Below are 57,671 nucleotides of genomic sequence, written 5' to 3'. Positions count from 1 at the left end.
AAATGCAGCGAACGCGCTCTATGCAAATGCGCGCAAGTTGGGCGTGTTGCAAGCGAAATCCGAAAGCGATCGCGTCCTTTTCAGGCAAGCGGAGATGTTGTATCCGCTCCATCCTCTGACCGTCGCATGTTTGGCGATTATCTCGAAACGCTATGGTCAAAGTGAGCGATCATTCCACGCCTTCCTACGCGGCAATGAGCTATTCGGGTTGCGAGATTTCGCGCACCGGCATGAACTCGGTGAATGGTTCGGCCTGTCTGAAGTATTCGATTATCTGGCGCACGGCTACAGCCTTCGGTTCCGCGATCTGGGTGCTGAGCGGAGGTGGGCCTTCGCGTTGGCAGTGCTTGAGCGGCAGACATTCGAATCGGGATGTCTTCGGATCCTGAAAACTATTGGCGTACTGGAATTGGTTTCCACGGGTGTCACATTGCCTGTCAGCGCGAAGCTGATTGCATTCGCTTTGGGCGAGCGCGATGTTGGGCCTATCGTCGTGCAATGCGACGACCTCGTCGATAAAGGCATCTTGTTGCGCCGTGGCACTGGAACGTATGCGTTTGCTGTATCGGATGCAGTGAACATTGAGGCTGTCTACGAGAAAGCAGCGCGTTCGGGTGAAGAAAACCTCGCGATCAGTGGTCTGTCGAGTGCACTGTCCCAGCGGCTGATCGTAGCCAACAAGCACTATGATGAAACGGGGACTATCCGCACGATGGCGGTAGCGGCTGGATCTCCCGGTGCGTGGCCAAAGCGACAGAAGCTTCGGGACGGTGAACTGGCACCAGATGCTTGGCTGAATCTGGTGATCACTGTCAAGGGAGCGGACACAGAGAGCCAGGCGCTTGATCGGATCAAGCAGGAAACCGACAAACTGACCATTTCTGCGGTGCTTGCTTTGGAGCCGGACGGCAGGGCGGCGCTTGCAGAATATGCGATTTGGCAGGCGGTGCAGCGTGAGGTTGACCACAAGCGCCTGGATCCATGGACAAGCCAATATGTCTCGGGACGGCTGCAAGGCGTGCGTGAGACGATCGAGCGATTGGTGTTATCGCAACTTATGCCGCTCTCGGACCGGCCCGGCCCGAAGTATTGGTATCAGGGTAAGCCCATTCCTCGTAGTGAGTTGATGAATCTGAGCCAGTTGGCCTCGTGGCTCTTCGATGAGCTCTACGACGCGTCTCCGCGCGTGGTCAACGAATTAATCAATAAGGATCGACCCCCGTCCGCTATCGTTCTTGCCAGGCAAAGGATGTTTGAGGTCATCCTTGGTGGCGACGCAACCCGTCCGATTAGCGGGGACTCCGAGTATCCGCCTGAGCGTCTGATTCACCATACCCTCTTGCGACAGACAGGGCTCTGGGTTGAGGAAAACGGTTGCTGGCGACTGACGGAGCCGACCGCGGAGGCGCCCATCGATATCACTCACGTCTGGGATCGCATTTCGGAGTTGCTTCGCTCAGGTGAAGGGCAGACATTTCAAGCCTTGCTGGACGATCTGGCCAGACCGGGACTGGGTATCCGGTCTGGTCCGGCGGGCATCTGGATCGTGATGTACCTGTTGATTCGTCGCAGCCGATGTGCAGTATTCGAGCGGGGAACGCTGGCATTGGAGGTGACTAATGAACTGCTGCAGCGGATGTTCAAGAATCCGTCCGCTTTTGAGCTGCGCGAGTTGAATGTTGACGAGCACAGTATGAGGCTGCTTCAGGCATACCGTACAGCGATCGCAGCGGTCGGTTCCACCGTTGGTGGAGAGTTGACCTTCCTCGAGTTGGCTCGTAGCCTGTACCGCTGGCGTGGACGGTTGCCCGAGTTTGCTCTTCAGACTGGACGGGTGTCGAAAGATGCTGTGCTCGTGAGATCCGTTCTGGGCAAGGCGCAGGATCCCATCGAGTTGCTCACGGCCAGCTTGCCTAGACTCCATCACGAGGCCAGAACCAAAGAATCGTTCGCTGATTGGCTGATCCGCATACTGTCGGAGCTTGGTATGGCGCACCGCCGGTTGCAGGAACAGGTCATGACAGAAATCGGAAATTCCTTCGAAATACATGGTCCTCTGGGTCGTGTTCGTAATCAACTGCAGGCTGAATGTGCGACTGCGGCGTCTGACCTCGGGGACGCACGACTGAAAAGCTTTATTCTCCGGTGTACGGATCTTTCGCTAACCGATGAGAAATGGCTGGATTCTATCGGCAGTCTCATCGTACAGCGTCCCCTGGATGCATGGGTTGATGAAACGATCGGCCGGTTTAACCAGGAGCTGAGCGAACTATGCGCCAAGTACAAGCGATGGCTTCGCGTCGTCATGCAGCGCGGCAAGGTACCTCGAGCGGTAGAGCGCTTTGTTGGGGTAACTCTGACGATGCCGGGTGGACAGGAGTCGTCGTTATTCTTCGCTGCAACAGAGCAGTCCGCACACGTTGCACGCGAGGTTGCCGCATCGATCAAGAAGCAGACGGGGGGCAATATTCAGCTTGCGGCGGCCGCTTTGGCGCAGGCACTGCTTGAAGTGCACGACGCGGATGCATCGAAAGAGGAACAGGAAAAGGACCATGGCCGAAGAAAAGCGGGTTAGACACATTCTGAGCCTGTCGGGCGGCAAGGACAGTGCAGCATTGGCGATCTATATGCGCGACCGGGTGCCAGAGATGGAGTACATCTTCAGCGATACCCGCAAGGAATTGCCGGAAACCTACGAGTATCTGGAACGGATTTCCAGCTACCTCGGCAAGGAAGTGACTCGTCTGAACGCCGACGTGGGTTTTGATCACTGGTATGAGATGTACGGCGGGATGATTCCTTCGAATCATCGTCGCTGGTGCACGCGGGCGTTAAAGCTCAAGCCGTTCGAGCAGCATTGCGGCAATGACGAAGTCATCAACTATGTTGGCCTCCGGGCGGACGAAGAACGCAGTGGCTACATCAGTCACAAGCCAAACATCACGGCCGTCTACCCTTTCAAGGAAGACGGTCTGATCCTGCGTGATATCGAGGAAATCCTGCGCAGCTCCGGTGTGGGGATGCCACCATACACGAAGTGGGGCCGAACACGATCCGGCTGCTATTTTTGTTTCTACCAGCAGAAGATCGAATGGGTCCGGTTGAAAGAGACGTATCCAGATCTCTATGACAAGGCGAAGGAGTACGAGCGTCCGTATGAGAAGACAGGGAATTTCTTCACGTGGAGTCAGGGAGAGAGCCTTGCGGAGATGGAGCAGCCTGCCCGGATGGAGCAGATCAGGCGGGAACATGTCATTCGTGTCGAACGGAAGGCCGCCCGCAAGGAAAACGCGACCCTGGCCGAAGTGTTCGCACAGGATGTCCAGGCAGAAGAGCCAGACGATGACGATGATCAGGGTTGCCTAGTTTGCCAACTCTAGGGATGTCTGGTTTGCCGGCTCTAAAACGATAACTAGCTATATCGCCATGTATCAATTCAATGTTAAAGCGCGTGTGTTGCTCGAATTGGGCGCTGAACTGATCAGCTCGGACGAAGTTGCACTATATGAGTTGATAAAAAACGCAGTCGACGCCAAGACTGAGAAAGTCATCATCCGGGTGTTCTCTTGGTTAAAGCATTCTGATTATCTAAAATTCCAATCCGAGATCAAGGCTTCCGGCAAGCCGCTGACACGGGCTGTCGTATCCAAATGGATCCAGCAATACATCAGTCCTGATGCGAGTGAGCTTTTCAAGTCTGCGCTGTTGGATACTTTATCGGGAGTAGGCAGCGACGAAGCTATCCTTTTGCTTCGTGATGCGTATTCGAACTGTTCCTATCTGGAGGTCGAAGATTTTGGCGATGGAATGACAAAAGACTCGCTCGTCAAAAATTTCCTGACGGTCGGAACGCCTAATCGTGTAGGTAAAGCCGGGAGTAAATATCTCGGGGAGAAAGGTATTGGGCGGCTTTCGGCGATGCGCCTGGGACGGCGGCTGGTCGTCACCACAACAACCACAACCGACAAGAATTTCTCCCGGCTGGGCTGTGATTGGGGCTCTCTGGAGGACAATGTTGAACTCGATATATCGGAGTTTCATCCGACGCTAGAGTCTCTTGCCGATGAAAAAGACAAGAGTCAAGGAACCAGAATAACTGTTTCTGATTTGCAAAGCGATTGGTCGGAACAAACGTTGCGTCGTATTGCGAGAACGCATCTATCAAAATTGCAGGATCCCTTTGACCGTCATTCGATTCGGCTCGACATCAGGCTCTTCTTTAACGGCGATGAGCTGAGGGATGCTTTCGTCGAAATCGATCAGGACTGGTTGAGAGGATGGCATGGCTATCTCGAGATGGAATTTTTCTACAAATCTCCGCCTAGTGATGCCCGATCAGCGAGCCGCAAACCTTTACCGGTCCTGAAGGGAAAGGCTATTTTTCGTGTGCCGTCGCAGGGCGGCCAGGTTGATGAGGATTCACAGGAAATATTTGCAGAGGGTGATGGGGTATATAGCATGCTCGCTGATGAAAATGAGCCGATGGTTCCGGGCCAAGTTCGGAGCAATGCCCCTCGATATGCGGGAATCGATACCCTCGGTCCTTTCTCGATGAAAGGTTATTGGTTTAACCGTCAAAGAAAAGGACAAGAGATTTCCGAGAAGGATGCGAGAAACGATTTCAAGGAATGGCTCGAGCTATGGGGCGGTGGACTGTTGGTATATCGTGATGGTTATCGCGTGTATCCCTACGCTTCCCCGGAAGACGATTGGTTATCCCTTGACCAGCGGGCGCTCCGCCGGCGATCTTTCAAGCTAAACCGGGGGCAGTTCGTCGGCTACGTCCGGATTGGGTCAGAAACGAATCCTGCCCTCAAGGATCAAACGAACCGTGAAGGCATGCGGGACTCCCCAGAGAAGCGGGCGCTCATTCAGTGCCTTCAACAGGGGATCTGGAAGGAGCTGGGATCGCGTGTGTCTGCGCACGAGGAGCGCTCTACCAGGCTGGCATTAAATTCTGTTCAAAAAATTGATCAAACGGTAAAAGAAAAATCGAAGTCGGCCAAAGCGTCACTGACGATCCTTTCCAAAAAGCTTCCTGAGAGCGATGCCTCCATTCGCGAGCTGCGATCACACATCGATCAACTGGAGCTGGCGTGGGCACACGCGAAATCCACCATTAGAAAGCAGCAGGAAGGCGCCGAGACGTATGTTCATTTGGCCGGTGTCGGGATGTTGGTAGAGTTTATTGTCCATGAACTTGCTCGAACCGCGAAGTACACACTTGGTGATCTTGACCGTGAGGCAAAGGCCGCCAAGCTGTCTCCGACCTTGAGATCACTTCAGCAACAGCTTAAGACGCTCGAAAAAAGGTTGCGAATCCTTGATCCGGTTAGTACCCCGGGAAGACAGGTCAAATCGGACTGTGATGTCCTGGAAGTCATCGATACGCTGATCAGCGCTCATGAGGCTCAATTCGAACGCCACAAAATCAGCGTTGACTTTGAGCGAAGGTTAAACGATTCTCTGATTACCTGCGTAGTTCCCGGGCAGATCTTCCAAATTTTCGAAAACCTTATATCTAATTCCGTCTATTGGCTATCCACGCGAGATTCGCTGATTGATCTGCAGGGCGGAGAACAGGGTGTTCATTCCGCGATTACGGTCGAGTACGACCTTAACCAAAAAACGATTGATTTTGTTGACAACGGACCGGGAATCGAGGAGCAGGACGCAGACAAGATATTTGACCCCTTCTGGAGCAAGAAACCTGCTTCTGCCGGACGTGGTTTGGGACTCTACATAACAAAGCGGTTGAGTGATGATAATAGTGTAAAGATCGAGCTGCTTTGGGATGAAACCAAAGATATCTATAAAGGTTTTCGATTTAAATTCGCGTAACCATGAACAATAATGAAGATATGAGCGGGGGCATGTTGAATCTTGCTACTCATACCGGTTCGTCCATGCTGCGGGTGGCTCGCCCGCGAGCTTATTTCATTGATGATGCGTGGGCAGCCCCCCAGCGTCAGGTACTTGCAGCGTGTATTCCTTCCTTGCGTCAACTGTTGTCTGACCATCAAGATGTCAGGGAATGGTTTGTCGCCGAATACAAGCCTGTAGGAGATGTGCGCACCTCAGCATACTTTGACCCGTGGCTCGAGAACGCAGGTGCCGATATCAAGTTCTGGGGCAAGATTGCATCGTCCCCACGCTTTGGAGAACTTAGGAATGAATGGGGAGAGTTGGCTAGTATTTGGCACGCTCGGGTGGAACTTCTCGAGAAGGTAAGGGTCGGTCTTCATGACGCAGGGTTCGAGGTCGTACTGTTTCACTCATTGCCCCCCTTCAATCCAAACGATGTTCCCTCCATCATCGTCATCGACTACATGCTTTCGAATGACGCTGACTACAAGAAGATCGCTGAGAGCACGCATTGGCTTAGTGGGGTTTCGGCTCATTGTTTCAAGTCCACCACCGCTACGCCTCCCTTTGTCCTTTTGATCAGTAGTGCACTAAATCCTAGCGAGACAGAGACGAAGGCTCTGGAGTTCAGAAAAGGCTCCAGGACGATGTCCAGCTATTTTCGTATGGTACCGAAAGCCGATTTGCAATTTGATGGCCGCGTGGTTGGTCTGGCGAAGGAGTACCATACGATTTCTGCTAAGAAATTGCTCGAATTCTATTCGGTTTATAAAGGTCTCCGAAAAGGATATGAGGAGGCAGCCAAAGAAATCGCAGAGTCGATTGAAAGCTTGGAGCTCGAAGACCTTGTCACATTCCATGCGGCACAGCTGAAAGACGAAGGTACGTTGGACGACTATCTGGCATGGCTATATGGCCAGGTTCTGACTTCCAAACTGCTGAAGAAGGTCGATTTCGTGAAAGCCGGGCGTGGAGTAGGTAGCTCCGATGAAGTCCTGTTGGGACAACTCAAGCCCCAACAGCTCATACCGGAGCTATTTTATGAGGCTTCCTTTCTTGCCACACTTGAGCAGACCGCGCCAGAATGTGGACTTGAAAAAATTCAGTTCGCAAATATGTATCAATCACTCTGCGAACCGAAAATTGTTCTCCTCGCGGTCTCACAGACGTGCGATTTGATTCAGTGCAAAATTACTAATGACCAAGTGCTTTGTGTGGAAGGGGCGCTAACGGAACTTGATGTGGCCGCCGAGGCTTCACTTTTGAAGCTGACGATCGATCAGATCGCAAAAGAGCATCAAGTCTACAGGGTTGGGCAAAAGTATTTCTCGGTGGACTGGGGCGGCTTTAAAGATCTCAGAACTGTCAAGATCGGTCATTTGGATGATCGGCGGATGTGGACGCTGATCGGTCGAATGAATGAGCTCTACGCCTTGAACATCCAGGCGTCGGCCATGCAGGCGGTTGGTCGTATAGGCCTCCCCGTGGTTCCCCACTATGTGCATTATATTTCGAAGATATCCATCTCCCTGATACAGCAGAATCAGGGTCGCATTGCGACGAAGGAGATTTCGAGCGGCGATGTGGTGGGTATTATCCGACCACACAAGGCGAATTGCGATATCTTTCTTCCCTCCCATATCCGCGAAGAAATGGCTCAACTCATTGACGTACTGATCGCGCTGCCGAATGCACTGAAAGGAATACCGAATGCTGCCGACGTAAGTGCGTTACTACGCGATGTAGCCGCGCGAGGGTTTACAGGGAAGGGGGACATGGAGCGGAAGATTGATTTCAAGCACGGACTGAATATCTCTCGAAGTGGCGAGAGGTCTACGAAAGATCGACCAAAATTTGCGAAGATTTTTGCGAGCACTGCGGTTCCAGCGCTAGAGAATGGGGATTACCTCGAAATAGTCTTTCTGCCGATTTGAATTTCTCATCGCTGCAGGCGCTTCACGGGAGTCGTTCCCCGGGCTCTGAGGAGCGGAGGTACCTCGACTCCGCAAATGAATCTTGGGGAGTTAGAGGCTATTGCGATTTTGTTGAAGAAAGGGTCTGAGCGGTCGCGCGACGATCTGGATAAGAGGCGCGCGAGAATCAGATTGAGAAATCGCCGGCAGGTTTGCGCCAATGACTGTCTCTGCTCGAGCGTTGCAAACTCACAGCTGAGCAGGAGAATGCTTTGGCACTGCGGGGGATATTTTCTGGAGGAGCCCGGGGTGGTTTTCTGTCACGGCGCTGAACGGTACCCGCCTGTTCGGCAGAGGGAGATGTTAGCGAGCGGTTCTGGCGCGTGTGCGGTTAAGAACCCCATTTGCGCGTGTATTCATTTTTAGCATATTGAAGACATTGATGAAGTGGGGTTGCCATGTCTCGCGCTGCAGCAACGACAATTACGGTTCGCCCCAAGAGCCGGCTGAGCAACTTCGCCGCGGAGAACGTCGGCGAAATTGACGCGTATGAAAACGTTAGTGAGTATGTCCGGGACCAGATTCTGCGCCACAACGAGCTCAACGAGGCGGACGCATTCGATCGACTCAGGGCTGAGTTGGGTCACGCATACGCTGCGCCGGAGTCCTCGTACACGCCGTTGACGGCGGCTGATGTGATTGCGCGCAACCGGAGTTGACGTGCCGTGCACGAAGTACGGATTCGCGTCCGAGAGGCCGCATCTTTCCGGCTCGACGGAATTTACCGTTACACGCGGGAGCGTTGGGAGACCCAAGCCGACCCCTACCTTGCCGGGTTTGTTGATGCCTTTTATGGTATTGCGACGCGCGAGACACCGTCGCGGCCCCGCGGGATTCGGTGTGATGGCTATTTCGGCGCTGGTTCTCAAATGGCGACATCGGTATCGTCACGATATTGCACGAACGGATGCATCAAATAGCTTGTTTCCGGAAGGACTTCGAGCTGTAGCGGGGCAGAGCCTGTGTGTTCGATCAACAGGGGCAGCGCCAGCGACGCGCAACGTCAAAGTCTTCGTTGACCGCGAGCAGGCCCCCGCCAATCAGGGGCGTGCGAGTAGGATTCGAACCGTGTTTTGATGGTTGGAACTGGGAATTGGACCGTCCCAGGCAGTCTAAAAGCCGGTCTTTTTTGGTATGGGTAGAAGTATGGGTAGGGAAAGGACACTTTCTCGGAGGCTTGTCAGTAAAGGGCTTTCGGGCGATTTGGTATTCCTCCGTCTCCGCCAATAGGCGGTGACAAAGCCCCGCAAGTTCTCGGACTTGCGGGGCTTTTTCTTTTTCGGGCCGTCAGTTGACATGGGCCTATTGGCCACCGACGAGGCACATCACGCGGAAACCTGCGCCTGGAGCATCGGCACGCATCGAGGCGCTGCGATCCAACCTGGCCGCCGGATGCTGATTGGCCAAGGCCACTCGGCTGCGCCGTCAGGCCCTTCAGTCGATGTAATCGTAGTCGTCGAACTCGGAGCCGATCTCTGCCAGGTTGAACTTCTCGCGCTGTTTCCAGTACTTCTCACGTTTGTCCCGCCTGCGCTGGTCGTTTTGATCTCGCGCTTCCTTGTCGATGACTTGGGTCGGATCGTAGTCGACGCCGAAATTCGCGGCCATGTCCATGGTGAAGTGATAGCGATGGATGTCGGTGATGTCCCGCCGGTAGGTCCGGTTCCAAAACGCGAACAAGGCCAGCGCCAGCGCCTCGATCTGATGGCTCCTGGCACCGCCGGCCGCCGCCAGCACGAACATGCGCGCGGCCGTCATCGATGGCCCCATGTCAGTGGGGTTGTCGAGCAGCATGGCGGTGCGCACGTGCGGATTGCTCGGACGCGGTGTGGCGTCCGGGCCGCGCCAGGCGCGATCGACCAGGGTGCGCTCGATTGACTTGCCGTCTTCGCTGTAGGTCGAGCCGCGGTAGTCGAGGGGGTGCAGCGCATGCGGGTTCAGGAGATTGCGTTCCTGTTCATCCGGAACACGGGGCTGCAGTTCTGCGTTCCGGGTCTGGTACAGCAGTTCCTGCACGTCATGGATTGCCGCCACCAGTTCCCCGAAGCTGTGCTTGCCCGGTGCCGTCAGGACTTGTTCAATGGTGGTCGCCTGATCGGTGCGTACGTATTCGAGATAGGTCCGGCGGTTCTTCGGGTTGAGCTTTGCGACCTCGCCAATTGTGGTGCGATAACTGTCCAGCGCTTGCGGAATTTGCTCGGCGATCAGCCCGACCAGTTCCCCGCGAATATCTTCGTTGCCGACGATCTCCTGTGCGTAAGCCTTCTCGTTGCGCTTCTTGTCTTGCGAGCGCGCTTCGGCCAGCAAGGCCGCCGCAAAGCCGTCGTCCGAGTCATAGGCCCGTGCCCGGGCCTTGACGGGTTTGTCGCCACCTTGCGGGCGTTCCACGAAACCCTTGATACCTTGATGGCCGGGTGAGGCAGCCCACTTGCGGACCACGTGCAGGAGACGCTCGCGGTGGGTATCGAGATACTGGGTGTATTGCTCTCTCAGCGTGGCGTCGCCGATCTTGCCTGCCAGGGTGTCGACGGTTTCCTCGGCATTCTTGACGTCGACCAGTTGTTTGTTGACCGTCAGCTTGGCCTGCAGTACCGCCTTGCCGGCATGCGGCGCGGCGCGTGCCACGCTCTGCCGCGCCATGTCGGCCGTTGCAGCCCGTCCACCGGTCGTCGCGCCGAGCCGTTGCGCGCGCTGGCCCATCCGGTCGGCTTCGTGTTCGAGCGCGGGGTTGTCGTTGAATGGCGAGCCCTGGTGATACGTGCTGGCCGCCACGCGCCCCTGGGCTTGCTGCACCAGATGCCAGCCTTCATGCGGCAGGTCCTGGCGGCGCCCCGGCGCGAGATGGATATCGGCACCGCGCACATAGGCGGAAGCCGCGTAGCGCGCGGGCAGCGGTGAATCGTAATGCACGCGCGCATGGTCCAGCGCGATGCCGCCCAGCTGCTCAAGGCCGGCTTGCAATGACGCGGGCAGCGACTGCCGATTGCCGCCAGCGTGGTTCGTAGCCGAAGGCGGTGCCGCGGCACCGGGCGCATCGGCGCGGCGCCGCTGGATCGCGCTCGGCGCGTAGTGGTAGTCGCCCATCGGGGTGGACGCCTCGGTGGAAGCGATGGCAGGGCTGGCCGGGGCGATTTGCCGGGGCGCGCTCGCCTGCGGCGCGGTTTGTTTCAAGCGGGCGAGAGGGAGTCGTCGCATGAGCTTGGAAATGGGCATGGTGGCCGCTTGGGCCCAATCTGTGAGCAACCGCGGGACGGCGGATGGCTCGACGATCGGTCAAGCTTTGGCCAGTACGCAGGAGAAACGACCATCGAGGTTTCAGTATAGCGCTGTCGTGGGCGATGAAAACGTCGGATACAACGGAGGCACAGGCGAACTGGATCCGATGCGTATTAAATACCGGATTGGGCCGACGCGGGATGAAGATGATTCTTTATCGATCTTAGCTTCGATATGAGGCTACGGTCGCGCGTGAGGCGCTTGAACATATGATTAGTTTTGTTATATAAAACTTGGACTGCCCAGGGAATACTAGACGCCGCTGGCCTATGATTGGACTGCCCAGGGAATACTAGACGCCGCTGGCCTATGATTTGAGCATAGGAGGTCGTCATGAGCGCACAGAGATTTACCCCGGAATTCAAACAGGAAGCGGTTCGGCAAATCACCGAGCGGGGCTACTCCGTGGCCGAAGTTTCGGCCAGGCTGGGCGTATCTGCTCATAGCCTGTACAAGTGGGTCAAGGCGGTCAAGCCCGACAAGTCCGAGGCGCAAGCCAGCGAACTATTGGAAGCCAAGCAGGAGGTGCTTCGCCTGCGGGCTCAGATGCGTCGTCTCGAAGAAGAACGAGACATCCTAAAAAAAGCCGCGCGATACTTTGCCAGGGAGCCCGAGTGAAGTATCGCTTCATCAACGACCATCGGCATGAATTTCGTGTCGCTACGATGTGCCGAATGCTGGACGTTGCGCGTGCGGGCTACTATCACTGGCTGCATTTCCCGATGTCTGACCGAGATACCGAGGATCAGCGGCTGCTTGGACTGATTCGGGACTCGTATACAGCCAGCTACGGCGTTTATGGTGCGCGTCGCGTGTGCTGCGACCTACGCGAGGTGGGTGAAGTTTGCAGCAAGAACCGAGTGGCCAAAATCATGCAACGCAACGGTATCAAGGCGATTCGAGGATACAAGTCGCCTCGTCGCGCTGCGGGCCGGCCGTCGATTCTCGCGCCCAATCGACTGAACCGACAATTCACCGTCGAAGCGGCAGACCGTGCCTGGGTCACGGACATCACGTATCTGCGAACTTGGCAGGGCTGGCTTTATCTGGCGGTAGTACTGGACCTCTATTCGAGAAAAGTTGTGGGCTGGGCAATGAAGCCCACGCTTGCTCGCGAGCTGGTTCTCGACGCGCTGTTGATGGCGATTGTGCGCCGCCAACCGAAGCAATCCGTGTTGGTTCATTCCGACCAGGGGAGTCAATACGGCAGTGACGAATGGCGTCGCTTCTGCCAATCACACAAGCTCGAGCCTTCGATGAGTCGGCGCGGCAATTGCTGGGACACTCAGTTCAGAATACGCCTCGAACGTCGGATCGATCTGACCCGTGCTGGGATTGGCCGAGCTGCCTTGGCATTGACCTGTCGATCGAGCTCCGGCGTTCCCCGAGCGTTGCCGGGCCCAGCGTTTGTGACCTGATAGGAGCTTTGTCCTGCACCGTGAGTGTCCTGTCCAGCGAGTGGGGTTGGCGATGCGTCCACCACGACGGAAACACGCATGGAACAACACGAAGTCATCCTGGGCGTCGACACGCATCTCGATACACATGTCGGAGCAGTAATCAGCGAAACAGGAAAGCTCCTTGGAACCCTTTCGGTGCCGGCCGAGACGGCGGGATATCTCAAGCTGCTGACCTGGGCGAATTCTCTCGGTCACCTGCGTCGGGCTGGCGTTGAAGGTACCGGCACCTATGGCGCAGGCCTTGCCCGCGTGTTGCGCGATCACGAGATTGAGGTGCTGGAGGTCAATCGTCCGGATCGGGCTGCGCGTCGATCGCGCGGAAAGTCCGATCCGACCGATGCAGAAAACGCCGCGCGTGCGGTCCTCGCCGGGAAGGCAACTGCGATTCCCAAAGAGCAATCTGGGGCGGCCGAAGCAATGCGAGCTGTTTCCGTTGCTCGTCGCAGCGCCGTCAAAGCCAAGACGCAGGCGATCAATCAGTTGCGAGCCTTGCTGGTGAGCGCGCCGCAGGACATCCGCGAACGCCTTCTGAAGACAAAGACCGCCGAATGCGTTGCCAACTGCGCACGGCTGCGCTCGTTGGGTAACACGCCGATGTTGCAGACTCTGACCACCAGGCTGCGCTTGTTGGCAAAGCGCTATCTCGCGCTGGCGGAAGAACTCACGACGCTCGATGCGATGCTCGAACAACTAACCCTCAAGCATGCCAGACGGCTTCGGGAACGATTCGGTGTTGGGCCTCAAACGGCGGCAGTGCTTGTTGCCGTTGCAGGCGACAATCCGGAACGGTTGAAAAGCGATGCCGCGCTCGCCGCGCTTTGTGGCACGAGTCCATTGCAAGCATCTTCCGGAAAAACGGTCCGACATCGCCTGAATCGAGGCGGCGACCGCGCTGCGAACAACGCCTTGTGGACCATTGCCATGGTGCGCATGCGCAGTGACCCGAGAACCCGCGCATACGTCGAGCGACGAACCAAGGAAGGAATGTCGAACAAGGAAATTCATCGCTGCCTGAAGCGTTATATCGTCAGGGAGTTGTACCCGCTCATTCTTGCCGACTTAGCTGATTCAGCCCGTACCACTTGACATAGGAGCGTCAACGCCGTGGCGGAATCCTTTTTCAGCAGCCTGAAGAAAGAGCGAATCCGCAAACGTATCTATAAAACCCGGGATATGGCGCGTGCCGACGTCTTCGACTACATCGAGGTCTTTTACAATCGAACCCGTCGCCATAGTCATCTTGGCGGCCTGAGTCCCGAGGCCTTTGAACAGGCCGCGGCGTGAGGGTCGGGGGTGTCTAGTGTGCTCTGGGCAGTCCAAGTTGAACTCTCACAAGCGGTCGGTTGCCAAGCAAAAGTAAGCGCGGCAAGCTTGGCTGGATGTGCCGAAGACTAAGGGGCAGTCGCTCCTTGGTCTTTGGGACGTAAAATCTAGTGTATTTAGATGGACTTATTGGTGTGCGCGGCACAAAAATTCGTTAGTTCCCTCCATACCCAATTGGTTGCGAGCGCAACATGTTCGAAAAATCACGCTCCGGCGGGTTTTGTTTGCTGCTTAGGGAATGTTCTCGACACCATTCGCGGTGCCAGTGGTAATCGGAGTGAAACCAGAACATTGGTGCCGGCAGGGCGTCTACGCTGACCGCGAGGTTGCGGGGCAAGCGCTCGACATGCTTCCCGAGGGCACAGAGCGCGAGGCGCCACGGCAGGCACTCACGCCGCAGCATTGCACAGAGATCGCTCGCTACCTGACGAACTGCGATCTGGTCGCGCCTCGACTGCAGCCGCACGCGCACTGACAGCAGGTCAAAGGGAACACCATTGCCCTCAACGCTGGCACGAAGATCTGTGACGGAACGTCGTGCGGTGGGGCACGCCGCTCAGGCCGTCGACCAGCCGTCGACGCGCGAGGTCTCCATCAGGAAGTCGCGCAACAGCCGGGCGCTGGGCCCGATGCGCTTCGAGTGCACGAGGAAGATCTCCAGCGGCGCCGTCTGTGCCTCGGGCAGCACACGCACCAGCTCGCCCGTTGCGATCAGCGACGCCGCGTCGTAGGCAGGCAGGCGCGCGATGCCGTCGCCGGCCAGCACGAAGGCCAGGCGTGACGCGGCGCTGTCGGTGACGACGTCCCCCTGAATTGGGACGTCGACATCGCGGCCGGCGACGCGCACCCGCGTCGCGCGCTGGCCCGGCGGGTAAACCACCCAGCGGTGCGAGGCCAGATCGTCCGCTGACGCCGGCGCGCCGTGGCGGCGCAGGTAGGCGGGCGCCGCGCACAGCATCGTGGCCTCGCGCAGCAGCGGGCGCGCGTGCAGCGCGGAGTCGGCCAGCGGCCCGGCGCGCACCGCCAGCTCGACGCCATGCCGGACGATGTCGACGTTGGCGTCCGACATCGCCACGTGCAGGCGCACGGCGGGGTAGCGGCGGCGAAAGCCCACCAGCGCCGGCAGGATGCGCTTGGTGCCGAAGTGGTGCGAGCAGGTGAGCCGCACCTCGCCGCGCGGCTCATCGCGCAGCAGCTCCATGCCGCGGATGCCGTCAACGGCCTCGTCCAGCAGGCGCTCGCAGTGAACGCGGAACGCCTGGCCAGCCGGCGTGAGGCTGAAGCTGCGCGTGCTGCGCTGCGCCAGCGGCACGCCCAGGCGCGACTCGAGCACGCGGACATGGTGGCTCACCACGGCGCGCGTGAGCCCGAGCGAGCGGGCCGCCGCGGCAAAGCTGCCGCTGCGCACGACGGTGGCGAAGATCGCCATCCCGCGCAGGTCATCGAGGACGGTGGTGGTGGGTTCCATCGGCGAATTGTAAAAATTCATGAGCCAATGTGTCAATCGCTCGGCGGCTACCGCGACGGCGTTCGGCTCCCTAAAGTATGTCTCACCGCACCGTGCGGCAGACAACCAAGGAGCCCATCATGACCGTCAAGCATGTACTGTTTGTTTTGACAAACGCCACCGAGATCGGCCCGCACAAGCGCGCCACCGGCTACTTCTACCCCGAGGTCGCGCACCCGTGGGAGGTGCTGGAATCGGCCGGCATCGCGGTGGAGTTCGCGTCGCCACTGGGGGGCGAACCGCCGTTCGACGGCTTCGACGACAGCGATCCCGTGCAGCACGCCTTCAGCCACAGCGCCGCCATACGCCGCATGGCGCACAGCCGCAAGCTGTCTGAGGTGGACGTGCTGGATTACGACGCCGTCTTCTTCCCCGGGGGCCTCGGCCCCATGGTCGACATCGCGAAGGATCCCGACGTGAAGGCCGCGGTGCGTCGCGCTTGGGACGGCGGCAAGGTCGTCGCGGCCGTCTGCCACGGTCCCGTGGCGCTGCTGGGTGTGAACCTTGAGGACGGCACGCCGCTGGTCAAGGGCCGCCGCCTGACCTCGTTCTCCAACGCCGAGGAGGCGGGCTACGCCCAGGCCGACGTGCCCTTCCTGCTGGAGGACGCGCTGCGCGTCGCCGGTGCCGAGTATTCGTCGGCCGCGCCGTGGCAGGCCAAGGCCGTGGTCGACGGCCGGCTGATCACCGGCCAGAACCCGGCCTCGGGCGCCGCGGTGGGCGAGGCGATCGTCGCGGCGCTGAAGGAGGCGCGATGATGGCCGCGCCGGCGGCGATTACCGTGGTGGCGCGCTGGCAGGCGCTGCCGGGGCGGTCGGCCGACGTACTGGTGCTCGTGGCCGCGCTGCGCCGGCAGTCGCTCGCCGAGCCCGGCTGCCTCGGCTACGAGGTCTTCTGCGGCGTGGACGAGCCGGCCGCGATCCTACTGCTGGAGCGCTACCGCGACCCCGCGGCGGTCGAGGCGCACAGGGCCTCGCCGCACTACCGCGAGCTGCTGATCGAGCGCATCCTGCCGCTGCTGGCCCAGCGCCAGGTTGAGTTGCTGCGCGCCTGAGCGCGGCCTACAGTGAAGACTGGAGGTTCCCATGCAACCGTGCTTCATCGTCAGCCACGTGCCGGCGTGGGTCGTCAACGGCGTCACCTTGACCGTGGGTCTGGCGCTGGCGCAGCTGTCGATCGGCTGGGCGGCCGGCGCGATCGCCGCCCAGGCGGCCATGGCGACGGCCGTGTGCGCGAGCCTCGCCGACGTCACCACCACCACGCGCCGCGTGGACGTGGTGGTCGTCGCGAGTACGGTCGCGGCGACGCTGTTCCTCGCGACGCATGCTGCGTGGCGGATTGCGGATCGTGCGACGGATGGCTGGTATAGGGGTTGTAGACCGGATTCGACTTGAGGAAATGAGAAGACATGAGTCGTGTTCGTGAAAGTCAAACGTCATTCTGATATGGCGGCTCCTACTCCAGAGACTCGGCGCAGGCTTGGCGGCGATGCAGGCGAAGAAGTAGGGCAATTGGCGAACACGTTCCATCGCGCCGCGATCCGGGATCGAACCGCCACGCCTCGCGCAAGACGCCGGCATCACTCGTGCCGTTGAGCGCAACTCATGAGTCGGCGTGTCAGAATCGCGAACGAAAGCCGGCGCGGTCATCCCGACCCTGTCTCCATCCGTCGTTCATTCCTATCGGAGTTGTCATGCAGGTTTCTCATCGCCGTTTCGGCCGCACCGGCTGGGACGTTTCGGAAGTGGGTTTCGGTGCCTGGGCGATCGGCGGCGCATGGGGCGACGTCTCCGACGCGGATGCGCGCCAGGCGCTGCACGCGGCGCTCGACGCCGGGGTCGATTTCATCGATACGGCCGACGTCTATGGCGACGGCCGCTCGGAGCGGATCATTCGCGAGGTATTGAAGGAGCGCGGAGGCCAGCGTCCGATCGTGGCGACCAAGGCGGGGCGCCGGCTCAATCCGCATGTGCTGGAGGGCTATACGAAGGCCAACCTCGAAGCCTTCATCGATCGCAGCCGCGAGAATCTCGGCGTCGATACGCTCGATCTGCTGCAACTGCATTGCCCGCCGACGGACGCCTATTTCCGCCCTGAACTGTTCGAGGCGCTCGACGAGCTCGTCGCGGCCGGCAAGCTGCGCCATTACGGCGTGTCGGTCGAACGCGTCGAGGAGGCCTTGAAGGCGATCGAGTATCCGAACCTGGTGTCGGTCCAGCTCATCTACAACCTGTTCCGGCAGCGGCCGGCGCAGTTGCTGTTCCGCGAGGCGATCGCGCGCGATGTCGCGATGATCGTGCGCGTGCCGCTGGCCAGCGGCATGCTGACCGGCAAATTCACGGCGCAGTCGAGCTTCGCGGCCGACGATCACCGCAATTTCAACCGTCACGGCGAAGCCTTCGACGTGGGCGAAACCTTCTCCGGCGTGCCTTACGAGGTTGCCCTGGAAGCCGTCGAGGCGCTGCGCCCCCATGTGCCGCAAGGCGCGACGATGGCGCAGTTCGCCCTGCGCTGGATCCTGATGGAGCGGGCCGTGTCGGTCGTCATCCCCGGCGCGAAGAACGCCGCGCAGGCGAAGGGCAATGCCGAGGCGAGCGCGCTGGCCCCGCTGCCGGAGGACACCATGGAACAGGCGCGGCGGATCTACGATCAGCTGATCGCGCCGCACGTCCATCATCGCTGGTGATCGAGCCCGCCGCTGCTTGCGCGCTAGGTGCGCAGGCGGCGGCTCCTGTTTGCCTGCGATCCGTCGCGGCTTGCATTGCCCCTGCAAGCCCATCCGAGCGGCCAGGCCCGATCGATCAAGCCGTTTCCGGAATCACCATCCGCACCACCAGGTCGATATACGCGTCGTCGATCTCGGCATAGGGCATCAGCAATCGATAGTAGAAGGCACCAAACAGCAGGTCGATCATGACCGCCTCTTCCTGCTGCGACATGCCCGCCATCTTCAGGGCATTGCGTCCTTCCTCGCGTCGCGGCCCGATCCATTTCTCCCAGAATTCGCGCGCCAGCTCCGGGTCCGACTGCGCCGCGCCGATCAGGTGGCGCAGCAACTCGCGGCGTGAGGGATCGAGCGCGCGCGCGAAATCGCGAAGCACGTTGCGGAAGGTTTCGCGCGGCGTCGAGCCCCGGGGGTAGACGATATGGGGCTGGATGTCCGCGAGGAAGGCATCCATGATCACCGCGGCGGCATTGGGCCAGCGCCGGTAGATGGTCGTCTTGGCCACGCCGGAGGCCGTCGCGATCCCGTCGATCGTGACGCGGCTCGGGCCCAGTTCGCGCGCCAGCTGCAGCGCCGCCGCCTGCACCGAAGCCGTTGTCGCGTTGCTCCTGGCACGTCCCGCGCGTCCTTTCTCCATCGTCATCCTGTCGATTCTCCTTGTCGCCGGGGCCCGCGGGCCTCCATCGACACCCAATTCATTCGATTGACATCGCTACGGAGCGTAGCGTAATCTCCGCCCGAAACGCTACGCATCGTAGCGTATTTATGGGCGTGCTGCCCGGTGGCGCTTGCACGATCGGCTCTCGATTCCCGAGTAATCCCGATCGCGACTCGCGCAATCCTGATTGGAAATGAACATGGCAGACAAGGAAGTCAATTCGCAGCCAGGCGAGAACACGGGCGTTCGAGCGGTGTGTGTCTACTGCGGGTCGTCGCCCGGCGCCGATCCCGCCTTCATGGAGGCCAGCCAGGCGCTCGGGCGGGCATTGGCGCGGGCGAAGCTCAAGCTGGTCTACGGCGGCGGAACCACCGGCCTGATGGGCGCGGTGGCGCGTGGTGCGCTCGACGCCGGCGGGGAGGTCGGCGCGGTCATTCCGCGCTTCCTGATCGACCGCGAGGCAAACCAGGCATCGCTGACGATGTTCGAGGACCTGACGATCACCGACACCATGCACGAGCGCAAGCACCGGATGTTCGAGCGCTCGGATGCGTTCGTGGCACTGCCGGGCGGCATCGGAACGGTCGAGGAGATCGTGGAGATCATGACCTGGAGCCAGCTCGGCCGCCATCGCAAGCCGATCGTGCTCGTCAACACCAAGGGTTTCTGGAATCCGCTGCTTGCCTTGCTCGACCACTTGCGCGAAGCCGGCTTCATCCATAGCGGGCACCTGTTGCAGCCGATCCTTGCCGAGCGCGTGGAGGACGTCGTGCCGGCCATCCTGGAGGCAGCCGTTCCCGCCGGAACCCCGGGCGAGGGTGAGCCCTCGATCGTCGGGAAGCGCTAGCCGGCAGGTTGGTTCCGCCGCCGACGCGGCTTGCGCATCCTGCTCACCGGCGCAACATCTCCGCGATCGTCTGCGTGAGCAGGGTCTGCCGGTTCGCCTTGCGCTGGACCATGCTCACCGAGCGGATGAAGGTTCGCCCCGGCAGCGGCACCAGCCGCAGGTTCGGGTCGCTGCGCCACCTGCCGCCGCGCAGCACCGGCAGCACGCTTACCCCCACGTTGCCGCGCACCAGCGAGACGATCGTCTCGATCGAGTTCAGCTCCAGGTATTCGCGCGGCGCGATGCCTAGCTCGGCCAGCGCGCGGTCGATCACCACGCCGGTCGGCACGCGCCGGTCGAAGCGCAGGAATTCACGCTCGCGCAGGATGCGGCGCGCGTCGTCGCCGGGCGTCTCCCGGCTGGTCACCAGCATCAGCGGCTCCTCGTAAAGCGGCGTCCAGGCGAGCGTCTCGTGCAGCGCGCCCTCGGCGCTGTCCACCACCACGGCGAGATCCACGTCGCCATCCTCGACCATGTGCGCCAGCTCGTTCGAGCGCGCCGAGGTCAGCCGCACCTCCAGTTCCGGATGATCGTTTTTCAGGTGCGCGATGGCCAGCGACAGCCCGCCGATCACCGATACCACCGCGCCGATGGTGACCGAGCCGCGCATGGTGTCGCCCGTGCTGGCGGGCAACTCGTCGATCAGGGCGAGGATGTGCTCCACCTTGGCGCAGATCTCCCGGCCTTCGCGCGTGAGCGCGATCTGGCGCGCGCGGCGGTCGAAGATCGACTTGCCCAGCGCCTCCTCGAGCCCGCGCATCTGCAGGCTCACGGCGGCCTGCGTGAGCGCGGTCTTCTCGGCCGCCGTGGCGAACGAACCGCTGCGCGCCACGGCCTGCAGGGTGCGCAGCATGCGTAAGGTGAGCATGTAAATTAAATTTAAGTGTCGAGAAAAAATATTAAATTTTTTTGCCCGCGCGTTCAAGATAATCCAGGTATCGAGGTGGGCATGCGTGCCGCCTCCTTCCTCATTACCGGGATCCGAACTTCCATGACGAGCTTCGACTGGCAGAACCCCTATCCGACACCGCGCCTGCCGGTGTTCGCCCGCAACATCGTCTCGACCTCGCACCCGCTGGCGGCGCAGGCGGGGCTGCGCATGCTTTGGAAGGGCGGCAACGCGGTCGACGCGGCGATCGCGGCGGCCGCGGCCATCACCGTGGTCGAGCCGGTCTCCAACGGCCTGGGCAGCGACTGCTTCTCGCTGGTCTGGGACGGCGCGAAGCTGCACGGGCTGAACGCCTCGGGCCCCGCGCCGGCGGCCTGGAGCGTCGATTATTTCCGCCGCAAGTACGGCGAGGAAAACGGGCTGGCGAAGCAGCCCAAGCGCGGCTGGGACACGGTCACCGTGCCCGGCGTGATCGCCGGCTGGGAAGCGCTGCATGCGAAGTTCGGTTCGCTGCCGTTCGCGGACCTGATGGAGCCGGCCATCGAGATCGCCGAGCGCGGCCATGCCGTGGCGACTATCGTCACGCGCAAGTGGCAGGCCGCGATTCCCGAACTGCATAACCAGCCGGGGTTCGCTGCAACCTTCATGCCGCGCGGGCGCGCGCCGGAAGTCAGCGAGCGTGTCTGTTTCCCGGGCCACGCGGCCACCCTGCGCCGGCTCGCGGAAAAAGGGCCGCGCGACTACTACGAAGGCGAGCTGGCCGAGCGCATCGCCGCCTTCGCGCGCGAGGGCGGCGCGGCGCTCACGCTGGACGACCTGCGCGGCTATCGCCCGGAATGGGTCGAGCCGATCGGCAAGGACTATCGCGGCTACACGGTCCACGAGATCCCGCCGAACGGGCAGGGCATCGCGGCGCTGATCGCGCTGGGCATCCTCGAGCAGTTCGACATGAGCGCGTTGCCGCGCGACAGCCTCGAATCGCAGCATCTGCAGATCGAGGCGATGAAGCTCGCCTTCGCCGATGTCTACCGCTACGTCGCCGATCCGCGCTCGATGGAGGTCACGCCCGAGCAGATGCTCGATGCCGCCTACCTCAAGGAGCGCGCCAAGCTGATCGACCCGAAGCGCGCCACGCACTTCGGCTTCGGCATGCCGCGCTCGGGCGGCACGATCTACCTGTCCGCGGTGGACGAGCGCGGCATGATGGTGAGCTTCATCCAGTCGAACTACATGGGCTTCGGCTCGGGCGTGGTGGTGCCCGGCACCGGCATCGCCTTGCAGAACCGCGGCTGCGGCTTCTCGATGGATCCGGCCTCGCCGAACGTGGTGGCGGGCGGCAAGCGCCCGTTCCACACCATCATCCCGGCCTTCCTCACGCAGCAGGTGAACGGCCGCCAGGAGGCGGTGATGAGCTTCGGGGTGATGGGCGGCGACATGCAACCGCAAGGGCATCTGCAGTCGGTGGTGCGCATGCTGGATTACGGCCAGCAGCCGCAGGCCGCCTGCGACGCGCCGCGCTGGAAGGTCAACCGCGATTTCACGCTCGACATCGAATCGACCTTCGACGCGCAGACGGCACGCGGCCTGCAGGGCCTCGGCCACGAGATCAAGGGCATCGACGACCCCTACATGGACTTCGGCTCCGGCCAGTTCATCTGGAAGCTCGATCGCGAGGATCCGGAACGCGGCTACGTGGCCGCGAGCGATACGCGACGCGACGGGCTCGCCGCGGGTTTCTAGTCGGCCGGCGCCTGGCCGCGAGTCGGAGTTCCCGGCTCGCGGCGCGCGGCCATCGATGAGTAGAACAAAGCAAAGTGGGGAAGACTGGCATGGATATCGGGACATCGGCCGAGCAGGTGCCGCTCAGCCGCAGCATGATGCGTCGCATCGTATTCTCCTCGTCGATCGGCAACGCGCTCGAGTGGTTCGATTTTCTCGTCTACGGCTACTTCGCGCCGATCATCGCGAAGGTGTTCTTCCCCGTGCACGACGAATGGCTGTCGACCCTGCTGGCCATCGGCACCTTCGGCATCTCCTTCCTGATGCGGCCGCTGGGCGCGATCGTGCTGGGCATCTACGGCGATCGCCACGGGCGCAAGGCGGCGCTCACGCTGGCCATCGCGCTGATGATGGCCGGCACGCTGGCGATGGCGGTCATGCCGCCCTATGCGTCGATCGGCATCGCGGCGCCGCTGCTGATCCTGCTCGCCCGCCTGGTGCAGGGTTTCGCGGTGGGCGGCGAGTTCGGCAGCGCGACCGCGCTGATGGTCGAGCACAGCCCGAACCGGCGCGGCTACTTCGCCAGCTGGCAGTTCGCGAGCCAGGGCGCGGCGGCGATCCTGGCGGCGGCCTTCGGTTCGCTGCTGGCCTGGTGGCTGCCGCCCGAGCAGCTCCAGGACTGGGGCTGGCGCCTGCCGTTCTGCTTCGGGCTGGTGCTGGGGCCGGTGGGCTGGTACATCCGCTCGCACCTGGACGAGACGCCCGAATTCCTCGCCAACCAGCGGGCTGAATCCATGCAGGCCGCGCCGGAAGGCAAGGCGCCGGGGCTCGGCCGTCAATGGGGCAGCCTGCTGCTGGCGGTCGGCATCGTTGCGCAATCGACGGTCGGCGTGTACATCCTGCAGCTCTACATGCCGATGTACGCGGTCAAGCAGCTTCACATGGCGGCGGCGAGCTCGTTCGGCGTGGTCGTGCTCAACGGCGGCCTGCAGTTCCTGCTCTCGCCGGTGATGGGCGCGCTCTCGGATCGCATCGGGCGCGTGCGCATCATGCTGACCACCTCGATCCTGCTCGCCACGCTCACCTATCCGATGTTCGCGCTGCTGCAGCGCCATCCCACCCTGGGCTGGCTGCTCGTGCTGCAGGCCGCGGCCGGCATCTTCAAGGCGGCGTATTCGGGGCCGATGCCGGCCCTGATGTCGGAGATCTTTCCCGTGCGCGTGCGATCGGCGGGGCTGTCGATCGCCTACAGCCTCGGCGTGACGCTGTTCGGCGGTTTCGCGCCGACGATCGCGGAGGTGTTCATCCACGCGAGCGGCGATGTGCTCGCGCCTGCGTACTACGTGTCGCTCGCTGCCGTGATCTCGGGCGTGTCGCTTGCCGTCGTGGGTTGGCGACGGCGTGATCGCGTTGGCGGCCGGTTTCGTTAGTCAAGTGTACGAAACGTCGGTCGCTGCCGGCCGGCATGCCGTCGTCGGTCGAGACGAACGCGCGTTTCATACGATCTCCAGCGGCCCCGAGCCTGGCAGGCTGCTCACCAGGTCGGCCCCGATCAGCCTGGACGGCGTGTAGGCGCCGCCGGCCGGGCGAGTGCGCATCAGATGGTCGACCACGGCCAGCGCGCCGTTGACGGTGAGGCTGTACACATGGTCGGTACGCACGCGCGCCGTCCTGCACTCGCCTCGCGCATTGCGCACTTCCCCCCAGACATAGGTGGCCTGTCCGGCGCGCCGCCGCGCATCCGGGCCGGTGACGGTCCTGCCGATGCGGGCCTTGAGCAGGTCCTGCACGGCGCGCAGGCCCAGCAGCGGCCGGACCAGGTTGCCGAGCCGGGCGCCGAGGACCATGCCGGGCGAGGCGGGGATGAACACCTCGATATTGGGAATGCCCGTGGTGGCGTAGGCCGTGGACACGTCGCCCCACGGAATGGTCATGGCGTTCTTCTCGCCATTGCCGAAGTCGATCCGGCGCACGCCATGGGCGAGCGGCACCGTCACGATGCGCCCGTCGCGACGGACCTTGCCGCCTTGCGGCATGCCCTCGATCAGGGTCTTGGCGGTGCCGGGCGAAAAGCTCGAACTCGAATCGAAGCCGAGGGCGAGATGCGTGGCATCCGGCAGGGCGGCCTTGAGCGCGGCCGCGACGCAATCGGTGGGAATCACGTCGAAGCCGACGCCCGGGCAGATCGTGATGCCGGCCTGCCGGGCGCGTTCGTCGAGCGACCGGGCATGCTCGAACACGGCGATTTCGCCGGAAATGTCGAGGTAGTGCGCCCCGGCGCCGAGGCAGGCCTCCATCATCGGTGCCGCGGTCGCCGAAAACGGGCCGGCGCAGTGCATCACCAGCATCTGGCCGTCGACCTGCCGCGCCACCTCCCCGGGGCGATCGAGGTCGAACACGCGCGCCTCCAGGCCCAGCTCCCGGGCCAGCGACTCGACCTTGTCGCGGTTGCGGCCGGCCAGCACCGGCCCGAGCCCGCGTCTTGCCGCCTCGCGCGCGATCATTTCCCCCGTATAACCGTTCGCTCCGTAGAGCATCCAGTCAGGCGTGCTGTGCTGTTGGTTCATCGGCGTGGTCTCTGGTGCGAGTAGCGCTGCTTGTCGGTGCTGATGGCGGTTCGACCTTAACGTTCAAGTGGTATTGAAGGTCAATAGGCGCGCGAGGGCAAGGAGCGACTGGCCGAAGCGTGCCGGTTCTTCGCGGCATAGTGGTCCAGTTCCGGCGCCCGCAAGTGGTCCTTCAGCTCGTCCCCGACGATTCGTATAGTCACCCCCATGGAAGCATGACCACATGGGAGGCTCAATGCAGGCGCTGGTACAGAGCCTCGAACATCGAGGCGGATCCGTCGTGATCCTGGGTTTGTCCCCGGTGGACACGCCCTTGCACTATCAGGAAGGGCAATACCTGAGCATCGCGTTGCCGGGCACGGACGCGCATCGTTCCTATTCGATGGCTTCGCCTTGCCGCGCCGACGGCAGGATCGAACTCCACATCCGCCTGCATGAACACGGCCTGTTTTCGCGCATGCTGCGCGAGCAGATCGGGGTCGGCAGCACGCTGGCGTTGTCCGGGCCCTACGGCGATTGCATCTGGCGGGTCCCGGCCGATCAGGATGCCAAAGTGATCCTGCTGGCGACCGGAACCGGCATCGCGCCGCTCAAGGCGATGATCGAGAGGCACCTCGCGACGGCCGTGCGCAACGAAGTCTGGTTGTACTGGGGCGGCGACCGGCCCGGCGATCTCTACGCGGCCGACGTCTTGCGCTCGCTCGAGCGCGAGTACCGCCATTTCCATTTCGTGCCGGTCATGCGTACCGCGAGCCCGGCTTGGGAGGGCGCGACGGGTTTCGTCCAGGACGTGGCGGCCGCCGCCCATCCTTCGCTCGACGACGCGTATGTGTTCGCGTGCGGGGCGCCGGCCATGGTGCGAATGGCGCGCGAGCGACTGGTATCGCGCTGTGGCCTGCCCGAGGACAGGTTCTTCTTCGATGCGTTCGAGGCGTCCGCGGCTGCCGCCGTGATCGACGCGTCGCCTGACGCGAGCATCACGGTTGCCGTGTCGCTGCCCGACGGGACGCGCCGATTCCTGCGCTGCCAGGTCGGCGCGTCGCTGATGCAGGCGCTCGCCGCCGAGCACGTCGTGGAGGCCATCTGCGGCGGCAACCAGTCATGCGGCACCTGCCGCGTGAGGATCGACGAGACAGACCTGCCGAGGCTGCCGCCGATCTCGAGAGCCGAGAAGCGCCTGCTCGGCGCGCTTGCCGCCAGCGGGCCATTCGACCGGCTTTCCTGCCAACTGGACATGCGAGCCGAGCACGAAGGCCTGCGGCTGACCATACCCCCGAAAGACTTTTGACCAGGAAGACCATGCAAGACGAATCGCTCATGAACCCGCACGACAATCCGCTCGAGGCCGTGGGCCCGCATTACGACGCCGCCCAGATGCTGATCGCGCGCGAGCACACGCGCGCCGCCGTCGAGGCGATCGCCGCCGCCATGCAACCGGGCATGGCCGAATCCGAGGCGATCGAGACCGCCAAGGACATCCTGGCCGACATGGGGCTGCTGCGAGGCTGGCACGACGTGTACGTCCGTTTCGGCAGCAACACCGTGCAGATCGGCGGCGCGCCGGCCGACCCGCACCGCGTGCTGGGCGAGGACGACATCTTCCTGGTCGACATCGGGCCTTGCTGGCAGCACTGGGAGGGCGACGGCGGCGACACCTTCGTGACCGGCTCGAACCGGGAGATGGCGCGCTGCGCCGAGGACGTCAAGGCGATCTTCCACGAAGTGCGCCGCCACTGGCTGAGCACCGGCGCGACCGGCAGGCAGCTCTACGAGTTCGCGAAAGCCAGTACAGAGCGGCGTGGCTGGGAGCTGAACTTCGACTTGCCGGGGCATCGCATCGCCGATTTTCCGCACAAGGCCATCGTCAACGTGCCCTTGTCCGGCATCGAATTTCGTCCCTCGCAGCAGCTGTGGGTTCTCGAGATCCATATCCGCGACAAGGACCGTCGCTTCGGCGCGTTCTTCGAGGACATGCTGCTCGACGATTCGTATTTCGAGCGATGAGCGCTCGCGCGCGCGCCGATCGATGCTTGATGAGCACGGCGGCGCCGTCGCGCCGTGCGCTTCGTTCAGGCCGCCGCCGCTTGCCGCAACCGGAACAGCCCCACGATCCCCGACAGGCCATGCGCCTGTTCGTTGAGCGTCGCCGAGGCGGCGGTCGACTGCTCGACCAGCGCCGCGTTCTGCTGCGTGGCCTGGTCCATCTCGGCGACGCTGCGATCGATCTGGCTGATGCCGGTGCTCTGCTCGTTCATCGCGCCGTCGATCTCGCCGATCACGCGATTGACGCGCTCGATGCCCTCGACGATCTCGCGCATCGCCGCGCCGGCCGCCTGCACGCGTTGCGCGCCGGTATCGACGCTGGCTTCCGAGGACTGGATCAGGTCCTTGATCTCGCGCGCGGCCGTCGCGCAGCGCTGGGCGAGCGTGCGCACCTCGCCCGCCACCACCGCGAAGCCGCGGCCGTGCTCGCCGGCGCGCGCCGCCTCCACCGCCGCGTTCAGCGCCAGGATATTGGTCTGGAAGGCGATGCCGTCGATCACGCCGATGATCTCGGTGATGCGTGCCGAGGCGCGGGCGATCTCGTCCATCGTGCTGACCGCGCTGGTCACCACCGCGCCGCCGCGCGCCGCCGCCTCGCTGGCCGAGGTCGCGAGCCGCGAGGCTTCCATCGCCGATTCCGCCGACTGCTTCACGCTCGCGGTCAGTTCGGTGAGTGCGGCCGAGGTGTGTTGCAGGTTGCTGGCCGAAGTCTCGGTGCGTTGCGACAGGTCGCGATTGCCCATTTCGATTTCGTCGGTGGCCAGCTTCATGCTGTCCACGCCGGACTTCACGTCGTGCAGCACCGCGCTGATCTTGTCGACGAAGGCATTGAAGGAGGCCGAGATCTGCGCCACCTCATCGCGGCCGGCCACCGGCAGGCGATGCGTGAGGTCGCCGCCGCCCGAGCCGATGGTGTCCATCGCGTCGCGCACCCGCGACAGGCTGCGGAACGAGTTCGAGGTGAAGAAGGCCGCGAGGCCGACCGCGGCCAGCGTCAGCAGCAGCATCGCCACGCCCAGCGTGCGCAGCACCCGGCTCAGTCCCGCGGTGGCCTCGGCCTTGTCGAGCGCGATCACCAGGTACCAGTCGGTGCCGGCCACCGGCTGGGCCTTGAGCAGCTTCACCACGCCGCCCAGCGCGATCTCCATCGGCGCGCCGGCCTGGGCCAGCGAGGCGAGCGCGGCGGGCGTGAGCGCCTCGGCGATATCGGTGGCGGGCTTGAGCGCGAGCTTGGCGTCCGGGTGCGCGATGACCTGGCCGTCGCGCGTCACCACGAAGGCCAGGCTGGCGGGCGTCGGATGCACGGTGGACACCACCTCGCGCACGCCCTCGAGCGGCACCGCGCCGCTGACCACGCCGTCGGCCGCGCCGTTGCGCATCATCGGCGCGGAGAACGACACGTAGGGCGCACCCGTCGAGGAGTCGCCATAGGGCTTGGTGACCACCAGCGTGCCCGCGGCCAGCGCGGCCTTGTACCAGGGGCGCGCGGTCGGGTCGTAGCCCGGCGCGGTGCTGGTGGTCGAGAAAAAGCTCTTGTCGCTCCAGCCGACCGTGGTGATCGGGAAGCCGCTGGCGCGGCCCATGTGCTTGACGAAACCTTGCGGATCGCCGTGCTCGACGTCCTCGGCCGAGGCCTTGACCGCCTGCGCCTTGGCCTCCACCCACTTGTCGATCGCCAGCGTGTTGGCGCCGGCGATCGCGTCCAGGTTCTGCGCGATGGTTTCCATCGTGTTGGCGCGCACCGTGAAGTAGGCGGCGGCGCCCGACAGCGCGAGCGCGCCGATCACGGTGGCGGAGGAGATGATCAGGATGCGGCTTCGGAGTGAGGACATCATGGCCTTGGGAGGAGAGGGCGGGCTGCGCGAATCGGGAGGCGGTTGCGGTAATCGGGTACGGGGAATCGAGGGGGGGCGACGGCACCCGCTCATAGCGTCTACGGCGCGGCGCGCGAAAACTTGATGGCGGGAAGTCGGGACGGCGAGGCGCGGCGCGTCGGGAGCGCGGCGGATGGGACGATGGCGCGCAGGCTCGCGGCGGCGCGGCGTGCGCCAGGAACGCGCGAGGCAGGGAGGAGAGAGAAAGCCGGTTGAAAGGATGCGGCGCGTCGCGTGGGGGATGAAATGCGGGAATCGCCGCGAATGGCGGCCTGGAAGATCAGGCGAGCCGGTAGCGCGCCTGGTTCCGGTCGCGGTGGGCAGCGCAACCGGTACAGCCGGGGGCTTGCCCCGGCCTTGTGATGCGTCGATGGAGTCCGATCCGGCGCGCCTCGGGCCTGCCGTCCAGGGCCCGAGGCGCGCCGGCCGATCTCAGCGCAGGCCGCCGGCCGCGAGCAGATGCTCGCCGCTGATCCAGCGCGCGTCGTCCGAGGCCAGGAACACGGCCACGCCGGCGATGTCGTCGGGTTGGCCGGCGCGGCCCAGCGGCGTTTGCGCCACGAACTGCGCTTCCATCTCGGAGCCCGCGATGCCGGCCGCGTGCGTGCCTTCCGTCTCGACATAACCGGGGTTGATCGCGTTGACGCGGATCTTGCGCGGCGCGAGCTCCAGCGCCAGCACGTTGGTGATCGCATCCACCGCGCCCTTGGTGCCGGTATAGACGGCGGTGGTGGCGGGGGTGATCCGCGTCGCCGCCGAGCTGATGTTGATCACGCTCGCGCCTTCGCCCAGGTGCTTCGAGGCGGCCTGCGTGACCAGCAGCAGGCCCAGCACGTTGGTATTGAACTGACGATGGAAATCGTCCTCGGTGATGTCTTCCAGCGCCGAGAAGGCATACACGCCCGAGTTGTTGACGACGGTATGCAGCGCGCCGAATTCGTCGATCGCGGCCTGCACCAGCTTGGCGGCATCGGCCGCCTTCGACACGTCGCCGCCCACCGCCACCGCGCGTCCGCCGGCTTCGCGGATCTCGGCGGCCACGGCTTCCGCGCCCGACTTGCTGCTGGCGTAACCGACCACCACGGATGCGCCCTCGGCGGCGAGCGCCTTGGCGATTGCCGCGCCGATTCCCTTCGAGGCACCCGTGACGAGTGCGACCTTTCCTTCGAGCTTGGCCATGCTGTTCCTCACCTAGTGTGGACCGGTCGCCGCCAGGACGGCGACGCACCGGAGTGCCTTGTAATCTACGCGCGGCCCATCCCGGGAAAAAGCGTGAAGACTCGAATTTAGATGCCGGGTTTGGCAAACAATGGAATAGTCGCGAGTGCGAATTGTGCGAATTGCGCCAAAAGGCGAGCGGCCCCTGTCGTTACAGCGGCGATGGATGCGCGGGCACGGACGAGGGCGGCGCCGCCGCGATGCGCGTGCCGGCTCCGGCGCGCTACAACTGCTCGGAGATGCGCCGCGAGACGTCCTGCAGGCGATGCAGATAACGCTCGACCACCTTGTCGACCGTCAGCGCGGACGAGAACCAGGTCAGCCCGATCGAGGCCACCACGAAATCCTTCGCGATCACCGGCACCGCGAGCGTGCCCGACACGGGTCGCACGGTGGCGTCGCGCAGGCCGTAGCCGCGCTGGCGCGTTTGCTCCAGCATCGCCTGCACGGCCTCGCGGTCGTGGGCGAGACGATCCTCGGGATGATGGCTCTGGCGCACGATCTCCAGCAGCATCTCCTGTTCCTCCGGCGAGCAGAACGCCAGGTAGGCACGCCCGAGCGCGCGCGACACCAGGCTCAGCCGCATGTTGATCGATGAGTGCAGCAGCGACAGCGGCGAATAGGGAATGGTGCTGTGGCGCACCACCAGCGCATCGACGTCGAGCATGCCCAGGGCGATCGGCCATTTGATTTCCTCGGTCAGCGCGCGCACCAGCGGCCCGGCGATCTCGACCACGCGCGGCACGTGGTGATAACCCGAGTTCAGCGCGTTGACGCCGTCGAGCAGGCGGTATTCGCCGGGGCGCGCGCCGCGCGCGACCAGGCCCAGTTCCTCGAAGGTGCGCAGCAGCCGCACCAGGGTCGGCTTGGGCAGGGTGGTGGACTGATGCAGGCCGTCGAGCGTCGAGACCGGCATCTGGTTGAGCGCGCGCAGCAGGGCAATGGCCCGCTCGACCGCGCGGATCGACGAATCGCGTTCCGCCATCTTGGGGTTCCGGTCTGTCTCCGATCTTGTTTCTGGTTCGTATCGGCGCTCGGCGAGGGCCGGCGCGATCGCGTCTGATCCAGGCGGATTATCCCAGCTTTGCCGGCCGGCGGCGTCCCGGCCTGCGGCTGCCGTGTCAGGCCATCATCGCGAGCGCGCCACGGCGCAGCAGCGCCTGGTCCGAGCCGACCACGAACCAGCTCGCGCCCATCGGCTCGAACTCGCCGCATTCCTGGCTCTCGCCGATCGCGACGCCGCCGATCTTGCCGGCGCGGCGCGCGATGTCGAGCACCTCGACGGTGGCCTGCATCACCTCGGGCGCGCGCGCATCGGCGAGCCCGAAGGACAGCGCGAGATCGGCGCGGCCGACGAACAGCCCCGCCACGCCGTCCACCGCGGCGATCTCGGCGGCCGCCGCGCAGCCGGCGCGGCTCTCGATCTGGCAGATCACCGTGGTGCCGTTGCCGGCCTCGACCGCACGCTTCATGCCCATCGCGCCGTAGCCGGCGAAGCGCGGCGAACTCGAATAACCGCGCTCGCCGTCGAGGAAGCGCGTGCGCGCCACCAGGCGCCGCGCGTGCTCGGCCGAATCGACATGCGGCACCAGCAGGCCCGACACGCCGAGATCGAGCGCGGACTGCACGGTGGCCGGCTGCATGTCGGCAATCCTGACGAACAGCGGCAGCGCCACCGAGCGCGCGGCGATCACCATGATGTCGAGCGTGGCGCGATCGAAGGGCGCGTGCTCGGCGTCGATCACGGCGAAGTGGAGGCCGGCGCCGCCGAGGATCTCGATGATCTGCGGCGCGCCGGTCTTGACGAAGGTGCCGATCTGGCGCGGGAGGCTGGTTTGCATGGGCGTGGAGTCGTTGAAGTCGAAAGGGCAGGCGCGCCGGTTCAGCGCGCGGCGCTGGCCGATGCGGCGCGGCGGCTGGCGCGCTCCATCGCGAACGCGGTGGCGCCGAGCAGCAGCAGGCACAGCGCGGGCAGCAGCATCGCGTAGCTGGCGTGGCCGAGCGCCTTGCCGATCCAGGGCATCGCGTTCTGCGCGAGGAAGCCGCCGAAGTTGCCGATGCTGCTGATCGCGGCCAGGCTCGCCGCGGCGCGCCGGCCGCTGAAGTACTTCGAGGGCAGCGACCAGAAGCAGGGCAGCAGCAGCGAGGTGCAGGGCGTGCCGAACACCAGCGCGACGTAGCGCCAGGCCGGGTCGCTCACCAGCAGGCTGACCACGAAGGCCAGGCAGCCGATGGTGCCGATCGCGGCGGCCGCCACCCGCACCTGGCCCTCGCGCTTGAGCAGGCGCGGCACGGTGAGCAGCAGGATCGCCGTGAGCGCCCAGGGGATCATGGTCAGCAGGCCGTTGAACGAGCTCGACACGCCGAAGCCCTTGATCACCGTCGGCAGCCAGTAAATGATCCCGTACAGCGAGGTCAGCAGCAGCGTGTAGCCGAGCGCGAACAGCATCACCACGCGGTCGCGCAGCACCGCCCAGACATTGCCCTCGTGGTTGGTGGAGGGCGCCTCCTGGGCCACCATGCGCGCCAGTCGCTGGCGCTCGGCCGCGTCGAGGAAGCCGGCCGTCTCGATGCTGGCGGGCAGGCGCAGCAGCACGATCGGCGAGAGCAGCAGGGCGAAGGCGCCGGTCACGATGAACACCCATTGCCAGCCTGCATGGCCCAGCGTGCCGTCCAGCGACAGCAGCATGCCGCCGAAGGCCGAGCCGAGCATGTTGCCCAGCGCGCTGCCCAGCGTGAGCAGGGCCACCGCGCGCACCTGGTAGCGGCGCGGCAGCCAGACCGTCAGGTAATACACCACGCCCGGATAGAGCCCCGCCTCGGCGCTGCCCACCAGGAAGCGCAGCGCCGCGAACATCGAGCCCGAGGCGGTATAGGCCAGCAGCACGGTGGCGATGCCCCAGCTCAGCATGATGCGGAAGATCCACTTCGGCGCGCCGAAGCGATGCACGCCGAGCGCGCTGGGGATCTCGAAGATCAGGTAGCCGATGAAGAACAGCGAGGAGGCCAGCCCGTAGGCGGTCTCGGTCAGGCCGATCTGGTGGACCATCTGCAGCTTGGCGAAGCTGACGTTCATCTTGTCGATGACCGATACCAGGTAGGTCACCATGATCAGCGGCATGATGCGCCACCAGACGTGCCGGATCAGGCGCTCGTCGTGCGCGGTATCGGGCTGGGCCGCCGCGGCCAGGGAAATCTCCATGTCTCCTCCCACTCCATCGTGTCGGACCGGCTGTCTGCCGCCTTACAGGCGCGCGGTGCGCCGGTTTGTGTGCGTGTCTCGTGCGGGCCGGTACTCGATCGGTCCACGGCGGGCAATACTACGCTGCACCGATGGCCCTCTCCAGCGCGATTCGGCAAGATTTCGCAGTGCGGAATCATGGCGATCGATCCCTATTGGTGGCGGCGCCGGCGCGGACCCGACATTTCGCTCTGCGAAAAGTCACGGAAACGCGCTTGGAGCGACACGGCCTGCGTGGAACCATACGGGGCGTCGAAACGAGGGCGCCGCAGCGCGCTCCGGCAGCGACGCATCCGGCATCCGCGGCAAGCGGAGCCACGACATCGGGAGGAGACACCATGAAGACATCGCTGGCGCTGATCGGCGCCGCTGCCTGCGGCTTTGCCTGTGCCGCGCAGGCCCAGGGCAGCGTGACCCTGTACGGCATCGTCGATGCCGGTTATCGCTACAACAGCAATGCCGGCGGCGCGCCGCAGCACGCCATCGCGGGCGGCAACGAGAGCGCCTCGCGCTTCGGCATCACCGGCAACGAGGAACTGGGCGGCGGTTATCGCGCCGTGTTCACCCTGGAGAACGGCTTCACCACCACCACCGGCGCGCTGCAGGCCGGGCTGATGTTCGGCCGGCAGGCTTTCGTCGGGCTTGGCACGCCTTACGGCACCGTCACGCTGGGGCGCCAGTACCTGACGCTGTCGAGCTATCTCGGCCAGTTCGCCTCGGGCACCGACTGGGCCGCGCGCGGCGCCGGCTGGGGTTATCACCCGGCGGGCCTGGACGACGTGGACGGCACCGAGCGCGCCAACAACGCGATCAAGTACGTGAGCCCGCGCTATCGCGGCCTGCAACTGGGGGCGACCTACAGCCTGGGCGGCGTGGCGGGGCAGGTCACGCGCAACGAGATGATCTCGGCCGGCGCCGACTACCAGCAGGGCCCCTTCAAGTTCGCGGCGGCCTATCTGTACGTGAAGAATCCGAACTTCGCGCTGTTCGGCAACAACGCCACCAGCAGCGCGACCGGCAACAACTTCACCAGCCCGATCTTCAGCGGTTATGCCACGGCCGGCTCGCAGCGCGAGTTCGGCGCCGGCACCGCGTACGAGCTCGGCCACTTCACGCTGGGCGCGATCTACACGCGCACCAGCTTCGCCGACCTGGGCGCCACGCCCGTGACGGGCGCGAGCCTGCCCGCGGCCGAGCGCGGCAAGACGGCGACCTTCAACACCGCCGAGGCCAACCTCAAGTACCGCCTCACGCCGGCCTTGCAGTTCGGCATCGCCTACGCCTACACGCGCGTGAGTTCGTTCGCCGGCCAGAGCGGCGCGAGCTACCAGCAATGGAACCTCGGCGCCGACTATTCGCTGTCCAAGCGCACCGACCTGTATTGCGTGCTGCTGCACGAGAAGGCCGCCGGCATCGATTCCACCGGCCATGCCGCGGTGGCCGCGCTGACCTTCGCCACCCCATCGGCCAGCGATGCCCAGACCGGCTTCACGGTCGGCATCCGCCACCTGTTCTGAACCCGAGCTTCCCTTCACTGGAGACGACATGCCTGCCACGCCTCAAGCACCCGCCCTCGCGCTGTTCGATTCGCACGCGCACCTGGTGGCCGACGACACCACCCGCTACCCGCGCAATCCGATGCAGCGTTCGCCCAACGCGCCGCCGCGCCTGCCGGGCGTGATCGGCCTGCCGGGCGGCGCGCACGGCCCGAACCCGATCAACGAGGTGCCGGACGTGTCGCGCATGCTGCCGTGGATGGATCAGGCCGGCGTGGTCGAGGCGGTGGCGGTGCAAAAGCGCATGATCTATCGCTACGACAACAGCTACATCCTCGATTCCTCGGATGCCCATCCCGATCGCTTCTCGGCGGTGGTGATCCTCGACGCCGAGGCGCCGGAAACGCCGGCGCAGGTGCGCGGCTACGTCGAGCGCCACGGCCTGGCCGGCGTGCGCCTGTTCGGCGGCCGCGAGGCCGACGGCTCGATGCCCTGGCTCGCGTCGCCGCGCGCGCTCGAGACCTGGGCGGTGGCCAACGAGCACGGCATCGTGATGGACATCGAGGTGCTGGCGCGCGGCGGCGGCGGGCCCTCGGTGCCGGCCATCATCGCGCTGGCGCGACGCTTCCCGACGCTGCGCGTGGTGCTCGACCACATGCTCGAGCCCGAGGCCGAGGACGACAACTTCGGCTTCGACGAGCGCTTCGCGCCGCTCGCGGCCGAGCCGAACCTGTTCTTCAAGTTCACCTCGATCAACCTCGACATCTATCGCGAAACCGGCACGCCGGCCGATCAGGCGCTGCGCGCGGCGGTCGACATGTTCGGCGCCGATCGCATCATGTGGGGCTCGGATATCGGCACCTCGTCGGGCACCTATGCCGACATGGTGCAGCGCATGCTCGCGGCCTGCGCGCGGCTCACGCCCGAGGAACGCCACGCGGTGCTGTATGCCACCGGTCGCGCGGTGTTCGTGAAGGGCGGGGCCCGCGCCTGACGCGGCCGGTTTCAGGATTCAGGAACCCAGGACCAGGAGAGCCCCATGTTTCTCGACCCGGCGAACACGCCCGGCTTCAAGCGCACGCTGTTCAACGCGATCGTGGCGCCGCGCCCGATCGGCTGGATCAGCACCGTCAACGCGCGCGGCGAGGTGAACCTCGCGCCGTTCTCGCATTTCAACCTGGTCTCGACCGCGCCGCCGGTGCTGATGTTCTCCTGCAACGCGCCGGCCGACCGGCACGAGAAGGACACCGTCACCAACATCCGCGAGACCGGCGAATTCGTCACCAACCTCGTCACCTGGGCGCTGCGCGAGCCGATGAACACCAGCTCGATGAACGCGCCCTACGGCGTGGACGAGTTCGAGCTGGCCGGCCTCGAGAAGGCGCCCAGCGTGATGGTGAAGCCGCCGCGCGTGGCGGCCTCGCCGGCCAGCATGGAATGCCGGCTGCTGCGCATCGTCGACATCGAGCCCACCGGGCCCGGCGAGACCTTCAGCCGGGTGGTGTTCGGGCGCATCGTCGGCGTCCATCTGGACGAGCGCTTCGTGACCGAAGACGGCCGCTTCGACACGGTGCTGGCCGAGCCGCTCACGCGCCTGGACGGCAACCGCTACGCCACCGTCGGCAAGCTCGACGAGCTGGGCCGGCCGAGCCCGCGCAACGGCTGAGCAGGACCTTCCCCCTTACACAGGATTCATCGAGGAATCGACATGACGACAAACACGGAAACCGGCGTGCGCCGCGCGGCGGTGCACGACCTGGCGCCGGGCGCGGTGGCGCGCGGCCAGAACTTCTACGTGCAGTGGCTGGAAGGCGAGACGCGCGAGTTCGATGCGACGAGCGCGCACGAGATGCTGGTGCTGCTGCCCGAGGACGGCGCCGAGATCGCCGTCGGCGACGGGCCGGCGCAGCGCGTGCCGGGCCGCAGCGTCTGCGTGCTGCCGGCGGGCCGTGCGCGCGTGAGCCCGGCGCCGGGCGCGCGCGCGGTGCTGATCGCCTCGTCGCGGCCCGACCTGCCGGCCGGGGCGGCCTGCAACGCGGCCGATTACGCGGTGCCCGACGCGCGCATCGTCGGCAGCGACAGCGGCTACCGGCGCACGCGCGGAGCGGGCGAGCTGCAGGTGATCGGCATCGACGCGATCACGCCGCCGGCCGACAAGCCGCGCCTGAAGATGCTGCAGACCGACACGCTCAGCATCAACTGGGTCGAGTACCAGGACGCGCGCGATCGCTCGAAGCTGAGCCCGCACAGCCACGCGAATTTCGAGCAGGGTTCGCTGGCGATCGAAGGCGACTTCATCCATCACCTGCGCGTGCAATGGGGCCCCGACGCGAACGCCTGGCGCGAGGACGAGCACCTCGCGGCGGGGCCGGCCTCGATGATCGCGATCCCCGTGCAGCTGATCCATACCACCGAGGGCGTGGGCAGCGGCCGGCACCTGCTGATCGACGTGTTCTCGCCGCCGCGCGAGGACTTCATCGGCAAGGGTTGGGTGGCGAACGCCGCGGATTATGCGCGCGGCTGAGATCGGCCGCGACGCGGGCCGGCGGCGCGAGGCGCGTGGCGCATCGGCTCGCGCCTCAGCCCGCCGGCGTGGCGCGCAGCCGGGCCAGCGCCAGCACCGTGCGCATCAGCGGCGCCTCCACGCCGAGCCGTGCCGCGCATTCGAGCGGGGCGCCCAGGATCGCGTCGAGCTCGAGCGCTCGCCCGGCCTCGAGGTCCTGCAGCATCGAGGTCTTGACCGTGCCGAGCGCGCGCGACTGGGCCATGCGCGTGGCGATGTCGATCTCGATCGCGAGGCCCGCGGCCTTGCCGATCGCCAGGCACTCGCCCATCAGTTGCGCGTAGGCGGCGCGCGTGTGCGCATCGTCGAGCAGGCGGTCGGTGCTGGCCTGGGTCAGCACGCTCAGCGGGTTGGCGCAGGCGTTGCCGAGCAACTTGACCCACAGGTCGCGGCGGATGTCCTCGCTGGCGGTGGTCGGCAGACCCGCATCGTCCAGCACGCCGGCCCACAGCGCGCTGCGCTCGCTGACGCCGCCGGCCGGCTCGCCGATGGTGATGCGATTGCCGCTGTGATGGCGTACCACGCCGGGCGCGGGGCAACTGCAGGAGGCCATCACGCTGCCGCCGAGCACCTGGGCGAAAGGCAGCGCGCGCTCGACGCCGCCGTCGGGATCGACGCTTTGCAGGCGCAGCCCTTCGAGCGGCTGGCCCGGCACCAGGCAGAACCACCAGGGCAGGCCGTTGCCGACCGGCAGCACCACGCTTTGCGCATCGAGCAGCGGCGCGAGCGAGGCGGCCAGGCCCGGCAGCGACTGCGATTTCAGCGCGATCACCACCAGTTCCTGCGCGCCGATGTCCTCGGCGCGGGCATGGGCCTCGACCGGCACCCGCTGCTCGGGCGCGTCGGGGCTTTGGTAGCGCAGGCCGTCGCGGCGCAGCGCCTCGAGTGTGGCGCCGCGCGCCAGCAGCGAGACGCGATGGCCGGCGAGCGCGAGCCGGGCGGCGAAGTGGCCGCCGATCGCGCCGGCGCCGACGATGGCGATGCGGCGCGAAGGGCTGGCGGAGCGGGTGGCAGGCATCTTGAAAGCATCCATGGCGTGAGGGTTCGCGCATTGTCGCCGCGCGGCGGTGTGCGTCGAGCACTTTATGCCTGTTTTTCTCCTGGCGGAATCCTCCGCCGCGACACGCGCGTCGAATCCGGCACGCGCGTCCTCCCGAAGAAGGAACCATGACCATGGCGATCGACAGCGCGACCCTCAGGCGGGTCACCGCGCAACTCTACGAACGCTCGCTGAAGACGATCCCCGACGATACGCGCGCCTTCCTGGCCGACGCGGCCGACCGCGAGACCAGCCCGACCGGCCGCGCCACGCTGCGGATCCTGGTGGAGAGCGCCGACGGCGCGCGCCGCGACGATTCGCTGGTGTGCAGCGACGTGGGGATTCCCACCTACAGCGTGAAGATCGGCACGCGCGTGCGTTTCGACGGCCCGGTGCGCGCCGCGATCCGCGACGGCTTCGCCGACCTGGCGGCCTCGATCTCGCCGCCGATCCTGAAGATGGTGACCAACCCGCTCACGCACGAGCGCGGCCATGCCGGCAAGGACATGCCGATTGTCAGCTTCGACGTGATCGACGATGCCGAGCACGTCGACATCGTCTGCTCGCCCAAGGCGATGGGCACCGGCCGCTGGGAGGCGATCGAGGCCTTCGTCTACCCGAGCCACGCGCAGATCGAGCGCTTCGTGCTCGACACCATGCTGCGCGCGGGCTCGCAGCCCTGCCTGCCGCTGGTGATCGGAGTCGGCATCGGCGGCACCTTCGACTACGCGGCGCGCCTGGCCAAGGAGCAGATGATGCGGCCGTTCGGGCGCACCAATCCGGAGCCGATGTTGGCCGCGATGGAGCGGCGCCTGCTCGACGCGGTCAACGCGATGGGCTTCGGGCCGATGGGCACCGGCGGCGACACCACGGCGATGGCGGTGCATATCGACTACGCCGCCAGCCACGGCTTCGTGCCGGTGGCGGTCTGCTTCAACTGCTGGATCAACCGACGCACGGCCGCGCGGATTCATGGCGATGGCCGCGTCGAATTCCTGGAGGGCGCGTGATGAGCCGCCTGCATGAACTGAAGCTGCCGCTGGCGGCCGAGCCGGTGCTGGCGCTGCAACTCGGCGACATGGTGCGGCTGTCCGGCGAGATCACGGTCAGCATCGGCTTGCCGACCCACAAGCGGCTGGCCGAGGCGATCGAGCGCGGCGCCGAGCTGCCGGTCGACCTGCGCGGCGGGGCCTTCTTTCACCTGAGCACCTATGTGAACGAGACGCCGGACGGCCCCGAGGCGCTCTACCTGAACCCGAGCACCAGCACGCGCTACGACGCCTGGATGCCGACCCTGATCCGCGGGCTCGGCCTGCGGCTGGTGGGCGGCAAGGGCGGGCTCGACGCGGCCAGCGCGGCCGCGCTGCGCGAATGCGGCTGCGCCTACCTGTCGTTTCCGGGCGGCGGGCTGAACCTGCTGTCGCGCTCGCTGCGCCGCGTGGTGGCGCAGCACTGGACCGAGTACATCTCGCAGTTCCGCTTGCTGACGCTGGAGGTGGAACAGCTCGGGCCGGCCACGGTCGCGATCGACGCGCACGGCAACAGCCTGTATCAGCAACTGCACGAGCGCGCGACCCAGCGCATGCCGGAGATCGCGCGGCGGCTCGGGCATCCCTGAGGCGGCGGCGCCGCGCCTCGCGGCGCCTGGGCCGCGATCAGGCCTCGGGCGCGGGTTGCAGGCGCTCGCCGAGATCGAGGAAGCGGATGATGAGATCGGCATCGTTGTCCACTTCCATCTTCCTCATGGCCGAGCCTTTCTGGGTGCTGATGGTCTTCACGCTGCGGCCGGTCTGCCGCGCGATCTCGCTGATCTGCATGCCGCGCGCGAACAGGCGCACCACCTCGTATTCGCGCTTGCTCAGCATCACCATGCGACGGCGGCCGCTGGCCGAGGCGAGCTGCATGTCGGCCAGCCGCAGCGCCTGCGCGATGGCCGCGTCGAGGTACTGCTCGCCGCGCTCGATGGCGCGCAGGATCTCGGGCAGCTTCGAGAGCGCCGGGGTCGACTTGCTGAGGAAACCGGCCACGCCCATCGAGATCAGGCGACGCACCAGGATGATGTCGTCGTGCATGGTCAGCATGAGGATCTTCAGGTGCGGGAAGTCGTGCCGCAGGCGCTCGATCATCTGGATGCCGTCGTGCGCGCGCGTATCGCCGAACTCGTAGTCGCTGATCAGGATGTCGCAAGCCCGCGATTCCAGCGCCTGCTCGAGCGCATCGACGTCGGTGACCGATTCGACCACCTCGATGTCGGGCGTTCCCTCCAGCAGCTTCAGGATGCCGGCGACCACGATCGGGTGGTCGTCGGCCACGATCACCTTGATCTCACTTCGAAGGGACTGCGCTTCCATGGTCATGGCGGTTCGTGGTGGCGCGTATCGTGTCGACAGCGATGACGAAGGCGCGTGGCTGGTTGAAGGATTCGCGATGAGGTTGGCCCGAGCCCGAACGACATCCCCGCGCATGGAAAACCTGGAACACGGCATGGGGCGGCTCGATGGAGAATCGAAGGCCCTGCCGAGCCGGTTTCCGGGTCGGTGCCGGCAAGTCGCGCCGGCCGACCGGGGCTGCCGCTATCGTCCGAGCGGCTCGGGCGCGACGGCACCGGACACTGTCGCGCCGTCCGCGTTGGCGGGCAGCAGGTACAGGGAAAAATCCTTGTCGCGAATCCAGTCGGGCGGGCGGCCCCGGCCGGTCCAGGTGGCGCCGCTGGCTGGATTGTAGTACTTCGCCCGGCGCCTGGCGGTGCAGGGCGGCGGCATCAGTTGTTCCGGACGGAAACCGAATTCGATGATGCATTCGCGTAATTCCTGCAGCACGCGCTCGGCATGTTCGCGCCGGATTTTATCGAGTTCCTGTCGAAGCGAGGCCGTGCTTTTCTGATATTCCTGATAACTCTTCATGGTCTGTCGATTTCGATAGGACTTCAATCGAAACATCGCCGATTGGCCGGCTTGGATGCGATTCGCGGGCCGGGATGGCTCCGGAATCGAGTGCAATGTAGCAAGAATTCCTAATCGATAAAAGCGATTCATTTATAGGATTGTTCCTATTTTTAAAATCAGCTCGTTTCGATTATGTTCGGTGTGTGGTGTTTGGTGGATTTGCGTGTATTTTTATATTCGCCATCACCGGATTTCATTTCGTCGGGCCGGCCGCCTGCCCGGCGTGTTGCGATGCACATGAGCCGGTCGCGAGGCGGGACGCGCCGACTGGCGAGGCCGGGGCGAGGCGGTGCCAATTCCGGTGGTGCTGCGCCGCAACACCGGACGATCTGGAGGAGGCGGCCACCATGGCGATCGGCCCGCGTCCGGGCGCCGGCCGCGGGCATTTGCGCCGCGATCCATCCATGTCATGCTCCGGGATTGCACGGCGGCTCGCTCGCAGCGATGCTCGGGGACGTGTTCCATGAATCGCGCCCGGCGCCCGGCGCGGAAACCGGTTCGGATTGCAGAACGACGTGCTGCGCCGACCCACACCGAGGTGGCGAGCGGCGCCTCGCGCGGCGTCGCCCGGGCGGCATGTCGGTCCGACGGATCCAGGATGGAAAGACGAACATGGTCGGCGTCATCAAGCGACATATCAGGCGGTTCGGCCGTATCACGATAGGACGGCTGCATGCCCGCGATCCCGAGGACTTTCCCTCGCTGATCCTCCATACCGGCGGTGTCCTGCTGACGCTCGCGATCCTGGGCGGGGCCTATGCGGTAGCCCGGTTCGGCCTGCAGGCATACGTGGCCCAGCAGGCGGCGAGGTTCGACGCCCAGGCGGATGCCGTCAACCACATCTTTCATCGCATGGGCGGCGTCTACAACCGCTCGGCCGAGTTCTACGCGGCGCTGCAGGCGGCCGAAACCCGGCATCGCGATGCCTTCCATGACGGCCGTGCCTACGACCAGGGCGTCGGCTACCTCGCCCCGGATTGCCCGATGAACCTCTACGTGGCGGCACCGGTGGGCGACCCGCCCGACCTGGCCTGCTCGTCGCCCTTGTCGCGGATCGCGCTCGACTGGATTCATCGTTGTCCGAACTGCCTGCGCGAGGGCACGATGATCTTCGACGTGGCGGGACGCTACCTCGCCGTGATGCGCGATGAACGGCAGCCGGTGCAGTACGCCGCGGCCACCGTGATCGGGCAGAAGACCCAGGCCGCGCGCGCCGCGCTGGCGGCCGCGCGCGAACGGGGCAGCCGCGGCGACGGCGGCATCTGGCTCGCGCCGCGCTTCGATGCGCGGGAACAAGGCCACGTGGTCGATTACGTGAAGGCGTTCAGGCTGCCGAACGGCGCGCCCACGGTGCTGGTCCGGCCGGCCGTGTTGGAGGACTTCGTCAAGGAGGTGATGTCGATCGAGACCTTGCAGTCGACCGCGCTGGTCCATCCCGATGGCATCGTCGATTTCAGCCAGGGCCAGCCCGGCGCCGCGCCGCGCGAGCCGGCGCGCGCCGGGCTGAGGCCGGCCGCCGGGGACCGGCGCACCATCCTCTGGCGGGACTTCGCGCTCGACCTGCGCCGCCAGGGGCCGGCCCCGGACTGGGTGTGGGTGAATCGGGTCGATCGGACCCAGGTGCTCGGCGATCTCTGGCGCCCGGCGCTGGACCTCGGAGCGGGCTTCGCGGGCCTGCTCGCCGCGCTCTGGGCGATGATCGTGTGGTTCGACCTGCGCATCCTCGCGCCGGTCAAGCGCCGCGCGCGGCGCGGGCGCGACAGCGCGGCCTTCGAGCAGACCATGGCCAATTCGCTGCGGATCGGCTTCGCGGCCTTCCATCCATCCACGCGCCGCTTCGTGATCCGCAACACCCTGGCCGGCGAACTGTTCGATGCGCAGGCCAACCAGGCCGCGCTGGCCGGCCTGTTCGAGCGTGCCGCGGCGCACGATTTCGAGGCCGAGCCGCGGCTGGCCGTCGATCTCGAGCTCGACGGCCAGGCCGGCCCGCGCCACTACGAGTTCGCCCTGCGCGCGACCCGCTACGGCGATGCCGAGATCGTGCTGCTGGCGATCTACGACGTCAGCTCGCGCCATCAGACCGAGGCCCTGCTGCAGGACGCGAAGCTCAGCGCCGAGGCCGCCAATCGCGCCAAGGGCGATTTCCTCGCCATCATGAGCCACGAGATCAGGACGCCCCTGCACGGCGCGCTGTCCAATCTCGAGTTGATCTCCCTCGACGCCGACGATCCGGACCTGCGCAAGCGGGTGGACATCGTCTCGCGCGGCTTCACCTCCCTGATGGCCCTGCTCGACAACGCGCTGGATTTCTCCAAGCTCGACGCGCAGCTGTTCCGGCCGAAGCGCTCGAGCTTCAGCCTGCGCGGCCTGGTGGAGCAGGTGCTGCTGTCGGCGCGGCCGTCGGTGGGCGCGCATCCGGTGCGCATCAACTACGCGGTGGCCGACCTCGGCGCGCAGGCGATCGGCGACGAGCACCTGCTGCGCCAGGTCATCCTCAACCTGCTGCACAACGCGCTGAAATTCACGCATCGCGGGCGCGTCGGCGTGCAGTGCCGGCGCGGCGGCGGGCTGGAAGGCGGCGAGTGCCTCACGATCGAGGTCGCGGACACGGGCGAGGGGATTCCCGCCGAGGATCTCGATCGCATCTTCGCCCCCTACGTGCAGAGCCCGTCCTCGCGCAACGCGATGGTGCGCGGCACCGGACTGGGCCTCGCCTTGTGCGCGAAGATCTGCGAACTGCTCGGCGGGCGCATCGAGGTTCGCAGCGAGTTGCGGGCCGGCACCACCTTCACGCTGCGCCTGCCGATCGACTGGGAGCGCCAGCCGGCGCGAGCCTATGACTGGCCGGTTTCGGACGGGCGCAAGGTGTTCGTCCTGCTGGAGCGCGAGGATGCCCCCAACGACCTGGTCGAGGTGCTGCGCGCGGCCGGCTGGCAGGTCGAGGTGGGCGCCGCGGCGGCGCTGTCCGCCGCGGCGGCGCGCGAGCCGTTCGCCCTGCGCGTGCTGATGACGCGCGAACTCGCGGCGATCCGGCATGCCGCGCCGGTAGACCTGGTGGTGGCCGACGATGGACCGTTGCGGCCGGACTGCCGCGGCGATCGCTATGTGGTGTCGTCCTATTCGCTGGATGCGATCCGCGCGGCCTGGCAGGTGCTGCTGGGCGAATTCGGCCAGGCGGCCGCCGACGACGTGCCGCGCCTGCTCGCACGCGAGGATCTGCACGAGGCGCGGGTGCTGGTGATCGACGACGACGCGGTCTGCCGGCAACTGCTGCGCCGTCAACTGGCCGTGCTCGGCATCGAGCAGGTGGACGAGGCGGCGGACGGCGACGCCGCGCTGGCATGGGCCGGCGCGGCCCGCCACGCGCTGATCCTGACCGACCTGAACATGCCGCGCCTCGACGGACCGCGCCTGATCGAGGCGCTGGCGCGCGCGGCCGTCGATACCCCCATCATCCTGACCACCGCCGACGTGAGCTGGGAGCGCACGCTCGGCGCGGCCGGCGAGCGGCTCGCCGATGTCCTGATGAAGCCCTGGTCGCTCGATGCCCTGCGCGACGCGCTCGCGTTCGTGTTCCCGGTGGCCGAGCCGCAGGCCGAGGCTCGCGAGGGGCGGCTCGACGAGGCGCTCGCATCGATGCTCGCGACGGGTCTGCCGAGGGACTGGACTGCCGCGCGCGACGCATTCGCGGCAGGCGACCGGCAGCAGCTCCGGCGCGCCCTGCACAAGATGGCCGGCTCGCTGCTGTTTTTCAGCCAGGATCCTCTGGGGCAGGCCCTGCAGGCGCTGTCCCGGCGCTGCCTCGAGATGCCGGTCGAGACGCTGTCGGCTGAACTGGCCGCGCTGGAGCCGATGGTCGATGCCGCCATCGCGCGTCATGCGGGGCGAGGGGGCAACCCACTGCGCCGAAACTGACGCGACGCGTGGGCGATCGGCACGGCGGCGTGACGGCCGCCGCCTGGCGTGCGAGCTCCGTGTCGCCAGGCTGCCGGCATCATTGCTCCAGTTTTGCGAGAGCGGCGGGGTGCCGCCATCGCTCGCGGATTCATCCATGGTCCGCGACGGCACGACGACGGATCGGTCCTCTTCACCGTTTCCCGGATCGCGTCTAGGACGGTTCCTATATCGCAAATAGGGCGTCGACGATTCGTATCGTGGTGGATCTGAACTAACTTCGATTGACGTCGCGGTCAGGCATGACATCGGTTTCGGCATCCATGCCGCGATTGATCCGAAAGACTCGCGCCGGGTATGACGTCGAGGCGATGGCTTTCTCTGCCTATGACGACGTCGAGGTTTCCAATATGAGACTGGGAGAGAGACGACATGGACAAGCACGATTCCGGAAAATGGCGGCAAGCCGCCCCGCCGCCGTCATTTCGCGGGCAGCTTGATGTGGCGACGCAAGCGCAAGCCGGCCATGAAGCGTGGCCATGGTCGGTAGGGTCCGGCCGAAGCCGTACTGTGGAGGCTGTCCTTGCGTGCTTCGTGCTGCTCGGCATCGAGTCGCTGGGTACCGCGGGCGCCTCCGGCAGGCAGGGCGAGGCAATCTGTAAATTCATCACGCACGGCCAAACTGACGAATCATTCGACCTGAGCGGTATTCTCTCCTGCGTTTGCCGTGATGCCTGCCACCCTGGCCAGGCCCGGCTGAATCCGCGTCAGGCCACGAAGCCGGGCGATCCGCCAAGCCAGGGCGTGGATCTGTCGCTGAACGAGTCGATCGTGGCCGATGGACGATCGGCATCGAGCTCGATCGTCCAACGCGCGACGCAGGCTTCGATGCTTCCCGGGACGGAGGAACTTGAACGGGCGTCGGGCGAGATCGGTTCCCAGTCGGTCGCCTCAGGCCAGCTCGACAGCCGGGTATCGACGCTTCAGAGCCGCTTGTCGACCGGGCTGGCCTCGGCATCCCGCGAGGCGGGTGTTTTCGCGAACGGCGTGCGCATGAACGAGCAGGATCTCGCCCTGCTTTCCACCGCGACCTCCACGCAACTGGACGCGATTACGGCGGAGATGAGTGAGCTGTCGTCGGTGGATGATATTCACGCCAAGCGTATCGACACGGTCTCCCGACAGCTCGATTCGACCGACGTGCGGCTTCGCGCGTTGGCCGAGCGCATGTCGCCGCTGATGCGCGCGAATGACGAGGCACGACGTAATGGCAACGTCGTCCTCGCAACGGCGGCGGGAGGCGGCGAAGGTCGCATGATCGAGACACGGGGACCCGGCACGGACGCGGTGAGGCGGTCGCGAATCGACCCGGCCGGCTGCACCCAGGCCAACGGTTTCGATGCGACGGCCACCGGGCTATGCGCCGCCGCCGGGACGATCGCGGGGCGCGACGGCGCGCGCGAGAGCCGCCGCGCCGATGGCGCGACCGCCTACGGCGCCTATGCGCGGGCAAGGGAGCACCACGCCACGGCCGTCGGATTCCGCGCCCTGGCCGCGCGCGACGGTGCCGTCGCGATCGGCTATCAGGCCGGCGCGCTGGGCGCCCAGGCTACCGCGCTCGGAGACGGGGCGCGCGCCGACGGCGATCGCTCGGTGGCGCTCGGTGCGTCCGCGCTCGCCACAGGCCGGGGCGCGGTGGCGCTGGGCGCTGGGTCGATCGCCGATCGCGATGCGACGGTCTCGATCGGCTCGCCCGGCCGCGAGCGCCGTCTCGTCAACCTCGCGCCAGGCGTTGCTCCCGGCGATGCCGTGAACCTGTCGCAACTCGCCACGCTCGGGCGTTCGCTCGGGGACGTCGCGCGTCGCGCCTACACGGGCGTGGCGATGAGCATGGCGATGTCAGGCCTCTACCTGCCGAGCCTGAACCCGGGCGAGGTGGCGGCCGGGGTCGGCGTCGGCGGCTTCTCGGGCTACCGCGCGATCGCCCTGAACCTGAAGGGGCTGGCCGGCAACGGGCGATTGGGCTGGGGCGCCGGCGTATCGACCACCGGCCGCCTGACGGGATTCAACTTCGGCGCAGGTTGGAAGTGGTAGCGCGCTCGGGCGCCAACATCACGCGATGATTTCCGGCAAGGTCCGACGGTGCCACGTCGGCCTGCTGCGATTGCCCGGTGCGCGATTCGACGGCCGGGCCGCTCGCGCGCCTCGATTTTCCGCCGCGGGCCGCCTCGACGTGCCGGCCGTCGCGCATGCCATTCACTGGAGACAATGTCATGAAACAGCAGGATCGCGATTCCACCGGAACCATTCGCGTCGTGGTGGCCGACGACCATCCCGTCGTGATGGTGGGCATCACCAGGATGCTCGACCACGAGGCCGACATCACCGTGACGGCCAGCGCCTGCGACCCGGCGATGCTCGGCACGGTCCTCGCCAGGTCGTCCTGCGACGTGCTGATCTGCGATTACGCCTTCGACCAGGCCGGCGCCTTCGACGGCCTGCCGCTCATCGAATGCCTCAAGCGCAGCCATCCCGAGCTCAGGATCCTGATGCTGACCATGCACGACGACCCGGCCCTGGTGCGCAAGCTGTTCGGGATCGGCGTGCGCGGTTTCCTGTGCAAGGCGAACGCGACCTTCTCGCGTCTCGCCGCCGCGGTGCGCACCGTCGCGGCCGACCAGCGGTACATCGATCCCGAGGTGGCGGTGGCCCTGTCCGGCGCGCAGCTCGGTTTCCTGTCGAAGCAGGGCGAGGGGCGCCGCGCGACGCTGACCAAGCGCGAATACGAGGTGGTGCGGATGATCTCGCGCGGCATGCGGGTCAGCGAGATCGCGCGCCAGGTGTGCCGCAGCGTGAAGACCGTCAGCACGCAGAAGGCGTCGGCCATGAAGAAGCTGGCGGTGCGCAACGATATCGAGCTGGTGGTGCAGTTCAGGGGCCTGGAGCCGGGCAACCAGGCCTAGCCTAGCCGGGCGGGCTTCGATTCAGCGAGCTTGGCGCGCGGCGCGCGAGGTCGTCGTGGCCCGCCTCATCCGCACAGGGAAAAGCCCGTCAGCAGGGCGAGCATCGACGAGGGCGTGAGCCAGGCCGCGAAGGTGACGGCCAGCAGCGCGGCCGCCAGCAGGCCCAGCAGCACGCCGCGCAGCGAGGGCCGCCCGGGCAGCCCGAGGCGGGCCGCGCTGTGCCTCGCCTGCCGGGCGGGGCCGGGCGAGACCTCACGGCCCGCCCGAGTCGCGCTTGTCGCCCAGGCGGTGCGGGGATCGCGGCGCGGCTTCATACCGGCTGCGCGGCGGGGGCCGGGCCCGACAGGCGCGGCACGCTGCGGTCGTTGATCGGCAGGTGCAGCAGGCCAGCGGCCACGCCGAGCGCCATCGAGCCGTACCAGAGCGGCAGGTAGGAGTGGGTGGCGTCGTAGACGACGCCGCCGAGCCAGACGCCGAAGAAGCTGCCTAGCTGGTGGCCGAAGAACACGAAGCCGAACAGCGTCGCGATATAGCGCACGCCGAACACCTGCGAGACCAGGCCGTTGGTGAGCGGCACCGTGCCGAGCCAGATCAGGCCGGTGACGAAGGAGAACAGGTAGAGGCTGGCGGGCGTGAGCGGCAGCAGGATGAACAGCGCCATCGAGATCGCGCGCGTGAAGTAGATGCCGGCCAGCAGGTACTTGCGCCGCCAGATGCCGCCGGCATAACCGCACAGGAAGGTGCCGAGCGTGTTGGCCAGGGCGATGGTGGCCAGCGCGATGCTGGCCTGGCGCGCGCTCATGCCGCGATCGAGCAGGTAGGCCGGCATGTGCGCGGCGATGAAGGCGAGCTGGAAGCCGCAGGCGAAGAAGCCGATGTTGAGCAGCCAGAAGCCGCGATGCGTGAGCGCCTCGCGTACCGCGGCGCGCATCGTCTGGTGGCTGCCGCCCTCGGCGCCGCGCGCCGGCGGCCGGTCGCGCAGCCAGGCCGCGAGCGGCGCGGTGGCCAGCATCACGGCGGCCAGCACGAAGCTGGCGCGCACCCAGCCGATCGAATCGATCATGCCCTGCGCGAGCGGCACCATCACGAACTGGCCGAGGCCGCCGATGGTGCCGGCCATGCCGAGCGCCCAGCCGCGATGCTCGGCCGGGAACAGCCGCGAGAGCGCGCCGTATACGGCCCCGAAGGCGGTGCCCGACAGCGCGATGCCGACCATCAGGCCGGTGCCGAGCGTGTAGACGCCGGGCGTGGCCGCCAGCGCCATCACCACCAGGCCGAGCGCGTAGAGCACGGCGCCTGCGAAGATCACGCGCGCCGAGCCGTAGCGGTCGGCGATCATGCCGGTGAAGGGCTGGGCGATGCCCCATAGCAGGTTCTGCAGCGCCAGCGCGAGGCCGAAGGTCTCGCGGCTCCAGCCGTGATCGAGCGTGACCGGCATCAGGAACAGGCCCTGCACGTTGCGCACGCCCAGCGCGCCGCCCATCACGATGCCGCCCATGATCACCAGCAGCCAGCGGTGGCGCCAGGCCTCCTCGGAACGGATCTGCATAGGTCTCCTTCTCATGTCGCGCGGCACGCGTCGCGAGCGCGACGCCAGCCGTCGCGGGCCGCCGGGCCTCAATTAAGCGCCTGGCGGGAGCGTGCATCAAGTGAGAATGCGGCACGCTTCGCATGCGCGGGCCGCATGAAAGGGGTCGCATGCGATGCGCATCGATGCAGGCGCCGGCGGGCGGGAGCCAGCAGCCCGGCGATCCGCCGTATCGACATGCCTGGGCAGTCGACGGCCTCCAGGTGCGAATCAGCGCGCGCCCTGCTCGTCGAACTCCAGCTTGCGCGCGGGTTCGACCCCGGTGGCGGCCAGGATCCAGTCGATCACCGCGCGCACGTCCTCGCGCGGCTCGGGATCGACCTGGTGCAGCCAGTAGGCGTAGCCGGTGGCGCGATGCGAGTCGGACTCGCCGATCGCGGCGAGCCGGCCGTCGGCCAGCAGCGGCGCGACCAGGGCCACGCGTCCCAGCGCGATGCCGCGCCCGGCCAGCGCGGCCTGGATCACCTGGTCGTATTGATTGAAGCGCAGCACGCCGCGCCGCTGCGCGGCCTCCAGGCCGAGCGCGCCGAGATGATCTGCCCATTGCAGAAGCGGGCGGCGCGGGCCGTCGAATTCGAGCAGCGCGTGGCGCGCCAGCGTGTCGGCATCCAGCGCGGTGACGCCCAGCGAGGGATGCGCCACCGGCACGATGGTCTCGTCGAACAGCCGCACCGAGCTGGCCGGCGCGTGGTCGGCCGCCGCGTAGCGGATCGCCAGGTCGATGCCCTCGGCGCGCAGGTCGAGCAGCTTGTCGGTGGCGGCCACCCGCAGGTCGACGCCGGGATGCGCCTGCTGCAACTCGCCGAGCCGCGGCAGCAGCCACAGGCCCGCCACGCCGATGCTGGCGGTGATGGTCACGGGCTGGGGCGCCTTGGGATGGGTCAGGGCCTCCACGCTGTCCTGCAACTGGCGCACGGCTTCGTCGGCGACGCGGAACAGGCGCTCGCCCTCGGGCGTAAACGAGATCGAGCGGTAACCGCGGTGGAACAGGCGCGTGCCGAGCGCCTCCTCGAGCGCATTCACCTGGCGGCTCACGGCCGATTGCGTGAGGCACAGGTCCTGGGCGGCGAGCGTGATGCTCATGCGCCGGCCGACGGCCACGTAACCGCGCAGGAGATCGAGCGAGGGGAGTTTGATGAGCGGGACTGTCATGCGCGAGCCTCATGCGATCAATGCAAGAAGATTGATTGAGTCGAGCGGGGCGGTCAAGTGCAATAGCGCTCGGAGCCTGCCCTGCGATCAAGCGGAATGGGCATGGCATGCACTGCGGGTATGTGAGGGAAAATGGCCGATACGACTGGAAAGACGCGCGACATGGACCACGCGGCCGACGCCGGGCCCGAGCCGGTCACCATCGTCGCCGGGGACGGTTATCCGATCGGCGGCTTCGTCTGGCGTCAGGCCGCGCCGCCCGATCCGCTCGCGCCGCGCCCGGTGGTGGTGGTCAACGCGGCCACCTCGGTGCGCTGCCGCTACTACTTCCGCTTCGCGGCCTGGCTGCATCGCCACGGCTGCGATGCGATCGTCTACGACTACCGCGGCATCGGCGAATCGCGCCCGCCGGTGCTGGCGCGATTCGAGGCGAGCTGGCTCGACTGGGGCGAGCGCGATGCCGAGGCGGTGCTGCGTTACGCCTCGACGGCCTTTCCCGGCCAGCCGATCGACGTGGTCGCGCACAGCATCGGCGGGGTGGCGCTGGGCCTGGCGCCCTCGAACCATCTGGTGCGCCGCGTCTTCACGATGGGCGCGCAATACGCGCACTGGCGCGATTACGCGCCGCGCAGCCGGGTATCGATGCTGTGGAAGTGGCACCTGGTGATGCCGCTCGTGAGCGCGCTGTGCGGTTATTTCCCGGCGCGGCGGCTCGGCTGGATGGAGGACACGCCGCGCGGCGTGGCGCTGTCCTGGAGCCGCAGCCGCGCCGAGTTCGAGCACACCTACCGGCGCGCGCCGATCCGGCGCGGCGAGCGCGAGCGCCGCGCGCTGGTGCAGCGCTTCGCGGCCCTGCGCGCGCCGATCCTGGCGCTCAGCGTGAGCGACGACCCGTTCGGCACGGTCGCCGCGATCGAGCGGCTGCTGCGCTACTTCACCCGCAGCCGCGTCACCCATCTGCGCCTGAATCCTGAGCAGGTGGGCGAAACCGCGATCGGCCATTTCGCCTTCTTCCACAGCCGCTTCGAGGGCAGGCTCTGGCCGATGGTGCTGGACTGGCTCCTGCGCGGCCGGATCGCGGACGAGGTGCCGGGGCGCATCGTCTCCGAGCGCGAGGCGGCCGAGGCGGGCGGCAGCGAGGACGAGCCCGGCGCGATCGAGCAGGAGGCGGTGCTGCTCTAGCGCGGTCTCCACGGTTTCGTCGCGTGCGCGATGCTTGGCAGATCCCGCACGCGCCGCGCGCCGCGCGCGAGGATCGCGCGCGGCCCTTTTTCTTCCTGGCTGCTTGCCGGTGGTGGGCGCGGCTGCCGCTGCGCGCCGCGCCGGCTTCGTCCTTGGCGGCGCGCTGCCACCAGCGCCAGCCCGAGCTCAGCCTTCGCGCCGACGCGCGAAGTAATGCGCGGGCGAATCGCCGAACGCGCGCCGGAACATCGCGATGAAATTGCTCGGCGTGGCGTAGCCGAGCGCATCGGCCACGTTGGCGACCAGCGCGCCGCCGGCCAGGCGCTCCAGCGCCAGCGTCAGGCGCGCCTGCTGCCGCCACTGCGCGAAGCTGGTGCCGGTCTCGGCCTGGAACAGGCGGCTCAGCGTGCGCGCCGACAAGCCGCCCCATTGCGCCCAGTCCTCCAGCGTGCGGCCCTCGTGCGGCTGCGCGAGGATGCGCCGGGCGATCTTCAGCAGGCGCCGGTCGGCCGGCATCGGCAGGTGCAGCGGTTCGTGCGGCGCGCGGCGGATCTCGTCGAGCAGCACGCGGCTGATGCGCGTTTCCTCGGCGCTCAGCGTGTCGCGCCCATACCAGCTCACGGCGCGGCGCACCAGGGCCGCCATCAGCTCGGTGGTCGCGATCACGCAGGGTTCGGCCGGCAGGGTGCGGCTCGCCGCGGGCGCGATCGCCACGCTCCAGCCGCTCAGCGCGCCGCTGATGCTGACCTTGTGCGGCACCCCGGGCGGAATCCAGCCGGCCCGGTGCGGCGGCAGCAGCCAGGAGCCGTGCGGGGTGCGCACGTGCACGCAGCCGCTCTCGATGCAGAACACCTGGCCGCGCCGGTGCTGGTGCCAGTCGATCTCGCGCGTGCCGAGGCGATAGGCGTGCGGGCCATGGCGCTCGCCGCCGGGCAGGGCGATCAGGATCGGGCCGTCGAGCCGCTCGATGGCGTCGTGGCGTATCGAGTTGCCGTCGGGCGGGGATGAAGCCGGGTTGGCGGTCATGGCCGGAATTCATTATTTTTTGACCAAACGACATTATCAGCTTTGCCCGCCGCCGGCCAACAATGCTCCTCGTGTGGTTGCAAAACCCGAATTCGATGGAGCGTTCACCATGACTACCCGAACCACCAGCACCCCGGCGCTGCGCATCTTCGACCTGCGCGAATTTCCCTTCGTCCTGATGCGCAACGAGACGATCGAGGACGGTTACGCCGCGCGCTGGGAGGACGAGATGCAGACCCTGTTGCGGATCGGCATGCCGTTCGTGATGATCTTCCCGGCCGGCCGCCCTGAGGAAGGGCACGAGGACCGCAAGCAGCGCGGCCTCTGGCTCAAGCAGAACCGCGAGGCACTGGCCGCGATCTGCCGCGCGTTGATCTCGATCGAGCCGGAGCCGCTCGAGCGCGAGGCCGCGCTCGAGCGCGCGCCGGGCATCGAGCGGGCCTTCGGGGTGCCGGTGGAGGTAGCCGCCACGCTCGACGAGGCGCGCCGGATTGCCTTGAATCGCATGACCGGCGCGGCCGAGGGCTCGCTGGTGGTCTGATCCCGCGCTTGCTCGTGCGGTTCGAATCGCCGGCGCGCTCGCGCCGGCGGTTTCCCGCCTGATCCGTTTCGTTCTCCCGCCTTCCTTTCCCCGCCATTCCACGCAATTCCCCGCCTCGCCGCTTCCCCGGCGCGAGTGCCCGCACCGCTTGCCGCGACCCGGCCGTGCCTCGGCCATCCCGGGCCTTCCATCGCCTCGTCGCCCACCAGGGTTCCGCTTTCCTCCGAGGAAAGCGGGGCGGGGCCCCCTGCGGTTTTCCCCTAGTGATGCCTGCTTGACTTGTTCAAATTGGAACCTTAATTTTGCGCCTGTTCCTACATGTACTTTTTAGAGGAACAGGCCGGTCGAAACGACCGCATCCCATCCGACCAGGGTTCCACGATGTCCTTCCGTCTGTCGCGTCTGACGTTCGCGCTCGCCGCCGGCCTGCTGCCGCTCGTCGCCCATGCCGATTCGAGCGTCACGCTGTACGGCATCATCGACGAGTTCTTCCAGTACGTGAACACCGGCAATGGCTACACCGCGGCGATCGGTTCGTCGGGGCAGTGGGCCAGCCGGATCGGGCTGCGCGGCCACGAGGACATCGGCGGCGGCAACTACGTCAACTTCGACCTGCAGAACGGCTTCAACCCGAACGACGGCAGCTTCGCCACGCCGGGCTCGATGTTCAGCCGCCAGGCCTGGGTCGGGCTGGGCGGCAACTGGGGCGAGGTGCACGTGGGCCGCCAGAACTCGCCGCTGTTCAACGATCAGGGCGGGCTCGACGCGTTCGGCGCGGCCACCCAGGCTTCCGGTTTCAGCAACATGGAAACCTACGCGGTGCGCACCAGCAATACGGTCTCCTATACGTCGCCCTCGCTGTCGGGGCTGCAGTTCAGCGTCTATGTCGGCTTCGGCGACGCGGGCGGGTTGCGCTCGGGCGGCGCCAGCTACCAGGCCGACGTGACCTACGCGCGCGGCCCGTTCTCGGCGATCGCGGCGGCCCAGGCGGTGCGCAGCGCCGACAACGGCACGCTCGACCGCACCGCCGAGGTGGGCGCCGGCTACCAGATCGGCAAGACCACCGTTTATCTCGGCTGGAGCGGCGCGAAGTGGGCCGACATCGGCCTCGACGTGAATATCTACGGCATCTCGGCGCTCTACCAGGTGACGCCCGCGCAGGCCCTGTCGCTGGGCGGCACCTACCTGCACGACGAGACGGGGCAGGGCGCCAACGCCCGGCAGATCGCCGCGCTCTATACCTATACGTTCTCCAAGCGCACCTCGCTGTACGGCGCGCTGTCCTTCCTGCAGAACCGCGGCGACGCCTCGTACCGGCTGGCCGGCTCCGCCAACGCGGGCCTGCCGCTGGCCTATCCGGGGGCGGACGCGCGCGGCTTCCAGCTCGGCATGGTGCATCGCTTCTGAGCCCGCCGCCCGGGTTTTCCCGTTCCCTTCATCGATCGTTTCAGCGAGTGAGCCGAGCTTCCGTCATCACCATGCGTCCGTCCCGATCCACCTTCCGGCGCCGCCCGTCGTCAAACCTGTGCATACTTGTACCTTTTGCGACGCGCGAACGGCTTTCCGCTACCGGAAACCGGGGCCGCGCGGCACTTGCTGACAGGAGACAGAAGATGGTGCGTAAATCGGCCAGGACGTCCGAAGTCGGGCGTTCCAAGGCACACCGGGTGGCAGCGGAGCTCGAGCGGGACATCCTGAGCGGGCGGCTGCCCTATGGCCAGCAGCTCGAGAGCGAGAGCGAGCTGGTCGAGCGTTTCGCGGTGAGCCGCAACACGGTCCGCAAGGGCCTCGACCTGCTCACCAGCAGCGGCCTGATCACGCGGCGCGGCGGGATCGGCTCCTTCGTGACCTTCCACGGCCAGGCCATCGACGGCTCGCTGGGCTGGACCACCGCGCTGGAGCGTGCCGGCGGCAGCGCGCAGACCAAGCTGCTGCAGATCGCGATCATCGACGACGAGGCGCTGGCGGCCGAGCTGGGCCTGGCCGGCGCGCGCTTCGTGGCGATCGACCGGATGCGCGTGATCGGCGACACGGCCGCGCATATCTCGCTGGAACGCAGCCGCCTGCCGTTCTCCGACGAACTGGCCGCGCTGCCGCTCGAAGGGCTGGTGGGCGGCTCGCTGAACCGCACGCTGGCCGAGCACGGCATGGTGGCCGACCACGGCGAGCAATGGGCCGAGGTGGTCGGCCTGGAGGCCGAGGACGCGCGGCTGCTCAAGCGCCGCGCCGGCACGCCCTTCCTGCGCTCGCGGCGCCTCACGCGCGACCGCGAGAACCGCGTGATCGAGTACGTGGTGAGCCTGCTCGACCCTGCCCACTTTGCCCTGCACCTGGAATTCTGATGTCGATCGACCGTACTGATTCGTTTCTCCACCCCGACCAGGCCGATGCCGCGCGCCTGGACCGCGCGCGCGGCGCCTTCTACGGCCTCGCGCTGGGCGATGCCTTCGGCATGCCGACCCAGGCCCTGAGCCGCGAGACCATCCGCGAACGCTTCGGCCGCGTCACGGGCCTGCTCGACGCGGGCCCCGACCAGCCGATCGCGCCGAACATGCGCGCCGGCGCCATCACCGACGACACCGAGCAGGCGGTGCTGGTGGCGCAGCTGCTGGTGGACGGGCAGGGCGCGATCGCGCCGCTCGAGTTCGCGCGGCGCCTGATCGCCTGGGAAGCCGACATGAAGGCGCGCGGCTCGCTGGACCTGCTCGGCCCCTCCACGCGGCGCGCCACGCAGGCCATCGTCGACGGCGAGGACGTCTCGCTGGCGGGCCGCTTCGGCACCACCAACGGCGCCGCGATGCGCGTCACGCCGGTGGGCATCGCCACCTCGCTGGCCGATCCCGAGGCCTTCGTGGAGGCGGTGGTCGGTTCCTGCCTGGTGACCCATCACACCACGCTCGGCATCGCCAGCGCGGCCGCGGTGGCGGCCGTCGTGTCGGCCGGCATCGAGGGCGCCTCGCTGGGCGAGGCGCTGGAGGCCGGCGCACGTTTCGCCGAGCTCGGCGAGACGCGCGGCAACTGGATCGCCGGCGCGCGCATCGGCGCGCGGCTGCGCTGGGTGGCGGGCGAGAGCGCCGCGCGCAGCGGCGAGGCGCTGGCCGACTGGCTGTACGAAGTGGTCGGCACCTCGGTGGCCTCGCAGGAATCGGTGGTGGCGGCCTTCGCGCTGGCCCACGACGCGCGACGCCACGGCACCGCGATCGAGGCCTCGCTGGCCAGCGCGGCCAGCCTCGGCGGCGACACCGACACCATCGCCGCGATGCTCGGCGCGATGCTCGGCGCCTGCGCCGGCTACCAGGCACTGCCCCAGTCACTCGTCGAGACCGTGCGCCGCGTCAGCGCGCTCGATCTCGATGGGCTCAGCGCGCAACTGCTCGCCTTGCGCGGCGCACGGGGCCCGCGCGGCTAGCGCGAGCCCCGCGCATCCCGCGCGTTCCCCACCCAGCTCCAGGAGACAGACAGATGGCTTCGTCCCGCAACCCCGCGCACGCCGGCAAGATCGAGGCGCGCGGCATCGAACCGGTACCCGACGACGAGTGTCGCGGCCATCCGCTGCAACTGTTCTGGGTCTGGTTCGCCGCCAACATCAGCATCCTGGCGCTGCCGCTGGGCGCCACCCTGGTGGCCTTCCAGCACCTGGCGATCTGGCAGGCGATGCTGGTGGCGGTGGTCGGCGCGGCCGGCTCGTTCGCGCTGGTCGGGGTGATCTCGATCGCCGGGCGGCGCGGCCATGCGCCGAGCCTGACGCTCTCGCGCGCGGTGTTCGGCGTGCGTGGCAACATCGGGCCGACCATCGTCTCGCTGCTCTCGCGGCTCGGCTGGGAAACCGTCAACACCACCACCGGCGCCTACGTGCTGCTCTCGCTGTTCTCGATCGTGTTCGGCGGCTCGGCCGAGGCCAAGGCGCATCCGCTGCTCACGCTGCTGTTCATCGCGATCTTCGTGGCGGCCACCCTGGTGGTGTCGGGCCTCGGCCACGCCACCCTGCTGGTGATCCAGAAGTGGTCGACCTGGGTCTTCGGCGCGCTGAACCTGGTGGTGGCCGGCTTCCTTGCCCA

48 protein-coding genes and 2 pseudogenes (2 of these 50 only partly in view) are annotated in these 57,671 nt (G+C 66.1%); 33 read left to right on the top strand and 17 right to left on the bottom strand.

Features of this window, described 5'->3' with window-relative positions; translation table 11 throughout:
- The 5 genes from BM43_RS36370 to BM43_RS36355 all read left to right on the top strand — a co-directional run.
- Positions 1–2,575: the 3' portion of a hypothetical protein gene (locus tag BM43_RS36370; RefSeq protein WP_127841057.1), read on the top strand. It extends 869 nt beyond the left edge of the window; 2,575 of the gene's 3,444 nt are visible here — the last part of the coding sequence; its start codon lies off the left edge, out of view; the stop codon is at positions 2,573–2,575.
- Entirely contained in the window at positions 2,553–3,380 is an 828-nt protein-coding gene (locus BM43_RS36365) for a phosphoadenosine phosphosulfate reductase family protein (protein WP_036050737.1), read from the top strand. Before BM43_RS36370 ends, BM43_RS36365 begins: the two co-directional genes overlap by 23 nt.
- Before the next feature lie 46 nt (positions 3,381–3,426).
- Entirely contained in the window at positions 3,427–5,841 is a 2,415-nt protein-coding gene (locus BM43_RS39740) for a sensor histidine kinase (RefSeq protein ID WP_080742126.1), read from the top strand.
- 2 nt (positions 5,842–5,843) lie between these two features.
- Positions 5,844–7,799, top strand: a complete 1,956-nt coding sequence (locus BM43_RS36360) for a hypothetical protein (RefSeq protein WP_127841058.1) — start codon at positions 5,844–5,846, stop codon at positions 7,797–7,799.
- A 437-nt stretch (positions 7,800–8,236) separates the two neighbouring features.
- Positions 8,237–8,497, top strand: coding sequence for a hypothetical protein (locus tag BM43_RS36355; RefSeq protein WP_036050743.1), 261 nt, complete (start codon positions 8,237–8,239; stop codon positions 8,495–8,497).
- Between the two features lie 775 nt (positions 8,498–9,272).
- Here BM43_RS36355 and BM43_RS37760 read toward each other — a convergent pair.
- Positions 9,273–11,051 carry an eCIS core domain-containing protein gene (locus BM43_RS37760; RefSeq protein ID WP_080742127.1) on the bottom strand — a complete coding sequence of 593 codons (1,779 nt, stop codon included), beginning with the start codon at positions 11,049–11,051 and terminating at the stop codon, positions 9,273–9,275.
- On the opposite strand from BM43_RS37760, the gene BM43_RS41105 reads away from it, so the two are divergent.
- The 4 genes and pseudogenes from BM43_RS41105 to BM43_RS39720 form a co-directional block, all read left to right on the top strand.
- Entirely contained in the window at positions 11,032–11,292 is a 261-nt protein-coding gene (locus BM43_RS41105) for a hypothetical protein (protein ID WP_124083866.1), read from the top strand. The genes BM43_RS37760 and BM43_RS41105 overlap by 20 nt on opposite strands.
- Before the next feature lie 155 nt (positions 11,293–11,447).
- Positions 11,448–12,397: pseudogene (locus tag BM43_RS39730) on the top strand (IS3 family transposase); the annotation flags it as partial.
- 213 nt (positions 12,398–12,610) lie between these two features.
- Positions 12,611–13,660 (top strand): IS110 family RNA-guided transposase, encoded by a 1,050-nt coding sequence (locus BM43_RS39725; protein WP_036050746.1) that lies wholly within the window; start codon positions 12,611–12,613, stop codon positions 13,658–13,660.
- Between the two features lie 12 nt (positions 13,661–13,672).
- Positions 13,673–13,858: pseudogene (locus BM43_RS39720) on the top strand (IS3 family transposase); the annotation flags it as partial.
- 595 nt (positions 13,859–14,453) lie between these two features.
- On the opposite strand, the gene BM43_RS36340 reads toward BM43_RS39720, so the two are convergent.
- Positions 14,454–15,365, bottom strand: a complete 912-nt coding sequence (locus BM43_RS36340) for a LysR family transcriptional regulator (RefSeq protein ID WP_036053284.1) — start codon at positions 15,363–15,365, stop codon at positions 14,454–14,456.
- 119 nt (positions 15,366–15,484) lie between these two features.
- On the opposite strand from BM43_RS36340, the gene BM43_RS36335 reads away from it, so the two are divergent.
- The 4 genes from BM43_RS36335 (at position 15,485) to BM43_RS36320 (ending at position 18,090) form a co-directional block, all read left to right on the top strand.
- Entirely contained in the window at positions 15,485–16,162 is a 678-nt protein-coding gene (locus BM43_RS36335) for a type 1 glutamine amidotransferase domain-containing protein (RefSeq protein WP_036050751.1), read from the top strand.
- A complete protein-coding gene (locus BM43_RS36330) occupies positions 16,159–16,458 on the top strand; it encodes a putative quinol monooxygenase (RefSeq protein ID WP_088555467.1) in 300 nt (99 codons plus the stop codon). The genes BM43_RS36335 and BM43_RS36330 overlap by 4 nt, the downstream gene beginning before the upstream one ends.
- Positions 16,459–16,489: 31 nt before the next feature.
- Positions 16,490–16,798: a hypothetical protein gene (locus BM43_RS36325; RefSeq protein ID WP_036050756.1), complete on the top strand. Its 309-nt coding sequence runs from the start codon at positions 16,490–16,492 to the stop codon at positions 16,796–16,798.
- Between the two features lie 299 nt (positions 16,799–17,097).
- The gene (locus tag BM43_RS36320; protein ID WP_036050759.1) at positions 17,098–18,090 is read left to right on the top strand and encodes an aldo/keto reductase; all 993 of its coding nucleotides are present in this window, start codon (positions 17,098–17,100) and stop codon (positions 18,088–18,090) included.
- Between the two features lie 115 nt (positions 18,091–18,205).
- Here BM43_RS36320 and BM43_RS36315 read toward each other — a convergent pair whose 3' ends face one another.
- Entirely contained in the window at positions 18,206–18,772 is a 567-nt protein-coding gene (locus BM43_RS36315) for a TetR/AcrR family transcriptional regulator (protein ID WP_036050762.1), read from the bottom strand.
- Between the two features lie 208 nt (positions 18,773–18,980).
- Between BM43_RS36315 and BM43_RS36310 the strand changes: the two genes are divergently transcribed.
- Positions 18,981–19,634, top strand: a complete 654-nt coding sequence (locus BM43_RS36310) for an LOG family protein (protein WP_230676327.1) — start codon at positions 18,981–18,983, stop codon at positions 19,632–19,634.
- Positions 19,635–19,677: 43 nt separating this feature from the next.
- Here BM43_RS36310 and BM43_RS36305 read toward each other — a convergent pair whose 3' ends face one another.
- Positions 19,678–20,541: a LysR substrate-binding domain-containing protein gene (locus BM43_RS36305; protein ID WP_013698588.1), complete on the bottom strand. Its 864-nt coding sequence runs from the start codon at positions 20,539–20,541 to the stop codon at positions 19,678–19,680.
- A 123-nt stretch (positions 20,542–20,664) separates the two neighbouring features.
- On the opposite strand from BM43_RS36305, the gene BM43_RS36300 reads away from it, so the two are divergent.
- Positions 20,665–22,302 carry a gamma-glutamyltransferase family protein gene (locus BM43_RS36300; RefSeq protein WP_013698587.1) on the top strand — a complete coding sequence of 546 codons (1,638 nt, stop codon included), beginning with the start codon at positions 20,665–20,667 and terminating at the stop codon, positions 22,300–22,302.
- 89 nt (positions 22,303–22,391) lie between these two features.
- Positions 22,392–23,711, top strand: coding sequence for an MFS transporter (locus BM43_RS36295; protein ID WP_036050765.1), 1,320 nt, complete (start codon positions 22,392–22,394; stop codon positions 23,709–23,711).
- 66 nt (positions 23,712–23,777) lie between these two features.
- On the opposite strand, the gene BM43_RS36290 is transcribed toward BM43_RS36295, so the two are convergent.
- Complete coding sequence (locus BM43_RS36290) at positions 23,778–24,848, bottom strand: saccharopine dehydrogenase family protein (RefSeq protein WP_036050768.1); 1,071 nt, start codon at positions 24,846–24,848, stop codon at positions 23,778–23,780.
- A gap of 235 nt (positions 24,849–25,083) precedes the next feature.
- Between BM43_RS36290 and BM43_RS37755 the strand changes: the two genes are divergently transcribed.
- Together BM43_RS37755 and BM43_RS36280 are read left to right on the top strand one after the other, a co-directional pair.
- Positions 25,084–26,136, top strand: coding sequence for an FAD-binding oxidoreductase (locus tag BM43_RS37755; RefSeq protein ID WP_052409049.1), 1,053 nt, complete (start codon positions 25,084–25,086; stop codon positions 26,134–26,136).
- Positions 26,137–26,165: 29 nt separating this feature from the next.
- Positions 26,166–26,852, top strand: coding sequence for a M24 family metallopeptidase (locus BM43_RS36280; RefSeq protein WP_036053292.1), 687 nt, complete (start codon positions 26,166–26,168; stop codon positions 26,850–26,852).
- 65 nt (positions 26,853–26,917) lie between these two features.
- Here BM43_RS36280 and BM43_RS36275 read toward each other — a convergent pair whose 3' ends face one another.
- The 5 genes from BM43_RS36275 to BM43_RS36255 all read right to left on the bottom strand — a co-directional run bounded on the left by BM43_RS36275 (position 26,918) and on the right by BM43_RS36255 (position 33,185).
- Positions 26,918–28,723, bottom strand: coding sequence for a methyl-accepting chemotaxis protein (locus BM43_RS36275; protein WP_080741917.1), 1,806 nt, complete (start codon positions 28,721–28,723; stop codon positions 26,918–26,920).
- 474 nt (positions 28,724–29,197) lie between these two features.
- Complete coding sequence (locus BM43_RS36270; protein WP_017920763.1) at positions 29,198–29,944, bottom strand: glucose 1-dehydrogenase; 747 nt, start codon at positions 29,942–29,944, stop codon at positions 29,198–29,200.
- Positions 29,945–30,206: 262 nt separating this feature from the next.
- The gene (locus BM43_RS36265; protein WP_036050775.1) at positions 30,207–30,968 is read right to left on the bottom strand and encodes a DNA-binding transcriptional regulator; all 762 of its coding nucleotides are present in this window, start codon (positions 30,966–30,968) and stop codon (positions 30,207–30,209) included.
- A 136-nt stretch (positions 30,969–31,104) separates the two neighbouring features.
- Positions 31,105–31,824, bottom strand: coding sequence for an HpcH/HpaI aldolase family protein (locus BM43_RS36260; RefSeq protein ID WP_036053295.1), 720 nt, complete (start codon positions 31,822–31,824; stop codon positions 31,105–31,107).
- A gap of 41 nt (positions 31,825–31,865) precedes the next feature.
- Entirely contained in the window at positions 31,866–33,185 is a 1,320-nt protein-coding gene (locus tag BM43_RS36255) for an MFS transporter (protein ID WP_036050778.1), read from the bottom strand.
- Positions 33,186–33,562: 377 nt separating this feature from the next.
- On the opposite strand from BM43_RS36255, the gene BM43_RS36250 reads away from it, so the two are divergent.
- From BM43_RS36250 to BM43_RS36235, 4 genes are read left to right on the top strand one after another with little or no spacing between them, the layout of a single operon-like run.
- Positions 33,563–34,741, top strand: coding sequence for a porin (locus BM43_RS36250; protein ID WP_036050781.1), 1,179 nt, complete (start codon positions 33,563–33,565; stop codon positions 34,739–34,741).
- 28 nt (positions 34,742–34,769) lie between these two features.
- A complete protein-coding gene (locus BM43_RS36245) occupies positions 34,770–35,714 on the top strand; it encodes an amidohydrolase family protein (protein ID WP_036050783.1) in 945 nt (314 codons plus the stop codon).
- A 45-nt stretch (positions 35,715–35,759) separates the two neighbouring features.
- On the top strand, positions 35,760–36,386 hold the full coding sequence (locus BM43_RS36240) for a flavin reductase family protein (RefSeq protein WP_013698575.1): 627 nt from the start codon (positions 35,760–35,762) through the stop codon (positions 36,384–36,386).
- Between the two features lie 42 nt (positions 36,387–36,428).
- Positions 36,429–37,244, top strand: a complete 816-nt coding sequence (locus BM43_RS36235; RefSeq protein WP_036050785.1) for a cupin domain-containing protein — start codon at positions 36,429–36,431, stop codon at positions 37,242–37,244.
- Positions 37,245–37,299: 55 nt separating this feature from the next.
- Here BM43_RS36235 and BM43_RS36230 read toward each other — a convergent pair whose 3' ends face one another.
- Positions 37,300–38,301, bottom strand: coding sequence for a ketopantoate reductase family protein (locus tag BM43_RS36230; protein ID WP_036053297.1), 1,002 nt, complete (start codon positions 38,299–38,301; stop codon positions 37,300–37,302).
- A 155-nt stretch (positions 38,302–38,456) separates the two neighbouring features.
- Between BM43_RS36230 and BM43_RS36225 the strand changes: the two genes are divergently transcribed.
- Entirely contained in the window at positions 38,457–39,332 is an 876-nt protein-coding gene (locus BM43_RS36225; RefSeq protein WP_042283058.1) for a fumarate hydratase, read from the top strand.
- The gene (locus BM43_RS36220; protein ID WP_036050787.1) at positions 39,332–39,940 is read left to right on the top strand and encodes a fumarate hydratase C-terminal domain-containing protein; all 609 of its coding nucleotides are present in this window, start codon (positions 39,332–39,334) and stop codon (positions 39,938–39,940) included. The genes BM43_RS36225 and BM43_RS36220 overlap by 1 nt, the downstream gene beginning before the upstream one ends.
- A gap of 37 nt (positions 39,941–39,977) precedes the next feature.
- On the opposite strand, the gene BM43_RS36215 is transcribed toward BM43_RS36220, so the two are convergent.
- Positions 39,978–40,673, bottom strand: coding sequence for a response regulator (locus BM43_RS36215; protein WP_161783335.1), 696 nt, complete (start codon positions 40,671–40,673; stop codon positions 39,978–39,980).
- Between the two features lie 222 nt (positions 40,674–40,895).
- Positions 40,896–41,357 carry an H-NS histone family protein gene (locus BM43_RS36210; protein WP_080741919.1) on the bottom strand — a complete coding sequence of 154 codons (462 nt, stop codon included), beginning with the start codon at positions 41,355–41,357 and terminating at the stop codon, positions 40,896–40,898.
- A gap of 522 nt (positions 41,358–41,879) precedes the next feature.
- Here BM43_RS36210 and BM43_RS36205 point away from each other — a divergent pair.
- The 3 genes from BM43_RS36205 (at position 41,880) to BM43_RS36195 (ending at position 48,124) form a co-directional block, all read left to right on the top strand.
- Positions 41,880–45,182, top strand: coding sequence for a hybrid sensor histidine kinase/response regulator (locus BM43_RS36205; protein ID WP_036050789.1), 3,303 nt, complete (start codon positions 41,880–41,882; stop codon positions 45,180–45,182).
- 411 nt (positions 45,183–45,593) lie between these two features.
- Positions 45,594–47,255: a YadA family autotransporter adhesin gene (locus BM43_RS41100; protein WP_088555466.1), complete on the top strand. Its 1,662-nt coding sequence runs from the start codon at positions 45,594–45,596 to the stop codon at positions 47,253–47,255.
- Between the two features lie 179 nt (positions 47,256–47,434).
- The gene (locus BM43_RS36195) at positions 47,435–48,124 is read left to right on the top strand and encodes a response regulator (RefSeq protein WP_042283067.1); all 690 of its coding nucleotides are present in this window, start codon (positions 47,435–47,437) and stop codon (positions 48,122–48,124) included.
- A 65-nt stretch (positions 48,125–48,189) separates the two neighbouring features.
- Here BM43_RS36195 and BM43_RS41095 read toward each other — a convergent pair whose 3' ends face one another.
- The 3 genes from BM43_RS41095 to BM43_RS36185 all read right to left on the bottom strand — a co-directional run bounded on the left by BM43_RS41095 (position 48,190) and on the right by BM43_RS36185 (position 50,864).
- Entirely contained in the window at positions 48,190–48,438 is a 249-nt protein-coding gene (locus BM43_RS41095) for a hypothetical protein (RefSeq protein ID WP_036050791.1), read from the bottom strand.
- Positions 48,435–49,673, bottom strand: coding sequence for an MFS transporter (locus tag BM43_RS36190; protein ID WP_036050794.1), 1,239 nt, complete (start codon positions 49,671–49,673; stop codon positions 48,435–48,437). Before BM43_RS36190 ends, BM43_RS41095 begins: the two co-directional genes overlap by 4 nt.
- A gap of 249 nt (positions 49,674–49,922) precedes the next feature.
- The gene (locus tag BM43_RS36185; RefSeq protein WP_036050797.1) at positions 49,923–50,864 is read right to left on the bottom strand and encodes a LysR substrate-binding domain-containing protein; all 942 of its coding nucleotides are present in this window, start codon (positions 50,862–50,864) and stop codon (positions 49,923–49,925) included.
- A 132-nt stretch (positions 50,865–50,996) separates the two neighbouring features.
- Here BM43_RS36185 and BM43_RS36180 point away from each other — a divergent pair, with 132 nt between their 5' ends.
- Positions 50,997–52,046, top strand: coding sequence for an alpha/beta hydrolase family protein (locus tag BM43_RS36180; protein ID WP_043217590.1), 1,050 nt, complete (start codon positions 50,997–50,999; stop codon positions 52,044–52,046).
- A gap of 186 nt (positions 52,047–52,232) precedes the next feature.
- Here the strand turns inward: BM43_RS36180 and BM43_RS36175 are convergent, their stop codons facing one another.
- A complete protein-coding gene (locus tag BM43_RS36175) occupies positions 52,233–53,072 on the bottom strand; it encodes an AraC family transcriptional regulator (protein ID WP_063769124.1) in 840 nt (279 codons plus the stop codon).
- A gap of 109 nt (positions 53,073–53,181) precedes the next feature.
- Here BM43_RS36175 and BM43_RS36170 point away from each other — a divergent pair, with 109 nt between their 5' ends.
- From BM43_RS36170 to BM43_RS36150, 5 genes are all read left to right on the top strand, one after another.
- Positions 53,182–53,613 carry a hypothetical protein gene (locus BM43_RS36170; RefSeq protein ID WP_036050805.1) on the top strand — a complete coding sequence of 144 codons (432 nt, stop codon included), beginning with the start codon at positions 53,182–53,184 and terminating at the stop codon, positions 53,611–53,613.
- 381 nt (positions 53,614–53,994) lie between these two features.
- Positions 53,995–55,020 (top strand): porin, encoded by a 1,026-nt coding sequence (locus BM43_RS36165; RefSeq protein WP_036050808.1) that lies wholly within the window; start codon positions 53,995–53,997, stop codon positions 55,018–55,020.
- A 206-nt stretch (positions 55,021–55,226) separates the two neighbouring features.
- On the top strand, positions 55,227–55,955 hold the full coding sequence (locus BM43_RS36160) for a GntR family transcriptional regulator (RefSeq protein WP_013698563.1): 729 nt from the start codon (positions 55,227–55,229) through the stop codon (positions 55,953–55,955).
- Entirely contained in the window at positions 55,955–57,022 is a 1,068-nt protein-coding gene (locus BM43_RS36155) for an ADP-ribosylglycohydrolase family protein (RefSeq protein WP_042283076.1), read from the top strand. Before BM43_RS36160 ends, BM43_RS36155 begins: the two co-directional genes overlap by 1 nt.
- 53 nt (positions 57,023–57,075) lie before the next feature.
- Positions 57,076–57,671, top strand: partial view of a purine-cytosine permease family protein gene (locus BM43_RS36150; protein WP_036050809.1) — the beginning only. The gene runs 856 nt beyond the window's last position; the window shows 596 of its 1,452 coding nt (coding positions 1–596); the start codon lies at positions 57,076–57,078; its stop codon lies beyond the right edge, outside the window.

The organism is Burkholderia gladioli, from assembly GCF_000959725.1.
Taxonomy (GTDB): Bacteria; Pseudomonadota; Gammaproteobacteria; order Burkholderiales; family Burkholderiaceae; genus Burkholderia; species Burkholderia gladioli.
Note: the sequence above shows the minus strand (reverse complement) of the source record. Positions and strands in the feature narration are given on the sequence as shown.

Coding starts and splice junctions, on each gene's coding strand:
- BM43_RS36255 (WP_036050778.1), bottom strand. CDS start 33,185: ATGGAGATTTCCCTGGCCGCGGCGGCCCAGCCCGATACCGCGCACGAC.
- BM43_RS36225 (WP_042283058.1), top strand. CDS start 38,457: ATGGCGATCGACAGCGCGACCCTCAGGCGGGTCACCGCGCAACTCTAC.
- BM43_RS36220 (WP_036050787.1), top strand. CDS start 39,332: ATGAGCCGCCTGCATGAACTGAAGCTGCCGCTGGCGGCCGAGCCGGTG.
- BM43_RS36155 (WP_042283076.1), top strand. CDS start 55,955: ATGTCGATCGACCGTACTGATTCGTTTCTCCACCCCGACCAGGCCGAT.
- BM43_RS36165 (WP_036050808.1), top strand. CDS start 53,995: ATGTCCTTCCGTCTGTCGCGTCTGACGTTCGCGCTCGCCGCCGGCCTG.
- BM43_RS41095 (WP_036050791.1), bottom strand. CDS start 48,438: ATGAAGCCGCGCCGCGATCCCCGCACCGCCTGGGCGACAAGCGCGACT.
- BM43_RS36320 (WP_036050759.1), top strand. CDS start 17,098: ATGCAGGTTTCTCATCGCCGTTTCGGCCGCACCGGCTGGGACGTTTCG.
- BM43_RS39740 (WP_080742126.1), top strand. CDS start 3,427: ATGTATCAATTCAATGTTAAAGCGCGTGTGTTGCTCGAATTGGGCGCT.
- BM43_RS36310 (WP_230676327.1), top strand. CDS start 18,981: ATGAACATGGCAGACAAGGAAGTCAATTCGCAGCCAGGCGAGAACACG.
- BM43_RS36325 (WP_036050756.1), top strand. CDS start 16,490: ATGCAACCGTGCTTCATCGTCAGCCACGTGCCGGCGTGGGTCGTCAAC.
- BM43_RS36265 (WP_036050775.1), bottom strand. CDS start 30,968: ATGGCGGAACGCGATTCGTCGATCCGCGCGGTCGAGCGGGCCATTGCC.
- BM43_RS37760 (WP_080742127.1), bottom strand. CDS start 11,051: ATGCCCATTTCCAAGCTCATGCGACGACTCCCTCTCGCCCGCTTGAAA.
- BM43_RS36240 (WP_013698575.1), top strand. CDS start 35,760: ATGTTTCTCGACCCGGCGAACACGCCCGGCTTCAAGCGCACGCTGTTC.
- BM43_RS36190 (WP_036050794.1), bottom strand. CDS start 49,673: ATGCAGATCCGTTCCGAGGAGGCCTGGCGCCACCGCTGGCTGCTGGTG.
- BM43_RS36355 (WP_036050743.1), top strand. CDS start 8,237: ATGTCTCGCGCTGCAGCAACGACAATTACGGTTCGCCCCAAGAGCCGG.
- BM43_RS36210 (WP_080741919.1), bottom strand. CDS start 41,357: ATGAATCGCTTTTATCGATTAGGAATTCTTGCTACATTGCACTCGATT.
- BM43_RS36215 (WP_161783335.1), bottom strand. CDS start 40,673: ATGGAAGCGCAGTCCCTTCGAAGTGAGATCAAGGTGATCGTGGCCGAC.
- BM43_RS36235 (WP_036050785.1), top strand. CDS start 36,429: ATGACGACAAACACGGAAACCGGCGTGCGCCGCGCGGCGGTGCACGAC.
- BM43_RS36270 (WP_017920763.1), bottom strand. CDS start 29,944: ATGGCCAAGCTCGAAGGAAAGGTCGCACTCGTCACGGGTGCCTCGAAG.
- BM43_RS36275 (WP_080741917.1), bottom strand. CDS start 28,723: ATGTCCTCACTCCGAAGCCGCATCCTGATCATCTCCTCCGCCACCGTG.
- BM43_RS36290 (WP_036050768.1), bottom strand. CDS start 24,848: ATGAACCAACAGCACAGCACGCCTGACTGGATGCTCTACGGAGCGAAC.
- BM43_RS41100 (WP_088555466.1), top strand. CDS start 45,594: ATGGACAAGCACGATTCCGGAAAATGGCGGCAAGCCGCCCCGCCGCCG.
- BM43_RS36245 (WP_036050783.1), top strand. CDS start 34,770: ATGCCTGCCACGCCTCAAGCACCCGCCCTCGCGCTGTTCGATTCGCAC.
- BM43_RS36185 (WP_036050797.1), bottom strand. CDS start 50,864: ATGACAGTCCCGCTCATCAAACTCCCCTCGCTCGATCTCCTGCGCGGT.
- BM43_RS36280 (WP_036053292.1), top strand. CDS start 26,166: ATGAACCCGCACGACAATCCGCTCGAGGCCGTGGGCCCGCATTACGAC.
- BM43_RS36170 (WP_036050805.1), top strand. CDS start 53,182: ATGACTACCCGAACCACCAGCACCCCGGCGCTGCGCATCTTCGACCTG.
- BM43_RS36340 (WP_036053284.1), bottom strand. CDS start 15,365: ATGGAACCCACCACCACCGTCCTCGATGACCTGCGCGGGATGGCGATC.
- BM43_RS37755 (WP_052409049.1), top strand. CDS start 25,084: ATGCAGGCGCTGGTACAGAGCCTCGAACATCGAGGCGGATCCGTCGTG.
- BM43_RS39725 (WP_036050746.1), top strand. CDS start 12,611: ATGGAACAACACGAAGTCATCCTGGGCGTCGACACGCATCTCGATACA.
- BM43_RS36335 (WP_036050751.1), top strand. CDS start 15,485: ATGACCGTCAAGCATGTACTGTTTGTTTTGACAAACGCCACCGAGATC.
- BM43_RS36365 (WP_036050737.1), top strand. CDS start 2,553: ATGGCCGAAGAAAAGCGGGTTAGACACATTCTGAGCCTGTCGGGCGGC.
- BM43_RS36175 (WP_063769124.1), bottom strand. CDS start 53,072: ATGACCGCCAACCCGGCTTCATCCCCGCCCGACGGCAACTCGATACGC.
- BM43_RS36160 (WP_013698563.1), top strand. CDS start 55,227: ATGGTGCGTAAATCGGCCAGGACGTCCGAAGTCGGGCGTTCCAAGGCA.
- BM43_RS36250 (WP_036050781.1), top strand. CDS start 33,563: ATGAAGACATCGCTGGCGCTGATCGGCGCCGCTGCCTGCGGCTTTGCC.
- BM43_RS36360 (WP_127841058.1), top strand. CDS start 5,844: ATGAACAATAATGAAGATATGAGCGGGGGCATGTTGAATCTTGCTACT.
- BM43_RS36260 (WP_036053295.1), bottom strand. CDS start 31,824: ATGCAAACCAGCCTCCCGCGCCAGATCGGCACCTTCGTCAAGACCGGC.
- BM43_RS36330 (WP_088555467.1), top strand. CDS start 16,159: ATGATGGCCGCGCCGGCGGCGATTACCGTGGTGGCGCGCTGGCAGGCG.
- BM43_RS36205 (WP_036050789.1), top strand. CDS start 41,880: ATGGTCGGCGTCATCAAGCGACATATCAGGCGGTTCGGCCGTATCACG.
- BM43_RS36315 (WP_036050762.1), bottom strand. CDS start 18,772: ATGACGATGGAGAAAGGACGCGCGGGACGTGCCAGGAGCAACGCGACA.
- BM43_RS41105 (WP_124083866.1), top strand. CDS start 11,032: ATGAGCTTGGAAATGGGCATGGTGGCCGCTTGGGCCCAATCTGTGAGC.
- BM43_RS36195 (WP_042283067.1), top strand. CDS start 47,435: ATGAAACAGCAGGATCGCGATTCCACCGGAACCATTCGCGTCGTGGTG.
- BM43_RS36230 (WP_036053297.1), bottom strand. CDS start 38,301: ATGCCTGCCACCCGCTCCGCCAGCCCTTCGCGCCGCATCGCCATCGTC.
- BM43_RS36180 (WP_043217590.1), top strand. CDS start 50,997: ATGGCCGATACGACTGGAAAGACGCGCGACATGGACCACGCGGCCGAC.
- BM43_RS36295 (WP_036050765.1), top strand. CDS start 22,392: ATGGATATCGGGACATCGGCCGAGCAGGTGCCGCTCAGCCGCAGCATG.
- BM43_RS36300 (WP_013698587.1), top strand. CDS start 20,665: ATGACGAGCTTCGACTGGCAGAACCCCTATCCGACACCGCGCCTGCCG.
- BM43_RS36305 (WP_013698588.1), bottom strand. CDS start 20,541: ATGCTCACCTTACGCATGCTGCGCACCCTGCAGGCCGTGGCGCGCAGC.